This window comes from Streptomyces rimosus (genome assembly GCF_008704655.1).
In the GTDB taxonomy this organism is placed as follows: domain Bacteria; phylum Actinomycetota; class Actinomycetes; order Streptomycetales; family Streptomycetaceae; genus Streptomyces; species Streptomyces rimosus.
This window is the reverse complement of sequence record NZ_CP023688.1, coordinates 4,182,454-4,240,124: the sequence shown is the minus strand read 5'-3', so window position 1 is coordinate 4,240,124 and position 57,671 is coordinate 4,182,454. Positions and strand designations below refer to the sequence as shown.

The window sequence follows — 57,671 nt, the reverse complement described above, 5'->3', positions numbered from 1 at the left end:
TGGACCCGGAGAAGGCGAAGAAGCTGCTCAAGTACGAGATGGGCGGCCAGCCGGGCCAGCGGCTGCGGCCCCCGGCCGACTATCCGGGACAGCCCGCGCCCCCGCTGGCGGGCCGGTGAACACCGCCGCGCGCCGCCCCCGCGCCCCCGCCCGGTACCAAACGCTCACACGGGAAGCGGAACCGAACCGGCCGCGAAATGACTCAGCCCGAATAGGACCGGCCACGGCCGCATGACCATCGATCCCACCGATCCAGGGCCTGAGGGGGCGCGTATGACGAGCGCACGGGAGCAGTACGCGAAGACCGCGGCGTATGAGACGGCGGTCCGCACCGACGGCCTGCCGCAGTGGCTGGCGCCGGTGGCCCGTGCCGCCGCCACGATCGAGCCCCACCAGCTCAGCCGGTTCCTGCCGCCCGAGACCGGCGGCCGGCCGTCCGCCGTACTGGTCCTGTTCGGGCACGGCGACCGCGGCCCCGAGCTGCTGCTCATGGAGCGCGCCGGCACCCTGCGCTCGCACGCCGGACAGCCCTCGTTCCCCGGCGGCGCCCTCGACCCCGAGGACGGCGACCCGGAGGGCGCGGGCCCGGTGCGCGCGGCGCTGCGCGAGGCGTGGGAGGAGACCGGCCTCGATCCGGCCGGCGTCCAGGTCTTCGGTGTGCTGCCGCGGCTGTACATCCCCGTCAGCGGGTTCGTCGTCACGCCCGTACTGGGCTGGTGGCGCGAGCCGAGTCCGGTCGGCGCGGTGGACGAGGCGGAGACGGCCCGGGTCTTCACGGTGCCCGTGGCGGATCTCACGGACCCCGCCCACCGGGTGACCACCCGCCACCCCAGCGGCCACGTCGGCCCCGCCTTCCTCGTCGAGGACGCGCTGGTCTGGGGTTTCACCGCGGGCGTGATTGACCGGATCCTGCACTACGCGGGGTGGGAGCTGCCATGGGACCGTGCCAAGCAGGTCCCGCTCGACCGGCGCGCGTGAGACGGTGTCGGGCGTGAACGTGCTGGACATCGTGCTGTTGGCCGCCGCGGTGTGGTTCGCCGTCGTCGGCTACCGCCAGGGCTTCGTCGTCGGCATCCTCTCCGTGATCGGCTTCCTCGGAGGCGGCCTGGTCGCGGTCTATGTGCTGCCGGTGATCTGGAACGAGATCACCGACGACGCCACCCCGGGCACCTTCGCGGCGATCGCGGCGGTCGCCATCGTGATCGTGTGCGCCTCGGTGGGCCAGGCCCTCACCACCCACCTGGGCAACAAACTCCGGAGATACATCACCTGGTCACCGGCGCGCGCCCTGGACGCCACCGGCGGCGCGCTGGTCAACGTCCTGGCCATGCTGCTGGTCGCCTGGCTCATCGGCTCCATGCTGGCCCAGACCTCGATACCGACGCTGGGCAAGGTGGTCCGCAACTCCAAGGTGCTGCTCGGCGTCACCCAGGTGATGCCGGAGGAGGCGAACAACTGGTTCAAGGACTTCCAGTCGGTCCTCAAGCAGAACGGCTTCCCGCAGGTCTTCACGCCGTTCTCGAACGAGCCGATCCACGCGGTGCCCGCCCCGGACCCCAAGCTGGCCAGCAGCCCCGTCACGGCGCGGGCCCGCAAGAGCATCGTCAAGGTCGTCGGCACGGCCCCGAGCTGCGGCAAGGTCCTCGAAGGCAGCGGTTTCGTCTTCGCGCCGCACCGTGTGATGACCAACGCCCACGTGGTGGGAGGCGTCAAGGAGCCGACGGTCCAGATAGGCGGCGAGGGCCGTACGTACGACGCGAAGGTCGTCCTCTACGACTGGCAGCGCGACATCGCGGTGCTCGACGTGCCGTCGCTGTCCGCGCCCGCGCTGCGCTTCGCACAGGACGCCGCGGGCACCGGCAAGGGCGCCATCGTCGCCGGGTTCCCGGAGAACGGCGGCTACGACGTCCGCGCGGCCCGTATCCGCAGCCGCATCAAGGCCGACGGGCCGGACATCTACCACCGCGGCACGGTCGCCCGCGACGTCTACTCCCTGTACGCCACGGTCCGGCAGGGCAACTCCGGCGGCCCGCTGCTCACGCCGAACGGCGAGGTCTACGGAGTGGTCTTCGCCAAGTCCCTGGACGACACCAACACCGGCTACGCGCTCACCGCCGACGAGATCCGCTCGGACATCACCCAGGGGCGCACGGCCGAGCGGCCGGTGGACAGCCAGGGCTGCGCGATGTGACACCAAGGACCGGACGGGGACCGGGCGGGCAGGCGCAAGCCCCCGCCCCGGCCGGGGCTCCGGCGGTCAGGTCCGTGGATGCTTGAGCCGCGCGGTCATCCAGCGCGCACGGCGGCGCAGGATGCGCGGAATGCCCAGCGGGTGGGCGAGGTCGGGGGACCCACCGGACACAAGGTCCGAGGCCCCCCTCTCCGGAGTGCCCGTCGCAGCGGCGCTGCTGCGGCGATCGCGTGCCACGTCACGGTAGTCGTGCGTCCAGCCCATACCCACGACTCTGCCCGTGCTCCGGGCTCCGTAATCGCTCGGCGGGCCGTCAATTGGCCTATGCGGGCGGCAATTGGCTGTTCGTCATACGTGCGTTCGGATCGGCTCGGCGTGTCGTACCACCCGACCCGGGTACCCCGGCCGCACCGGCGCGGAACGAACGGTTCCGGCCGCCGGTCCTACCGGTCGGGCTCCGGGTCCTTCAGCCAGTTGATCAGCTCGGTGGAGAACGCCACCGGGTCCTCCTCGTGCGGGAAGTGCCCGAGGCCGTCGAAGAGCCGCCAGCGGTACGGGGCCTCCACGTACTCCCCGGAGCCGGCCGCGCTGCGGGTGCGCACCACCGGGTCGAGCGAGCCGTGCAGGTGCAGCGTCGGCACCCGTACGGGCCACTTCATGCGCCGGTTGAACTGGATGCCGTCCGGCCGGGCCATCGAGCGCACCATCCAGCGGTACGGCTCGACCGTGCAGTGCGCCGTCGAGGGGATCGTCATCGCCCGCCGGTAGACGTCGATGTCCTCGTCCTCGGGCAGCTGCGGCCCGGACCAGTCCCGGATCAGACGCCCCACCAGGGCGGCGTCGTCCGCCACCAGTCGGCGCTCGGGCAGCCACGGCTGCTGGAACCCCCAGATGTGGGAGCTCTGCCTGCTCTGCTTGAAGTCGGCGAGCATCGCCGCCCGCCAGCGCCGCGGGTGCGGCATCGAGGACACCGCCAGCCGCCGCACCAGCTTCGGCCGCATCACAGCCGCCGTCCATGCCAGGTAGCCGCCGAGGTCGTGCCCGACGAGCGCGGCGTCCGGCTCGCCGAGGGACCGTACGACGCCGGTGATGTCCAGGGCCAGGTTGGCCGGATCGTAACCGCGCGGCGTACGGTCGCTGCCGCCCACGCCCCGCAGGTCCATCGCCACCGCACGGAAACCCGCCTCGGCGAGCGCCGGGAGCTGATGCCGCCAGGCCCACCAGAACTGCGGGAAGCCGTGCAGCAACAGCACCAGCGGGCCGTCGCCCATCTCGGCGATGTGGAAACGCGCGCCGTTGGCCGCCACGTCCCGGTGGATCCAGGGCCCGTCGGGACGTACGACCGCGTCGGAACTGTCGGGAGCCGTCATACGGAGGAGCGTGTCACAGACTCCAGGACCGGGTGGTCCTCGGTGGCCGGACGCGGATGCGGCTTGACGTTCTGCAGGACGGCCGCGGTCTCCTTGGCCGAGGTGATGGTCTTCTCCGGCTTCTTGATCTTCTTCAGCTTGGCCACCGCCACCAGCACCAGCAGCAGGGCGATGACCAGGAAGGCGCCGCCGACGATCAGGAAGGACCAGGCGAGGCCGAGCCCGAGATTGTGGATGCCGTAGGCGGCCGCGAAGCTCAGCACCGGCAGCGCAAACAGCGCGAGCGCGCCCGCCGCGAGGAACGCGGCGCTGCCGATGCCGGCCCGCTTCGCGTCCTGCCGCAGCTCGGCCTTGGCCAGTGCGATTTCGTCGTGCACCAGCGCGGACATCTCGGCGGTGGCCGTGGCCACCAGCTGTCCGAGGCTGCGGTCCGCGCCGTCGTCGGCTGTGCTCATCGACGTCTCCCTCTTGTCTTCTCCCGGATGCAAAGCCTCTCAGATCATGCCGGACCATCGTCCCCGGCGTCGGCGCCGGAGGCCACTTCGGCAAGGCGGCGGTGTTCCGCGGCCTTCGCTTCCAAGATCTTCGCCATCCTCAGGTGGTACTCCGGGTTGCCCTGTTCGTACACGTCCGGGATGCCGTCCAGGTCCTCGTCCCGGTCCTCTTCGTCGCAGAGCTTGCGGTACTTGGCGTTACGTATCTTCAGCAGGATTCCGGAGAACACCGCGGCGATCAGCGAGCCGGTCAGCACGGCTGCCTTGATCTCGTCGGTCAGCAGCGGGTCGTCGGTGAACGCCAGCTCGCCGATGAGCAGGGAGACCGTGAAGCCGATGCCGGCGAGCGCGGCGACGGCGAACACGTCCGGCCATCTCAGGTCGGGGTTCAGCTCGGCCTTGGTGAAGCGGGCCGCGCACCACGTGCCGCCGAATATGCCGACCGCCTTGCCGACGACGAGACCGAGCACCACACCCAGCGTCTCCGGCTTGGTGAAGACGTCGTGCAGCGCGCCGCCGGAGACCGACACACCCGCCGAGAAGAGGGCGAACAGCGGCACCGCGAGACCGGCCGAGACGGGCCGCACTAGGTGCTCGATGTGCTCGCCCGGCGACTGCTCCTCGCCGTCGCGGCGGTGGCAGCGCAGCATCAGGCCCATGGCGACGCCCGCGATGGTGGCGTGGACGCCGCTGTTGTACATCAGGCCCCAGATGACCAGGGCGAGCGGCACGTAGATGTACCAGCCGCGTACGCCCTTGCGCAGCAGCAGGTAGAAGACGGCGAGGCCGGCGACGGCGAAGCCGAGCGCCACGAAGTTGAGCTGCGAGGTGAAGAAGACCGCGATGATCAGGATCGCGAAGAGGTCGTCGACGACGGCGAGGGTGAGCAGGAAGGCGCGCAGCGCGGACGGCAGGGACGTGCCGATGACGGCGAGGACGGCCAGCGCGAAGGCGATGTCGGTGGCGGTCGGCACCGCCCAGCCGTTCGTCGAGCCGCCGCCCACCGTGTTGACCAGGAAGTAGACGAGCGCGGGCATCGCCATGCCGCACAGCGCGGCGACCACCGGGAGGACGGCCTTCTTGGGCTCGCGCAGATCGCCCGCGACCAGTTCGCGCTTCAGCTCGATGCCGGCGACGAAGAAGAAGACGGCGAGCAGGCCGTCGGCGGCCCAGTGCTGTACGGACAGGTCCAGCCCGATGGAGCCGAAGCCGAGGTGGAAGCTGCGTACCGCCTCGTAGCTGCCGCCCAGCGTGTTCGCCCACACGAGGGCCACGACGGCGGCGATCAGCAGCAGAACACCGCCCACCGTCTCGGCGCGCAGGGCGTCCGTGATGAAGGTCCGCTCGGGCAGGGACATCCGCCCGAGGAATGTGGATCGGCGGGTGTGGGGCGCGCTCACGCGAGGACCTCCGGTCGTACGGCAGCTGAATATGGCTGTTGCAGTTGCCGACCAGACTTCCCGGCGCACCCTCGGTGTGATGTTGTCGCGTTCTTGACGCGATCCATACTCTACCTGGGCCGCACAAGGAACATTCCGGCGAACTTCACCTTACGGGCATATGGGGCGTTCAGCCGCCCGGCAGCAGGTGAGGGGAGCCCGGAACAGGAAAGGGCACCCGGCCGGCCTGCGGACGGGTGCCCTGCGGGGCGGCGGTCAGTCCTCGGAACGCTCGGTCGAGCGCGAATCTCCGGTGCCGGCCGCCGGTGTGCCTGCGGTGTGCTGCTTCTTCAGGGGTTTGCGGGTGCCTCTGCACGGGGCGTACGGACCTCGTACGGACCCCATACGCCCCCGGTGCTCAGTCCTCGCTCGACGCGCTCGGCAGCTTGGCCTGGATGAGGTCCATGACCGTGGAGTCGGTCAGCGTCGTGACGTCGCCCAGGTCGCGGTTCTCGGCCACGTCCCGCAGCAGCCGGCGCATGATCTTGCCGGAGCGGGTCTTCGGCAGCTCGGCCACCGGCATGATCCGCTTCGGCTTGGCGATCGGGCCCAGCTGCTTGGCGACGTGCGCCCGCAGCTCCTCCACGAGCCCCTCGTCCTCGGCCGCGCCACCGCGCAGGATGACGAACGCGCAGATCGCCTGGGTCGTCTGCGGGTCGGCCGCGCCGACGACCGCGGCCTCGGCGACCTTGGGGTGCGAGACCAGCGCGGACTCGACCTCGGTGGTGGAGATGTTGTGGCCGGACACCAGCATCACGTCGTCCACCCGGCCGAGCAGCCAGATGTCGCCGTCCTCGTCCTTCTTCGCGCCGTCACCCGCGAAGTACTTGTCCTGGAAGCGGGACCAGTAGGTGTCCAGGTAGCGCTGGTCGTCGCCCCAGATCGTGCGGAGCATGGACGGCCACGGCTCGGTCAGGACCAGGTAGCCGCCGCCTCCGTCCGGCACCTCGTGGGCCTCGTCGTCCACGACGGTGGCCGCGATGCCGGGCAGCGGGCGCTGCGCGGAGCCGGGCTTGGTCTCCGTGACGCCCGGCAGCGGGCTGAGCATCATGCCGCCGGTCTCCGTCTGCCACCAGGTGTCCACGATCGGGGCCTGGTCGGCGCCGATGTGCTTGCGGTACCACATCCACGCCTCCGGGTTGATGGGCTCGCCCACCGAACCGAGGACCCGCAGCGAGGACAGGTCGTACTTGGCGGGGATGTCGTCGCCCCACTTCATGCACGCGCGGATCGCGGTCGGAGCCGTGTAGAGGATCGTGACGCCGTACTTCTGCACGATCTCCCACCAGCGGCCCTGGTGCGGGGTGTCGGGCGTGCCCTCGTAGAGCACCTCGGTCGCGCCGTTGGCCAGCGGGCCGTAGGTGATGTACGAGTGGCCGGTGACCCAGCCGACGTCGGCGGTGCACCAGTAGACGTCGGTCTCCGGCTTGAGGTCGAAGACGGCGTGGTGGGTGTAGGCCACCTGGGTGAGGTAGCCGCCGGTGGTGTGCAGGATGCCCTTGGGCTTACCGGTGGTGCCGGAGGTGTAGAGGATGAACAGCGGGTGCTCGGCGTCGAACGCCTCCGGGGTGTGGGTCTCGCTCTGCCGCCCGACGATCTCGTGCCACCACACGTCGCGGCCCTCGGTCCAGGCCACGTCCTCCTGGCCGGTGCGGCGCACGACCAGGACGCTGCGCACGTTCTCCGTACCCGGGCGGGTCAGCGCCTCGTCGACGGCGGGCTTGAGGGCGGAGGGCTTGCCGCGCCGGTAGCCGCCGTCCGCGGTGATCACGACGCGGGCGTCGGCGTCGTTGATACGGGTCGCCAGCGCGTCCGCGGAGAAGCCGCCGAAGACGACCGAGTGCGGAGCGCCCAGGCGGGCGCAGGCCAGCATGGCGATGACCGCCTCGGGGATCATCGGCAGGTAGATCGCGACCCGGTCGCCGGCCACCACGCCCAGCTCGGTCAGCGCGTTGGCGGCCTGCGAGACCTCGCGCTGGAGCTCGGCGTAGGTGATGGCGCGGGTGTCGCCGGGCTCGCCCTCGAAGTGGATGGCCACGCGGTCGCCGAGGCCGTTCTCCACATGGCGGTCCACGCAGTTGTACGCGACGTTGAGCTTGCCGTCGGCGAACCACTTGGCGAACGGCGGGTTGGACCAGTCGAGCGTTTCGGTGGGCTCGCTCGCCCAGGTCAGGCGCTTGGCCTGGGTGGCCCAGAAGCCCAGCCGGTCCGCTGCGGCCCGTTCGTACGCCTCGGCGGTGACGTTGGCGTTCGCGGCCAGTTCCGCGGGCGGCGCGAACCGCCGCTCCTCCTTCAAAAGGTTGGCCAGGCTTTCGTTGCTCACGTCATCTCCCATTCCCAGGGCGTGCGATGTGTCCCGGCCATAGCTCATCAGCCCACCGCCCGGCCTGACAAGGGCTGTGGACAAAAATTGGTGTAGACCTTTACTGTCCGCAGGTCAAGTGGCATTTCCGGTGGGGGATGAGGGTGGCCGGAAGGGGTGAGACAGGCGTGCGGGCCGACGCCCTTCCACCCGCTCCTGCCACTGCCCCTCCGCCCGCCCGGTCACGCCGTCACCGCCGCCGCTCCCGGCCGTACCGCGCAGAACGTCCCGGTGGCCCGGTCGAGGACGTACGCCTGGGCCTCGGCCACGTGGAAGTACATCCCGTGCAGGGTGAGCGCGCCCTCGGCGACACGCCGGGCGACGCAGGGGTACGACATCAAGTGGTGCAGCTGCTGCACGACGTTGACGAGCGCGAGCCGTTCCACGTCGTCGGCCACCGGGCGCTCGGCCAGCGCCACCTCGCCCCGGCCCAGCCGCCCGATCCGCTGCATGCGCGCCAGGCTCGGACGGCCGTGCCGCAGCCAGCGCGCGAGCGGTGTCTGCGCGCCCGGCTCGTGGTCGGCGCCGAGCAGCGCCTGCATCGCGCCGCACCCCGAATGCCCGCAGACGGTCAGCGAGCCGACCTTCAGCACCTCGACGGCGTACTCGATGGCCGCGCCCACCGAGTCGCAGGTGTGGTCCGTGCCGGGCGGCGGCATCAGGTTGCCGACGTTGCGGACGGTGAACAGGTCGCCCGGACCGCTCGCGGTGATCATGCTGGTGACCAGCCGTGAGTCGGCGCAGGTCAGGAAGAGCTGGCTGGGCCGCTGGCCTTCGTGGGCCAGCCGCGCCAGCTCGTCCCGTACGAGCGGAGCCGTATGGCGCTGGAACGCGCGCACCCCGCCGAGCAGTTGACTGCCGCTGGACGGTGACGTCGCTTCCTGGGGCGGACGGGTGCAGTGATGGTTGCGCCACGGGGTCCACGGCCGGCAGTGGTGGACGCTCGCGGGCTCCGCGATCGGGCGCCCGGCGCGCCCGCCGAGGCTCACCCAGCCGCCGCCGGCGCGGTGCGCGTCGGTCCAGGCCCGCAGGGCTTCGTACGCGGCGTGGTCCATGAAGGAACCGCCCAGCTCGATCACCACGACCGCGTCGGCGGGGATCTGGGCCAGGGCCCGGGTCAGCCTCGGTACCGCGAGGAACGTCAACTGCCCGTTGACCCGGACCCGGTGGCGGCCCTCCTCGACGCTGACCGTGACCCGGGTGTGGGTCAGCCGCCGCAGTGACAGGAAGACCGCGACCGCGATCCCCAGGCCCACCCCCTGGAGCACGCCGAAGAGCACCACACCGCCCAAGGTGGCCGCGTAGACCGGGAATTCGCGGTGCCGCTGTACGTGCTTGATGTGCGCGAAGCTCACCATCCGTACGCCGACGACCATGACCAGGGCGGCGAGCGAGGCCAGCGGGATCAGTTCCAGGGCCGAGGCGAGCAGACCGGCGCACAGCACCACCCAGACGCCGTGCAGCACGGTCGCGCGCCGGGTGGCCGCGCCCGCCCGCACGTTCGCCGAGCCGCGCATCGCGCCGCCGGCCACCGGCAGGCCGCCCAGCAGCCCGGAGAGGGCGTTGGCGACGCCCTGGCCCGCCAGTTCGCGGTTCAGGTCGGTACGGGGCGCGGGGCCGACGCGGTCGGTGCGGTCGGCGGCGAGGCGGTCCACCGCGACCGCCGACAGCAGCGACTCCATGCTGGCGACGAGGGTGACGGTCAGGACGGCCGCGGCGATCGCCAGGACCGGGGCGTCCGGGAGGGCGGGCAGCGCCTGCGGCGCCCAGTCGGGCAGCGCGACGCGCGGGACCGGCACGGCCGCGCTCACGGCGGTGGCGGCGGCCACGGCGGCCAGCGGGGCGGGAACCGTACGCAGCAGCCGGCCGGTCCGCCCCGGCAGCCGCGGCCAGCCGGCCAGCACCGCGACCGTGACGGCGCCGATGAGCAGGGCGGACGCGTGCGGGTGCGCCAACTGGCCGGGCAGCGCCGCGAGATTGTCGACCGCCGAGCTGTCGGGGCTGCCGCCGAGCGCCACGTGCAGCTGCCCGACGGCGATCGTGACGCCGATGCCTGCGAGCATGCCGTGCACGATCGCGGGACTGATCGCGAGCGCGCCCCTGGCGACCCGTACGGCGCCGAGGGCCAGTTGGGTCAGCCCGGCGAGGACCGTGATGGCGCAGGTGGCGCGCCAGCCGTAGCGCTGGACCAGCTCGGCGGTGACCACGAGCAGGCTCGTCGCGGCGCCGCTGACCTGGAGGGGCGCGCCGCCGAGCAGCCCGGCGACGATGCCGCCGACGGCCGTGGCGATCAGACCCGCCTGGAGGGGCGCGCCGGTGGCCAGCGCGAGGCCGAGCGAGAGCGGTACGGCGATCAGGAAGACGACGAGCGAGGCGGACAGGTCGCCGTGCCAGGCCGCCCGGCGGCTGCCGGACGGCGGCCGGGGGTGTGGCGAACTCGGCGCGGTCGGTGGCCCTGGGGGCTTCTGGAACTGCGACATTCCCGTCTCCTCCGGGGCGGCGCGGTCGCGCGGGGCGCGATCGTGGGCGGCGGTGTGCTGCGGCGGGACGCGAGCCGGCCGACCGGAGTCATGTTCTGACGGCTCGGTGGCTCTCAAGCATCGGTAAATGAAGCGTAATGACGCGTAAAGGTCGGGAGAAGCTTTTTCGGGCATCCGGGGCAATCGTTCCGTCCTTCGAGTGAATGTGGCGCCGAGTCGCTTGTCCTTTTAAGGACCTTTCCTTGGCTTATGCGAGCTTAAGAGCGGTTAATCAGCTTTTTCGATTTTTCCGTCCCGCAGTTCGCACACCAGGGAGCGAGGTGGCTGATGGCAGCCGCAACGAAGGTCACGGCCGGGATCGTCACGACGTTGGCGCTGGCGGCGGTCGCCGGCTGCGCCGCGGGGGACGGGAACGGTCCGAACGGCGCCCAAGGGGGCCGGGCGGCGCCGCAGCGCACCGCCCAGCAGATCAAGCTGATCGGCGACGGCTCGACCGCGTACACCGGGGCGCAGCCGATGCAGCCGAAGGCCGAACGCCTCAGACCCGGGGAACGGCCGCCGCAGTTCGTGGTCTTCTCCTGGGACGGCGCCGGTGAGGACAGCCAGAAGCTGTTCTCCCACTTCCGGGCGGTCGGCAAGAAGTACGACGCCCGGATGACGTACTTCCTCAGCGGCGTCTACCTGCTGCCGGGCAACAAGAAGGAGGTGTACCAGCCGCCCAAGCACAGCCCCGGCGCCTCCGACATCGGCTTCAACGACGTCAAGGGGGTCCGGGCCACCGTCGAGCAGATGCGCGGCGCCTGGATGGACGGCAACGAGATCGGCACCCACTTCAACGGCCACTTCTGCGGCGCCAACGGCGGGGTGGGCACCTGGTCGCCGGAGGAGTGGAAGAGCGAGATCCGGCAGGCCGAGGCGTTCGTCAAGTCCTGGAAGACCAACACCGGGCTGAAGTCCGAGAAGCCGCTGCCGTTCGACTACAGCAAGGAACTCGTCGGCGGGCGCGCCCCCTGCCTGGAAGGCCAGCGCAACCTGATCCCGGCCGCCAAGGCGATGGGCTTCCGCTACGACTCCAGCTCGGTCGGCGGCCGGCAGCTGTGGCCCAAGCAGATCGACGGCATCTGGGACTTCCCGCTCCAGCAGATCCCCGTACCGGGCCGGTCCTTCGAGACGCTCTCGATGGACTACAACTTCCTGGCCAACCAGTCCGGTACGACCAGGGGCAACCCGGCGATGCACGCCACCTGGGGCAAGCAGATGCGGGACGGCCTGGTCGCCGCGTTCGAGCGCGCCGACAAGGGCAACCGGGCGCCGCTCTTCGTGGGCAACCACTTCGAGTCCTGGAACGGCGGCACCTACATGCGCGCCGTGGAGGACGCCATCAAGACCATCTGCCCCCGTGAGGGCGTGCGGTGCGTGACGTTCAAGCAACTGGCCGACTGGCTGGACGCGCAGGACCCGCGGGTGCTGGACAAGCTGCGCGCGCTGCCGGTGGGCGAGGCCCCGAAGGGCGGCTGGAAGAGCTATCTGACCGCGCCCTCCGCGGAGCCCGGCGCGCCGGGCGGACCCGCCGGCTCGGCCGGCCCGGCCAAGCCGGCGCGAAAGGACGCGGAGTAGGACGGAGCCACGGCGTCGGGCGGGCGGCGCGGTGCCGCGGTGACGTGTCAGGCGGGCTGCGGGGCGCCCGCCGGCGCGGGCTCGGCGAGTACGAAGGCGGGGTCGACCTGGGCGGCCAGGTCGGCGCCCGTCTTCGCGTTCGCCCAGCTCTCCGCGTTCTTGAGGTGGAAGTGCACCATCTGGCGGGTGTAGCGCTCCCAGTCGCGCTGCTCGTACGTTTCGTCAGCGGCGGCGTGCAGCTCCTTCAGGGCCTGCCGGTGGTCGGCCTCCAGCAGGTCGAAGCGGTGCGGCCGGCCCTTCTCCATGGCCCGCACCCACGCCGAGTCCCCCACCGTCAGCAGCAGGTCCTCGCCCACCTCGTCGGCCAGGAAGGCGGCGTCGTCCGGGCCCTGGACCTTGTTGCCGACGACCTTGAGGGCGATGCCGTAGTCGCGTGCGTAGTCCCGGTACTGGCGGTAGACCGCGACGCCCTTACGGGTCGGCTCGGCGACCAGGAAGGTCAGGTCGAAACGGGTGAACATGCCGGAGGCGAAGGAGTCCGAACCGGCCGTCATGTCGACGACGACGTACTCGTCGCGGCCGTCCACGAGGTGGTTCAGGCACAGTTCCACCGCGCCGACCTTGGAGTGGTAACAGGCCACCCCGAGGTCGGACTCGGCAAAGGGCCCGGTCGCCATCAGGCGCACCGTTTCGCCCTCCTCCAGGAGCACCGGCCGGGCGCAGGCCGCGTACACCGGGTTCTCCTCGACGACGCGCAGCAGCCGGGAGCCCTCCCCGGGCGGCGTCGTCTTGATCATCGTCTCGGCGGAGGCGATACGCGGGTTGGTGCCCCGCAGATAGTCCTTGACCAGCGGCAGCCGGGCACCGAGCGCGGGCAGCGCGGCGGCCTCCGCCTCGTCCATGCCGAGGGCGGTGGCCAGGTGCTGGTTGATGTCGGCGTCCACCGCGATCACGGGGACGCGGGCGGCGGCGAGGTGGCGGATGAACAGGGAGGACAGCGTGGTCTTGCCACTGCCGCCCTTCCCCACGAACGCGATCTTCATGTTCACGAAGCGTAATCGCGAGGTTGCCTTGGGTGAGAGGTTCGGGTGAAGAAGACCACTCATTCGAGCGGTTCGGCCTTGCGGCCTGTGAGGTGCGTAGGGTCGTACCCATGAGTACGACAGCCGATCCGCTCGCGACCCTGGCCTCGCTCCCGGGCGTCGCCGACTCCGTGGACTCCGTACGCAAGAGCGTGGACCGGGTCTACGGGCACCGGATCATGCGGCGGCGCAGCAACGAGGTCACCTCCGAGGCGGCGCTGCGCGGCGCGCGCGCTTCCGCGGCGCTGGCCGGTGCCGACTGGGCGCTGGAGGAGGTGCGGCGGCGCAGCGACTTCGGCGTCGAGGGCGAGCCGCGGACGGTCGGCGCCGCGTTGCGGCTGACCGCGGAGGCCGGGCAGCTGCTGAGCGTGTGGCGGCAGTCGCCGCTGCGGGTGCTGGCGCGGCTGCACCTGGTGGCGGCGAGCGGCGACGCGGACCAGGACTCGGTCGGGCGGCCCCGGCTCGCGGGCGAGCCCGTGGACGAACCCCTGGTGGAGCTTCCGCTGCCGGACGCCGACGAAGTGGCCGGGCGGCTGGACGGGCTGGCGCGGCTGCTGCTGGCGGGCAGCGAGGCGCCCGCTCTGGTGGTGGCCGCGGTGGTGCACGGCGAACTGTTGGCGTTGCGGCCCTTCGGCTCGTACAACGGGCTGGTCGCGCGGGCGGCCGAACGCCTCGTACTCGTGGGCAGCGGTCTCGACCCGAAGTCGGTGTGCCCCGCGGAGGTCGGCCACGCCGAACAGGACCGGGCCGCCTATGTGGCCGCGCTGGAGAGCTATGTGTCCGGCACTCCGGAGGGCATGGCGGCGTGGATCGCGCACTGCGGGCGGGCGGTCGAGCTGGGCGCCCGCGAGAGCACGGCGGTGTGCGAGGCGATGCAGCGCGGGGCGGCGTAAGCCGTTCGCGGGGGCCCGCGCCGCAAAGAGATGCGGCGGTACCCAGTCCTTCCGGTACCGCCGCTGGCACGTCCGCCGGGTTACCAAGCGTGCTCCGTATGTGCCGATCAGGTCGGAGTACTTGGTCCGTTACCTGGTGCGGCTGGCCCGTAATCGACGGGTCGGCGTCGCGTGGGTGCCCGGCTTTCGTGCTTCGGTCCGTGGGGCCTTGATGCGTGAAAGGTCTTCCTCTCGGATGTCCTCGGTCTCGCGGGCCGTTACGTCCTTTGTACTCCTGGCGCGAGGAAAGCGGAACCCCTCACCACAGTTCTTTACTTTTCCCTTCAAACTCGGGTGATACGGGCAAAATCCGGGCGCCGCCGGCTCGCGTACCAGACCAGGCCCGCCGTCGCGGCGGCCGCTCCTATGGCGGCCACCGTGGCCAGCACCGGCCGCGACGGCATGCTCAGGGACGGCAGTCGCTGCTTGAGCTGGACCGGCCGGTTGAAGGAGAGCACCGGCCAGCCCCGGTTGGCGGCCTCGCGGCGCAGCGCCCGGTCCGGATTGACCGCGAAGGGGTGCCCGACGGCTTCGAGCATCGGTACGTCGGTCGCCGAATCGCTGTAGGCGTAGCAGCGCGCCAGGTCGTAGCCCTCCGAGGCGGCGAGGTCCTTGACCGCCTGCGCCTTGGTCGGCCCGTAGGCGTAGTACTCCACCTCGCCCGTGAAGCGGCCGTCGTCGCCGACGACCATACGGGTGGCCACCACGCGGTCGGCGCCGAGCAGCCGGCCGATCGGCTCGACCACCTCGGCGCCCGAGGTGGAGACGATCACCACGTCGCGGCCGGCGGTGTGGTGCTCCTCGATGAGGGAGGCGGCCTCGTCGTAGATGAGCGGGTCGATCAGTTCGTGGAGGGTCTCCGCGACGATCTCCCGGACCTGGGCCACGTCCCAGCCCCGGCAGAGCGCCGAGAGGTATTCGCGCATCCGCTCCATCTGCTCGTGGTCCGCGCCGCCGGCGAGGAAGACGAACTGGGCGTAGGCGGTGCGCAGTACGGCCCGGCGATTGATCAGGCCGCCTTGGTAGAACGACTTGCTGAAGGTCAGCGTGCTCGACTTAGCAATGACTGTCTTGTCCAGGTCGAAGAACGCGGCTGTGCGGGGTGTCGAGTGAGTCGCCGAGTGGGGCACGGAGTGGTTTTCCACGAGGCGAGCATAGGCGCCCACCATTCGGCGTAAGGTGTGGCGCGTGGGTTTGCCTGAGAAGGCTCTCGGGTACACCATGGAAGTCACGGATCGTTCGCGACCGTGCTAACCCGGTCCGACTCCTCCCCCCCCGAGTCGGCCGTGGGGACGACCCCCGCTCTCCCCCCCGGCGGGGGTCGTCGCATGTCCGGACGCGTTTTTGGCCGTCCGAGGCGGATCAGCCGCTTCCTCTTGAATGTTCGATCATGGCTTGCTGACGCCTGTTATAGGTCACCGAGCGTAGTCGTGGCGCTGCTCTAAGGGAGCCCTCAAGGTCGCCGGTATAGGTGACTGGGATATTCACAGGCATTGAGTTGTCCACAGTTTTGGACCAAGATCCGCGGGATTTTCCGGATCGCTGCACGGTGAAAGTCCGCGAGTTCGCGGATGTGTGAGTTGTGTAGCGATTGGGGAACGGAACGTGGCCGGACGCATGACTTCCGATCAACCGCAGGGGACGGCTGAACATCCCGGCGGACCGCTGATCGTCACGGAGGACGACACCCTCCTCGACGACCTACTGAGACTGTGCGCCGCGGCCGGTACGACACCGGAAGTGGCGCGGGGCGGCACGGCCCGCAGCCGCGGCCGGGGCTGGGCGTCGGCCCCGCTGGTGATCGTCGGTGACGACTGCGCGCCCCGGCTGTGCGGCGCGGCCCGCCGGGACGGCGTGGTGCTCGTCGCCCGGGGCGCGGACGAGCGGCCGCTGTGGCAGTTGGCCGTCGCCCTCGGCGCCGAACGGGTGCTGGTGCTCCCCGGCGGCGAGAGCTGGCTGGTGGACCGCATCGCCGACGCGGCGGAGGGCGCCGGTCCCGCCGCCGTGACGGTGGGGGTGATCGGCGGCAGCGGCGGCGCCGGCGCGAGCACCCTCGCCTGCGCCCTGGCCGTCACTGCCGCCCGCGCCCACCGGCGCACGATTCTGATCGACGCGGACCCGCTGGGCGGCGGTCTCGACGTCCTGCTCGGCGGCGAGAAGGAGGAGGGGCTGCGCTGGCCCGCCTTCGCCGAGTCGCGCGGCCGGGTGGCCGGCGGCGCCCTGGAGGAGTCGCTGCCGCGGCTGCATTCCCTGCGCGTACTGAGCTGGGACCGCGGCGACGCGGTGGTGATCCCGCCCCAGGCGATGCGCGCGGTCGTGGCGGCGGCGCGCAGACGGGGCGGCGCCGTGGTGGTCGACCTGCCGCGCCGGCTGGACGACGCGGTCGCGGAAGCCCTCGCGCAGGTCGATGTCGGCCTGCTGGTCGTCCCCGCCGAACTCCGGGCGGTCGCGGCGGCCCGGCGGGTGGCGGCGGGCGTCCGGGCGGTGCTGCCCGATCTACGGGTGGTGACGCGCGACGGCCCCGGGACGGACGCCGGCCGCGCCCCCGAGCTGAGCCCCGAGGAGGTCGCCCGTTTGCTGGCCCTGCCACTGGCCGGGGAGCTGGGCTGGGAGCCCGGCCTCTCCGCCGACCTGAGGCGCGGGGCACCGCCCGGGTCGAACGCGCGGGGACCGTTGCGGCACTTCGGAGAGGCGCTGTGGGAGCGGGTGGTGCCGCGGCGGCAGGCGGCCGGGGAGGCGGAGCGGTCGGCGGTCCGGCCGGAGCGGTGGGCGGGCTGCGGTGCGGGTGCCGGGGGTGACTCGTCATGAGGACGGTAGGCCCCGAGGACATGCCTTCCGCCGCTCGGCCGGGGATCGGTGCCGGACTGCTGGAGGCGGTACGAGGGCGGCTGGCCGAGGCCGGGGCGGAGCCGACGCCCGCGCGGGTGGCGATGGCGCTGCGCGCCGAGGGACGGCTGCTCGGGGACGCGGAGGTGCTGGGCGTTGTGTCCGCCCTGCGGTCGGAAATGATCGGCAGCGGCCCCCTCGAACCGCTCATCACCGCACCGGATGTGACGGACGTACTGGTCACCGCGCCGGACGAGGTGTGGGTCGACCGGGGCGCCGGCCTGGAGCGCACGCCCGTGCGCTTCGCCGACGAGGCAGCCGTACGCCGCCTCGCGCAGCGGCTGGCGTCCGTGGCCGGACGGCGGCTGGACGACGCCCGCCCCTGGGTGGACGCCCGTCTGCCCGACGGCACCCGCCTGCACGCCGTACTGCCCCCGGTGGCGGTCGCGGGCACCTGCCTGTCGCTGCGCGTCCTGCGCCCGCGCGCCTTCACCCTGGCCGAACTGGTGGCGGCGGGCACGGTGCCGCCGGACGGCGACCGGCTGCTGCGCGCCGTGCTGGACGCCCGGCTCTCCTTCCTGATCAGCGGCGGTACGGGCTCCGGAAAGACAACCCTGCTCAGCTCGTTGCTGAGCCTCGTCGGCCCGTCCGAACGGCTCGTACTGGCCGAGGATTCCGCGGAGCTGAGACCGCACCACCCTCACGTCGTACGGCTGGAGACCCGGCCCGCGAACCAGGAGGGCGCCGGCCGCGTCACCCTGCGGGACCTCGTGCGGCAGGCCCTGCGGATGCGCCCGGACCGGCTGGTGGTCGGCGAGGTGCGCGGCGCGGAGGTCACGGACCTGCTGGCGGCGCTGAATACCGGCCATGAGGGCGGCTCGGGCACCGTGCACGCGAACGCCCCGTGCGACGTACCGGCGCGCCTGGAGGCCCTCGGTTCGACGGCCGGGCTCGACCGGGCAGCGCTGCACAGCCAGCTGGCGGCCGCCCTGTCGGTGGTGCTGCATCTCGTACGGGACAGATCCGGCCGTCGGCGGCTTGCGCAGGTGGACGTGCTGGAGCGGGGGCGGGACGGATTCGTGGTGACCGTACCGGCCGCGGTGTGGGCGCCGGACGGCTTCCAAGAGGCGCCCGGGTGGGCGCGGTTGACGAAGCTCTGCGAGCGGGGGAGGGGCGCGAAATGAGCCAGGTCGGCGCGGCGATGGTCGGGACGGTCCCGGTGTGTGCGGCGGTGCTGTGCGCGGGAGTTGCGGTCTGGATGTCCGGTGGACGGAACGACGACGTACGACGGGCACGGTTGCTGTTCGTGGGCGGAGAGCGGGCGGGCCCGGAGGGCGCTACTGCTCCTGCACCGCCCGGCGGAGCACAAGTACGACTCCGGCAGACGCTGAGGAAGCGACAAGAAAAGGCCCGGCGATGGGCTTACCGAACGGCCTCCCGGTGCATCCGGGGCCGTAGCGCGGATGAGCCGAGCGAGAACCCCCGCACTCCTTGGGAGTTGTGGTGCGTACCCGTCGGCATCGTCGTCGGCGTGCTGATCAGGTCGGTGCTGCCGGTGGTCGGCGCCGTGGTGTCGATGGCCCTGATCCGGCGCCGGTTGCGGGCCCGCGAACGAGAGCGGGAGCGGGAGCGCCGGGGTGACGCGGTGATCGAGCTGTGCGAGGCGGTGGCGGGCGAGTTGCGGGCCGGCCGTCAGCCCGGCCAGGCACTCGTGGCAACCGGTGCCGAGGGCTTCGGCGAGGCGGGCACCGCAGTGGTGGCGGCGGCGCGGTTCGGCGGTGATGTGCCACGGGCCTTACGGGCGGCGGCGCGGCTGCCCGGCGCGGAAGGGCTGGCCGGTGTGGCGGCGTGCTGGCAGGTGGCGGTGGTCGGCGGTGCCGGACTGGCCGCCGGGCTGGACCGCATCGCTTCGGGTCTCCGGGAGCAGCGCGACCAAAGCGACGATTTGAAAGCGCAGTTGGCCGGGCCGCGAGCAACAGCGCTGATGCTCGCGCTCCTGCCGGCCGGCGGTCTCGCGCTGGGCAGCGCGCTGGGCGCGGACCCGCTCCGAGTGCTGTTGCACACCCCCGCCGGATGGGCGTGCTTGCTGGTCGGTGGCCTTCTGGAGTGGTGCGGCGTGGCCTGGACGGCTCGCATCATCAGGGCCGCGGAGGGGAGCGGACATGTCCACTGACGCTCTCCGGGGCCCCACCGGGGGTGGCGATGTCCCGAACGTTATCCACAGCCTGGGGATTGTTCTGTCGATTCTCGTCGCCGGGGCGTGTGTGCTCTCGGCCGTACGGGAGTGCCACGGCGTACGGACTGCGCGGCGACGGGCCTGGGCGCTACTGGATGACGGGTTCGGGGAGCGGTCTAGGTCTCTGCCTCGGTCTTTGTTCTGGGATCGGGCTCGAAGGAGGCGGGTCGGGTGGTTGCGGGAGTGGGCGAGGGGCGCGGCGGTTGCGGCGGCCGTGGCCATTCTCGTCGGCGGAGCGACCGGCGTCGTGATCGGACTCGCCGTGGCGTACGGAGCCGGCCTACGGCAGCGTCGTGCGAAGGCGCGGGCGGAGCGGCGGGCGGCGGAGGCGGGCCTGCGCGCGGCGCTGGCACCGGCGGCGGACCTGCTGGCCGCTTGCCTCGCGGCGGGCGCCGGGCCGAGAGAAGCCGCCGATGCGGTGGGGCGGTCGGCGGACGGCACGGTCGGCGTACGGCTGCGACGTGTGGCCGCCGAACTCCGGCTGGGCGCCGAGCCGTCGGCGGCGTGGCAGCGATTCGGGGAACTCCCCGGCGCCCGTGACCTGACCCGCTGCATGGAGCGGGCGGGCATATCCGGAGTCCCGGCCGTAGAAGGCGTCGCCCGGATCGCCGCGGGGCTCCGCGCGGCGGCGCACCGTACAGCGGCCGAACGGGCGCGACGAGCCGCGGTGTTGGTCACGTTTCCGCTGGCGGCGTGCTTCTTGCCCGCGTTTCTGGTGATCGGGGTGGCACCGGTGCTGATCGGGCTGGCGGGAGAGCTCATGGCACACAACTGACTGACGGCCCGCGCCATATCCACACCAACATCTCAGACCGACCAATTTCTGAGCACACGATCAAGGGGGAAATGATGTTCGTACGACGGTGGTTTCCGCGTGGCCTTCTGATGGCCGGACGCGCCAGGGGAGTGGCCGCGGCCCTGGCTGTCCGGCGCGGTGACGCGGCGGACCGGGGCATGACCACGGCGGAGTATGCCGTGGGGACGCTGGCGGCGTGTGCGGCCGCGGCCGTGCTCTACAAGGTGCTGTCGGGCGGCGCGGTGGAAGCGGCGTTGCGCTCGGTGATCGGGAAGGCCCTCGGCGTCGATGTCTGACGACGAGCGCGATGAGAGGCACGTGCGGCGCGGGAAGCCCGTACGCGACGAAGGGTACGTAACGGCCGAAGCCGCTCTGGTGATCCCGGCCTTGGTCCTGTTCACGGGGGCGCTCCTCTGGGGCCTGATGGCCGCGTGCGCCCAGATCCAGTGCGTGGACGCGGCGCGGGCCGGGGCACGGGCGGCGGCCCGGTCGGAGACGCCGGCGGCCGTCGACGCGGTGGCCCGTGGCGCGGCCCCGCGAGGTGCGCGGGTGGCGCAGTCACGGAAGGGCGACCTGGTGCAGGTACGCGTGATCGCGGCGGCGCCCGGCCCGGCGGCGCTCGCGCTGACGCTCCGAGGGGAGGCGACGGCTCTTGCGGAGGACACGGTGGGGCGATGAGGGCTCGGCCACGGTGTGGGCGGTGTTCGCGGCGATGGCGCTGTGCACGGTGTTCGCGGTGGTGATCGCCATGGCCCAGGTGGTCGTGGCACGTCACCGGGCGGGCGCGGCGGCGGACTTGGCGGCGCTGGCCGCCGCGGACCGGGCACTCGGGAGCGCGACGGCGGCCTGCGGCGCCGCGCGCCGGGTGGTGGCCGCCCAGGACGCGCGTCTGGTGCGGTGCACCGTACGGGGCGACATCGCGGACGTCACGGCACGCGCCCGTACCGGACCGTTCACCTCGGACATCCGCGCCCGCGCGGGTCCGCCCACGGCCCTGGGAACGGAGCCCATACCCGGCGGCGACGCCCCCGGCACCTGACCCATCCCAACGGTCCCCACGCCCCGTCCCGAGGAGGTTTTACCGAACGGTCGACCACCCGTCGTCCCTGCTCGCCTAGCGTTCAGGCATCCACTGAACGCGACGTGCGGGCCCCTCCGGGCAGGACAGGAGGGGCCCGTGGGGGAGGCATGCCGTGACGGCGATCGACGTACGGAAGGTGGCGGATGCGCTGCCGGGCGCCTGGAGTTCTCGTTCCCTGGGGCGAGCGGGCGCGGCCGACGTGAAGGTGCTGCGCATGAATGAGCTGCCGGGAGAGGAGGAGGCCCATGACACGGCCGAGGTGCTGTTCGTGCTCGACGGCAGGTTGGAGCTGACGGTCGACGGCGCGGCCGTGTCCGTAGGGCAGGGCGAGATGTACGTGGTGCCGGCGGGCGCTCCGCACGCGGTGCGCGCCGGGAGCCGCGGGACCTTGGTGATCGTCGAGGCTACGTGAGGCGGGTCGGAGCGAGGTGGCGGGAGGAGAGGTCCGCCCACACCCGAACGGGGTCAAGATGCAGTTCGTGAGGTCCCATGCAATCCGCGGCCAGTGTGGCGACAAGGGTCCCGCAAGCACCGCAGGCCCTATTGCGTCCCCCGGTGCCCAACGGCCCGCAGCAGCCGTGGTGCTTGCCGAGTCCGTCGGCCGGCCGTAGGCCGGGTACGTCGTCGGGGTGCACGATCACGCTGTCCCGGGGGTCGGCGGAGATCATGCCCGTCATGTCCGGTGGCATGAGCAGGGCACGGTCGTCGTCGCCTCCGCGCCGGTCACCGGGGCCGGGGGCCACGAAGGGGGCGCCCCACGGTTCGGGATCGATCGCGTAGTGGCCCGGCGGCACGGTGGACGGCGCCAGGCCCGTCTTCCTGTCGCGGTCCTTCTCGTGCGCCGACACGTCGGGTACAGCGGCCAGCGCCCGCAGGTCGGGCGTGAGCGTGGCACCGCACTTGGCGCAACAGAAGACGGCCATGGGGGAGGGCGGTGACCTTTCAGCTGTTCTCGGCAGGCCGTCGCGGCGCATGCCTCAGGAGTTCCGTCAGGAGGCGGACGGCGCCCCGTTTGTGGAGGGGGTCGTTGCCGTTGCCGCACTTGGGGGACTGGATGCAGGACGGGCAGCCGGCCTCGCACTCACAGGAGGCGATGGCCTTGCGGGTGGCGGCGAGCCATTCGGGGGCGGTGTGGAAGGCGCGTTCGGCGAAGCCCGCGCCGCCCGGGTGGCCGTCGTAGACGAAGACGGTGGGCAGGAGCGTGTCGGGGTGCAGGGGGAGGGAGACGCCGCCGATGTCCCAGCGGTCGCAGGTGGCGAACAGCGGCAGCAGCCCGATGGAGGCGTGTTCGGCCGCGTGCAGGGCGCCGCCGAGCTGTTCGGGGTTGACCCGCGCCGCGTCGAGCTGGTCCTCGGTGACGGTCCACCACACGGCCCGGGTGCGCAGCGTACGGGGCGGCAGGTCGAGCTTGGTCTCGCCCAGCACCTCGCCGGTGATGAGCCGGCGGCGCAGGTAGGAGACGACCTGGTTGGTGACCTCGACCGAGCCGAAGCACAGCCGCGAGTCGCCCCAGGGGATCTCCGTCTCGGTCTCCAGGATGGAGACGGCGGTGGTGTCGCGGGCGGTCGTCGAATACGGCGGGTCGGCCTCCTCGACGAGGGCCACGTCGTCTTCCAGGTCCAGGTGCTTGACCAGGTACGTACGGCCCTGGTGCAGGTGGACGGCGCCGCCGTGGACGGTGGTGTGCGCGGCGGCCGCGTCCACCGTGCCCAGCAGCCGGCCGGTGCCCGCCTCCACGATCTGTACGGGCGAGCCGCCCTGGCCCCGGATGTCCGCGAGGTCGGCGGCCCGTTCGCGGCGGGTCCAGTGCCACGCCTTGGCACGGCGGCGCAGCAGCTTGCGCGCCTCCAAGGAGGGCAGGATGTGCGGCACGGCCGGGCCGAAGAGCGAGAAGTCGTCCTCGGTGAGCGGCAGTTCGGCGGCCGCTGCGCACAGGTGCGGGGCGAGGACGTACGGGTTGTCCGGGTCCAGGACGGTGGATTCCACGGGCTGGTCGAACAGCGCCTCGGGGTGGTGCACGAGGTAGGTGTCCAGCGGGTCGTCGCGGGCGACGAGGATCGCGAGCGCCCCCTGGCCGCTGCGTCCCGCCCGCCCGGCCTGCTGCCACAGGGAGGCGCGGGTGCCCGGATATCCGGCGATCAGGACCGCGTCCAGGCCGGAGACGTCCACGCCCAGCTCCAGGGCCGTGGTGGCGGCCAGGCCGAGCAGGTCACCGGTGTGCAGCGCGCGCTCCAGCGCGCGCCGCTCCTCGGGCAGATAGCCGCCCCGGTACGCCGCCACCCGACTCGCCAGCGCCCGGTCGATCGCCCCCAGCCGCTCCTGCGTGATGAGGGCGATCAGCTCGGCGCCGCGCCGGGACCGTACGAAGGCGACGGTGCGTACGTCCTGGAGGGCGAGGTCGGTCAGCAGGTCGGCGGTTTCGGCGGTGGCGGTACGGCGTACGGGTGCGCCCTGCTCGCCGTGCAGCTCCGTCAGCGGCGGTTCCCACAGGGCGAACACGACCTCGCCGCGCGGCGAGGTGTCCTCCGTGACCTCGGCCACAGGCTGCCCGATGAGCCGCTCGGCCGCCTGCGCCGGCTCGGCGGCGGTGGCCGAGGCCAGCAGGAAGACCGGCTCGGACCCGTACCGGGCGCAGATCCGCCGCAGGCGGCGTATGACCTGCGCCACATGGGAGCCGAAGACGCCCCGGTAAGTGTGGCACTCGTCGATGACGACGTACTTCAGGGCGCGCAGGAAGGACGACCAGCGGGGGTGGGCCGGGAGGATGCCCAGGTGCAGCATGTCGGGGTTGGTGAGCACGTAGTTGCCGTACTGGCGCACCCATTCGCGTTCCTCGACCGGCGTGTCCCCGTCGTACACGGCGGGCCGCACCGCGCTGCCCAGCGGCGCCGCCAGCTCGCCGACGGCGCGCCGCTGGTCGGCGGCGAGCGCCTTGGTGGGCGCGAGGTACAGGGCCGTGGCGCCGCGCCCGTTCGGGGCCTCGGAGCCCTCCAGGAGGCCGGACAGCACCGGCACCAGATAGGCGAGCGATTTGCCGGACGCGGTACCGGTGGCGATGACGACCGACTCGCCGCGCAGCGCGTGCTCGACCGTACGGGCCTGATGCGTCCACGGGCGCTCGATCCCGGCCGCGCGGACGGCGTCGGCCACCTCCGGGCGGATCCGTGCGGGCCATTCCGCATGGCTGCCGATGCGCGGGGGCAAGTGCTCCGTATGAGTGATGCGCGTAGCGCGGGACGCCCCCTGGGTGAGACGGTCCAGGACCGTGCGCGGGGAGGGTCTGGTGCCCCCGTCCGGGGGCAGCTGATTGGAGGCCATCGGCACCGAGTGTGTCACCGGTGTGACGGACAATGCGCACAAGGCGTCGTGCACGCCTGCTGGTAAGTGATTGAATGCCATCGCGGCTGCCGATCCATGGGGGGCGACCGCTCGATAGCAAGGTGCTGGAGGATCCGTGGACCTGTCCCTGTCGACCCGGACCGTTGGCGACCGTACGGTCGTCGAGGTCGGTGGCGAGATTGATGTATACACCGCGCCCAAGCTGCGTGAGCAGCTGGTCGAGCTCGTGAACGACGGAAGCTACCACCTCGTGGTCGACATGGAGCGTGTCGACTTTCTGGACTCCACGGGGCTCGGTGTGCTGGTCGGTGGGCTGAAGCGGGTGCGGGCCCACGAGGGCTCGCTGCGCCTGGTCTGCAACCAGGAGCGCATTTTGAAGATCTTCCGTATCACCGGACTGACCAAGGTGTTCCCGATCCACACCTCGGTCGACGAAGCCGTCGCGGCCACCGACTGACGGCTCGCCGGACCCCGCGCCGAGGGCGCGGGGTCGGAAGCAGTGGGGGGAACCGGGCTTGGCGGTCCGGCCCCCTGCGTTGCACGCCCGCATACCGAGGGGGATGGCATGGCCACCGTCGAACTCCGCTTCAGCGCCCTTCCCGAGCACGTCCGCACCGCGCGACTGGTCGCGGCTGCCGTGGCGAGGCGGGCCGGCGTGGACGAGGCCGTGCTGGACGAGGTTCGGCTCGCCGTCGGTGAGGCGTGCACCCGTGCGGTGGGACTGCACCGCACCAACAACATCGCGGCGCCGGTACGGGTCGCCCTGGTCGAGGACGAGAAGAAGTTCTCCATCGAGGTGGGCGACGAGGTCCCGGGCAGCCCGGCCGGTGCCGGTGCGGTGCCCGGCGTCCGCGGCGCCGACGGTGAGCCGCTGCCCGGCGGGCACTCCCTGGACAACGGCGACGGGGCGGAGGGCGACGACGAGATGGGCCTCGCGGTCATCAGCGGGCTGGTCGACGACGTCGAGGTGACCTCGGGCGAGACCGGCGGCGTCATCCGCATGAGCTGGCCGACCACGCCGGCACCGGTGCTGCCGTAGGGCGTGCGGGGCTCCGGCGGACACGGCTGCTCCCGTAGAGCCGCACCACAGAGCTGACCTCGTACGGCGCCGACGGCCTTCCGGGTACAGCGCCGACGGCTTTCCGGCACCCCTCGTACGCGACCACCCCGTACGCCTCCCGTACCCCTGAACGCGCCCCCGCGCCCCCCATTCGTCTCTACGCCCCCCACCTCTTTCGTGGCGCTTGTCGTGGCGGGCCCGGACCTGGTCGAAACGCGCTCTCCACGGCGCGGCCGGCCCCACCCCGCGCACCCCTCTCTTCAGGCCACATCCGCACACCCGTACCCAGGGAGCCCCGCGGACTCCACGGACCCACAGGTCCCGCGCTCCGGCCGCCTCCGCCTCCCCACCCGGCCGTACCGGGCGTACGGTCCGCCGCCGCCCGGGACCCGCGCGGCCCCTACCGGAGTGCGTACTTCCGTGGCGGTACGAGGGTGCCCGGCCCGCGTCCGGCGCCCGCCGCACGCGCACCGCCGCCAGGCCCGTCCGCCGTACCGCCGCCACCCCGCCGGACGGCCGGGCCCATACGTACGCCCGTGCACGCCCCCGAGCCGCCCGGTGCGCGCCGTCCGGCCGCGGTCCGCGCCGGATCCGTCCGCACCCCCTCCCGCGCCGGTCCGCTGCTGCCGTGAGCAGGGGCGTTAGGTAAGACCCTGAGATCATCATTCACTTGTCAGCGAATTATTCGCATTCATTCGTCCAGGCGAATTGCGGCAAACGCGTCAGCGGCCACCGGATTTTCGATCTTCGCCGCTTCTTCGCCTGATCTCTGTCCGATCTCCGCCCGTTCTTCGAACGATCTCGGCCGCGACCGGCGAATTCCCTTTGAGGCGCCCTGTTTTGATCTCGTGCCGCTACCTACAATCCGTCCACACCTTTGCTCAGTTCGCCTGAGCGTGCATCCGCGCGCCCATGTGCCAAACGTCAAGGAGGACGAATGGCGGGGCCTTACACCCCTCAGTTGCTGGAACATCCCTCTTACCTGGCCGAGCCATCGCTGACGTCGGGCAACCGCGGCATCGTGCTGGTGATCGCCGTCGTGGCGCTCGCGGCACTGGCCGTCGCGGCGGTACTGGTGCGGCAAGTGCTCGCCGCCGGTGAGGGCACCGACAGCATGAAGAAGATCGCCGCCGCCGTGCAGGAAGGCGCGAATGCCTATCTCGCGCGGCAGTTGCGCACCCTCGGCGTTTTCGCCGTGGTGGTGTTCTTCCTGCTCATGCTGCTCCCCGCGGACAACTGGACGCAGCGCGCCGGGCGCAGCGTCTTCTTCTTGATCGGCGCCGGTTTCTCGGCCGCCACCGGCTATATCGGGATGTGGCTGGCGGTCCGCAGCAATGTGCGGGTCGCCGCCGCGGCCCGGGAAGCCACGCCGGGCGAGGGCGAGGCGAAAAAGGATCTCACCGCCGTCGCGCACAAGGCCATGAAGATCGCTTTCCGTACGGGTGGCGTCGTCGGCATGTTCACCGTGGGGCTCGGCCTGCTGGGCGCGTCCTGTGTGGTGCTCGTCTACGCGGTCGACGCGCCCAAGGTCCTGGAGGGCTTCGGCCTCGGCGCCGCGCTGATCGCCATGTTCATGCGCGTCGGTGGCGGCATCTTCACCAAGGCCGCGGACGTCGGCGCCGACCTCGTCGGCAAGGTCGAGCAGGGCATCCCCGAGGACGACCCGCGCAACGCCGCCACCATCGCGGACAACGTCGGCGACAACGTGGGCGACTGCGCGGGCATGGCCGCCGACCTCTTCGAGTCGTACGCCGTGACGCTGGTCGCCGCCCTCATCCTGGGCATGGCCGCCTTCGGCGACTCGGGCCTGGCCTTCCCGCTGCTGGTCCCGGCCATCGGCGTGCTCACCGCGATGGTCGGCATCTTCGTGGTGGCGCCCCGGCGCTCCGACCGCAGCGGCATGACCGCCATCAACCGCGGCTTCTTCATCTCCGCGGCGATCTCGCTGGTCCTCGTGGCGATCGCGGTCTTCACGTACCTGCCGTCCTCCTACGCGGACCTGTCCGGCGTCTCGGACCCCGCGATCCTGGGCCGCAGCGGCGATCCGCGGATGCTGGCGCTGGTGGCGGTCGCCATCGGCATCGTGCTGGCCGCGCTCATCCAGCAGCTCACCGGCTACTTCACGGAGACCAGCCGGCGGCCCGTACGGGACATCGGCAAGACCTCACTGACCGGCCCGGCGACGGTGGTGCTCTCCGGGATCTCGGTCGGTCTGGAGTCCGCGGTCTACTCCGCGGTGCTGATCGGCCTGGCCGTGTACGGCGCGTTCCTGCTGGGCGGTGCCTCGATCATGCTGGCGCTGTTCGCGGTGGCGCTGGCCGGCACCGGCCTGCTGACCACCGTCGGCGTCATCGTCGCGATGGACACCTTCGGCCCGGTCTCCGACAACGCCCAGGGCATCGCCGAGATGTCCGGCGACGTCACCGGCGACGGCGCGCAGGTCCTCACCGACCTCGACGCCGTCGGCAACACCACCAAGGCCATCACCAAGGGCATCGCCATCGCCACCGCGGTGCTGGCCGCGGCGGCGCTGTTCGGCTCGTACCGCGACGCGATCGCCAAGGCCGTCCGGGAGGTCGGCGACGCCGCGCAGGGCATGGGCCTGAGCCTGGACATCTCGCAGCCGAACAACCTGGTGGGCCTGGTGCTGGGCGCCTCGGTCGTCTTCCTCTTCTCGGGGCTGGCGATCAACGCGGTGTCCCGGTCGGCGGGCTCGGTCGTCTTCGAGGTGCGGCGACAGTTCCGCGAGAAGCCCGGGATCATGGACTACACGGAGCAGCCCGAGTACGGGCGTGTCGTGGACATCTGCACCAAGGACGCGCTGCGCGAGCTGGCCACGCCCGGCCTGCTGGCGGTGCTCACCCCGATGGCCGTCGGTTTCTCGCTCGGCGTCGGCGCGCTCGGCTCGTTCCTCGCCGGCGCGATCGGCACCGGCACCCTGATGGCGGTCTTCCTCGCCAACTCCGGCGGCGCCTGGGACAACGCGAAGAAGCTGGTCGAGGACGGCCACCACGGCGGCAAGGGCAGCGAGGCGCACGCCGCGACCGTCATCGGCGACACGGTCGGCGACCCGTTCAAGGACACCGCGGGCCCCGCGATCAACCCGCTGCTGAAGGTCATGAACCTGGTGGCGCTGCTGATCGCGCCGGCCGTGGTGAAGTTCAGCTACGGCGCGGACAAGAACGTCGGCGTACGGATCGTGGTCGCCGTGCTGGCCGTCACGATCATCGTCGGCGCGGTGTACCTCTCCAAGCGCCGCGGCATCGCGGTGGGTGACGAAGACAACAGCTCGGGGAAGGTGGCGCAGACCGCCGACCCCGCGGTGGTCTCCTGACAAAACCGGCGTCCGCGCCGCTCAACGGGCGGGCGGACGGCGTGCCTTGAGTACGCCGTCCGCCCGCCCTGCCGTGTGCCCGGCCGCGGCCCCGGCCTTGGTGCAAATGGCTGCAATGCGGGTGGTACGGCCCGACCGGCTCGGGGGCGGGGGCCTTCGGACGTGTATGTTCCGGGGCCGAGAGCCATGGAAGGGACCAATCCGGTGAAGAAGAAGCTTGTGGCCGTGCTGTCCGGCGGCGCGGCACTGATGCTCGCGCTGACCGGCTGCAGCGACGACGGCGACAAAAAGCTCGACGACTGGGCCAAGAAGTTCTGCGACCCCGCCCAGGCCCAGTTCAAGAAGATCCAGGACGCCAACACGGCCATGCAGACGGCCGACAGCGGCGGCACCGACTCCAAGAAGGTGCAGGAGGCCGACTCCAAGGCGTTCCAGCAGATCTCCGACGCCTACGCGGCACTGGCCAAGTCGCTGAGCCAGGCGGGCGCGCCGCCCGCCGACGGCGGCGAGGAGTCGCAGAAGAACGCGGTCAAGGAGCTCAACGACCTGTCCAAGGGCTACGGCGATCTCAAGAAGCAGGTCGACGGGCTGGACACGGGCGACAAGGGCAAGTTCGCGGACGGCCTGCGGTCGCTGTCGGACGGCATCAACAAGCTCAACAAGAAGAGCGAACAGGCGTTCAAGAAGCTGGAGTCCGGGGACGTCGGCAAGGCGATGGCCGGGCAGCCCGGCTGCCAGAACCAGAAGGCCACGGAGGGCGCCGGCTCGGTCTCGCCGAAGAAGTAGGCCGCGCCGGCCACCGCGCGCGGGGCGCGGCGACACGCCGTTGGGTACGGGCGGAGCGCCGCCACTGCGCGCCGGGCCCGGCGATACGCCGCCGAGTATGGGCGGACCGCCGCCACCGCGCCCCGGACGCGGCCGACACGTCGTCAGGGGCTGTCGGGGCGTCGCCCCTGCGCGCCGGGTGCGGCGGTACGCCACCTCGGGTACGGGCGCATCGCCGCCGCGCGCCGGGCCGGGCGGCACACCATCGGGTGCGGGCGGACCGTGGCCCCCGGGCGCCTGGTGCGGCGACGCGCCGTCAGGTACGGACGGAGCGGCCCCCGGGCGCCGGATGCGGCGACACGCCCTCAGGTACGGACGGAGCGCGGATCCCGGGCGCCGGGCCCGGCGGCACACCGTTCAGGTACGACCGGACGCCGCCACCGCACCCCGGACCCGGCCGACGCGCCGTCAGGTACGGCGGGGCCGCGTCCGACACGCCGTCGGGCGTGGCCGGGCGGTCGCGGTACGGCGGGGCCGTGGCCGTTTGTCAGTGGTTGCCCCGACAATGGGGGCGTGAGTACGCACCTCCCCACCGCTGACCTTCGAGACCCCGATTCCGCCGCCCGCACGGCCCGGCTGCGCGACGCGCTGCGGGCCGCCGGGTTCACCGCCGACGGCCTCCTGGAACTGCTCGGCGCCCCCGCCTACGCCGCGCTGGCCCGCAGCGAGACCGTCCCGGCGCTCCGCGCCACCCGCGGCACGGACGCACCGGCCACCCTGGTGCGCCTGTTCCTGCTCCAGCGCCCGGTGCCGTACGACCGCGCGGCCGCCGCGCTGCCGGTCGAGGACTGCCTCGCCGACGGCTGGCTGGTGCGCGACGGCGACGAGGTCCGCGCGAGCGTGGACGTACGCCCGTACGGCGGTCCCGACGGCCAGGACTGGTGGATCGTCTCCGACCTGGGGTGCGCGGTCGGCGGCGCGGGCGGCATCCGGGCCGCCGAGGAGGCCGCGGGCGTGGACCGCGCGCAGCTGGTTCTCGGCGTCGGCGGCGCGTCCACCACCCTCGCCGGCATCACGGTCCGCACCCCGGTCGCCAAGGCCCTCGACCTCGGCACCGGCTCCGGCATCCAGGCGCTGCACGCCTCCGCGTACGCCACCCAGGTCACGGCCACGGACCTGAACCCGCGCGCCCTGCGGATCGCCCGCCTCACACTGGCCCTGTCCGGGGCGCCCGAGGCGGACCTGCGCGAGGGCTCGCTGTTCGAGCCGGTGGGGGAAGAGACGTACGACCTGATTGTTTCCAACCCGCCCTTCGTGATCTCGCCGGGCGCCCGGCTGACCTACCGCGACGGCGGCATGGGCGGCGACGACCTGTGCCGCACCCTGGTCCAGCAGGCGGCGGCCCACCTGAACGACGGCGGTTACTGCCAGCTCCTCGCCAACTGGCAGCACGTCGAGGGCGAGGACTGGCGCGACCGGCTGCGCTCCTGGGTGCCGCGCGGCTGCGACGCGTGGATCGTGCAGCGCGAGGTCCAGGACGTCACGCAGTACGCCGAGCTGTGGCTGCGGGACGCCGGCGACCACCGCACGAGCCCCGAGGAGTACGCCGCGCGCTACGACGCCTGGCTGGAGGAGTTCGAGGCCCGTAAGACCAAGGCCGTCGGCTTCGGGTGGATCACCCTGCGCAAGTCCGGCGCCGAGGCCCCCTCGATCACCGTCGAGGAGTGGCCGCACCCGGTCGAGCAGCCGCTGGGCGCCGCGGTCGTCGACCATTTCGCCCGCCAGGACTACCTGCGCGAGACGGACGACGCGGCGCTGCTGGCCGCGCACTTCCGGCTCGCTCCCGAGGTCGTGCAGGAGCAGGTCGGGCTGCCCGGCGCGGAGGACCCGGAGCATGTCGTCCTCCGGCAGAACCGCGGCATGCGGCGCGCCACGAAGGTGGACACGGTCGGCGCGGGCTTCGCCGGGGTGTGCGACGGCTCGCTGCCCGCCGGTCGCATCCTGGACGCGATCGCGCAACTGATGGGCGAGGACCCGGTGTTGCTCCGCGACCGCACCCCCGAGGCCATCCGGATGCTGGTCGAACAGGGCTTCCTGGAGCCGGTCGGACAGGGCTGACGGCGAGCGGGAGCGGGACGGGGGTGGCGCGAGGGGAGTGGTCGGGAGGCTTCGCGGCGGGCGGGCGGCGGCGTTCACCCGCTGTTCGCCGGTGGGCCGTCCGGAGGTGCCACGCTGCCCGCATGGAGAGTGGACCCGAGGCGTTCGCCGGTGTGGCCTTCGCGCTGTTCGGCGCCGGCCTGCTGGTGTGGACGGGCGTGTGCGTACGGTCCGGGGAGCGCGTCGCCGACGGGGTCAGCCGGTCGACCGGGGCGGCGCTGACGCTGCTCTTCGGGACGCTCTTCCTGGTGACGGGGTGCTGGCTGCTGCTGTAGCGACGGGCCGCTGCTGCCGCTCTGGCACCACGGCCCGCCCGGGTCGCCGGCGCCGACGCTGCCGTCCGGCGGCGATCTTTTCGTTGCGCGATCAACTGCCATATCGAACACCGGTGTTCACTTCTGTCGCTTAAGAAAAGCTTATCCACGTGTGAGGCAACCGACACGGCCATCCACCCGTGTTCCTGAGTGAAGGCCATCAACCGGCCCAACTGGGAGGAACACGACATGAACCGTGCATACCGCCTCGCCGCCGCAGGTGTTCTCAGCGCCGCTCTCGTCGCCGGGACCGCGGCCGCCGCCTCGGCCGCCCCTGCGGCACCGACCGCCCACGCCGTCGCCGCCAAGGCCCCGCAGCAGGCCACGCTCACCGCCAAGGCGAGCACCGGCTCGGTCAAGGCGTGGCAGGAGTTCCGTATCTCCGGTACCTCCACGGGCCTGAAGGCGGGCACCAAGGTCACCGTCCAGCAGAAGCAGGGCGCCAAGTGGGTCTCGCTGCCCGCGAGCGTGAACACCGGCAAGACCGGCGCCTACTCGGTCCGTGTGAAGCTGGGCATCAAGGGCGTCAACCAGCTGCGCATCGCCGGTGGCGGCGTCGTCTCGCCGGTGGTCAGCGTCACGGTGCGCTGAGGCACGGCCCCAAGAGGTACGGCTGCCAAAGGTACGGCCCCAAGAGGCACCGACTTAGATCGATACGCACGGTACGCCGGGCGCGCCGCTTCCCCGCGGCAGCGCCCGGCGGCCTGCGTTCAGCCCGTGAGATTGCGCACGAGCATCCAGACCGCGGCGATCCCCAGGACGACGACGTTGCCGCGCGCCCCGAGACGGGCCCGGAAGCGGTGCCCGCGCAGCCCCGCGTACAGCCACCGGCCGATCACGTACGCGGCGGCCGGCACGCCCAGCGTCAGCAGGACGGCGTTGTCGTGGAAGGCCCCCACGAGGTCGCCGTGCATCAGGTCGTACGCCATGCGGGTCCCGCCGCACGCCGGGCACAGCAATCCGGTCGCCCAGCGGAACGGGCACGGGAGCAGGAGATGCCCCGGTTCATGCGGATTGGTGTGCCAGAGATACGCCGCGCCGAGAGCCCCGACGCCGAAGGCGACGGCCGCGCGGCGAAGCGTCGCCTTCCGGATGGCGGCAGGGGAGGGGGCGCCGTTCGCGGGAGGTCCGCCGGGTGCGCTCATCGGGGTGCTCACCGGATCGGCGACCTGGCGTAGTCGCCCTGATCCAGGACAAACATGACCGGCTCGGGCGATAGCCCCGCAACTCGCATGGCTTGATCGCGCCCCTCGCCCTCCGCCCGCTTCGGGACCCGCCCGGCCCGGCGGCGGTGACCTGCGCCGGGCCGCCCGCGCGACGGCTCCGCGTACTGCTTCGGCATCGTTGCGAGCACCCCCGGGAACGCTTGATGAGAACGGATACGGCCACCGTCCATCCTGCCAGCGCCGCCCGGCCGCCAGGACCCCCCGCCCGGCCTGCGCCGCTTCGCTCCGTACGGCGGCCGTGCCGGGCCCGGCACGGGGCGCGTGTCCGGTCCGGGCGGCATGAAGGCATGTAGTCGGGTTACCGTTCGAGTGGCGTTGCGGGGTTTTTCCGTTTGACACGAGGGCGGGATGTACCGTCACACTCCGCAGCGTCAAGCGTCACCGCAGTGTCCCCCAGAGCTCCGGCCCGGGGGGTTACCCCCAGCGTCGACCGGAGAGAAGAGCGAAGTTGTCCCCGACCAGCGAGACCGCACAGGGCGGCGGCCGCCGACTCGTCATCGTCGAGTCGCCTGCCAAGGCGAAGACGATCAAGGGCTACCTCGGCCCCGGCTACGTGGTCGAGGCCAGCGTCGGGCACATCCGCGACCTCCCGAACGGCGCGGCGGAGGTCCCGGCGAAGTACAAGGGCGAGCCCTGGGCCCGCCTCGGCGTGAACGTCGACGCCGACTTCCAGCCGATCTACGTCGTCAACAGCGACAAGAAGGACCAGGTCAAGAAGCTCAAGGAGCTGCTGGCCGAGTCCGACGAACTCTTCCTCGCCACCGATGAGGACCGCGAGGGCGAGGCCATCGCCTGGCACCTCCAGGAGATCCTCAAGCCCAAGGTCCCGGTTCACCGGATGGTCTTCCACGAGATCACCAAGGACGCGATCCGGGCCGCCGTCGCCAACCCGCGCGAGCTGAACCAGAAGCTGGTCGACGCCCAGGAGACCCGCCGCATCCTCGACCGCCTCTACGGCTACGAGGTCTCGCCGGTCCTGTGGAAGAAGGTCATGCCGCGGCTGTCGGCCGGCCGTGTGCAGTCGGTGGCCACCCGCCTCGTCGTCGAGCGGGAGCGCGAGCGCATCGCCTTCCGCTCCGCCGAGTACTGGGACCTGACCGGCACCTTCTCCACGGGCCGCGCCGGTGACCCGAGCGACCCCGCGACCCTGGCCGCCCGCCTGTCCACGGTCGACGGCCGCCGCGTCGCCCAGGGCCGCGACTTCGGCCCCAACGGTCAGCTGAAGAACGCCGACGTGCTCCACCTCGACGAGGCCAACGCCCGCGCGCTGGCCGCCGCCCTGGAGAACACCGAGTTCGCGGTCCGGTCGGTCGAGTCCAAGCCGTACCGGCGCTCCCCGTACGCCCCGTTCCGTACGACCACGCTCCAGCAGGAGGCCAGCCGCAAGCTGGGCTTCGGCGCCAAGGCCACCATGCAGGTGGCGCAGAAGCTGTACGAGAACGGCTTCATCACCTATATGCGTACGGACTCCACGACGCTCTCGGACACCGCGATCTCCGCGGCCCGTGCGCAGGTCACGCAGCTGTACGGTGCCTCCTACCTGCCGGACAAGCCGCGCTCGTACGCCGGCAAGGTCAAGAACGCGCAGGAGGCGCACGAGGCGATCCGGCCTTCGGGCGATCGTTTCCGCACCCCGGCGGAGACCGGTCTGACCGGCGACCAGTTCCGGCTGTACGAGCTGATCTGGAAGCGCACCGTCGCCTCCCAGATGAAGGACGCGACCGGCAACTCCGTCACCGTCAAGATCGGCGGCCGGGCGAGCGACGGCCGCGACGCCGAGTTCAGCGCCTCCGGCAAGACCATCACCTTCCACGGCTTCCTCAAGGCGTACGTGGAAGGCGCCGACGACCCGAACGCCGAGCTGGACGACCGCGAGCGGCGGCTGCCGCAGGTCGCCGAGGGCGACCGGCTCAGCGCCGAGGAGATCACCGCCGACGGCCACGCCACCAAGCCCCCGGCCCGCTACACCGAAGCGACGCTGGTCAAGGAGCTGGAAGAGCGCGAGATCGGCCGCCCGTCGACCTACGCGTCGATCATCGGCACGATCCTGGACCGCGGCTACGTCTTCAAGAAGGGCACCGCCCTGGTGCCGTCCTTCCTGAGCTTCGCCGTGGTCAACCTCCTGGAGAAGCACTTCGGGCGGCTCGTCGACTACGACTTCACCGCCAAGATGGAGGACGACCTCGACCGCATCGCCCGCGGCGAGGCCCAGGCCGTGCCGTGGCTGCGCCGCTTCTACTTCGGCGAGGGCGAGGCGGCCGGCGCCGCCTCCGAGGCCGGCAACGGCGACGGCGACCACCTCGGCGGCCTGAAGGAACTGGTCACCGACCTCGGCGCGATCGACGCCCGCGAGGTGTCCTCCTTCCCCGTCGGCGACGGCATCGTGCTGCGCGTGGGCCGCTACGGCCCGTACGTGGAGCGCGGTGAGAAGGACGCCGAGGGCCACCAGCGCGCCGACGTGCCGGACGACCTGGCGCCCGACGAGCTGACGGTGGAGTACGCCGAGGAGCTGCTCGCCAAGCCCAGCGGCGACTTCGAGCTGGGCAAGGACCCGGAGAGCGGCAACCAGATCGTCGCCAAGGACGGCCGCTACGGCCCGTACGTCACCGAGATCCTGCCCGAGGGCACCCCGAAGACCGGCAAGAACGCGGTCAAGCCGCGCACCGCCTCGCTCTTCAAGTCGATGTCCCTGGACACCGTCACCCTCGCCGACGCGCTCAAGCTGATGTCGCTGCCGCGGGTGGTCGGCAAGGACCCCGAGGGCGTCGAGATCACCGCGCAGAACGGCCGTTACGGCCCGTACCTGAAGAAGGGCACGGACTCGCGCTCCCTGGAGAGCGAGGACCAGATCTTCGACATCACCCTGGAGCAGGCCCTCGCCATCTACGCGCAGCCCAAGCAGCGCGGCCGGGCCGCCGCCAAGCCGCCGCTCAAGGAGCTGGGCACCGACCCGGTCAGCGAGCGCCCGGTGGTCGTCAAGGACGGCCGCTTCGGCCCGTACGTGACGGACGGCGAGACCAACGCGACCCTGCGCCGGGACGACGACGTCGAGACGATCACGCCCGAGCGCGGGTACGAGCTGCTGGCCGAAAAGCGGGCCAAGGGCCCGGCCAAGAAGACCGCCAAGAAGGCCCCGGCCAAGAAGACGACGGCCAAGAAGACCGCCGCCAAGAAGGCCCCGGCGAAGAAGACGGCCGCCAAGAAGACGACGACCGCGAAGAAGACCACGACGGCGAAGAAGACGACCGCCGCCAAGAAGACCACGGCGGCGGCCGCGAAGAAGGCGGCCGAGAGCGTGGAGAGCTGAGGGGGGGGAGCACGACGGCGTACCGCGTCACCTTCACCGTCGAGGCGAAGGTGACGGCGGACGCCCTCCCGCGCGAGCGGCGTGACCTGCTCGAACGCGGGCTGGCCAAGCTCGCGCTCGACCCGTACCACGAGCTCACGGCCCACATCGGCACGCATGAGGACAACCGCAAGGCCCAGGTGGCGCCGGGCCTTCTCATCGAGTACGTCGTCGCACGCGGCCTGATCGTCGTCATGGCGGTCGAGGTCTTCGACGACGTGCTGCTCGATGACTAGGGCGTTCGCGGTGGTCCTCCCCCGGTCCGCCACGGAGATCCGCCGGGAGTGCCCCGAACCCACCCGTCCGTGTGTTCGGGTGGAAGCTGGACCTGTCATATCCGGCCGATAGGCTGGCGGAATGACGCGTGCCGAGCTCCCTACGGTCGTGACCCCCACATCCGGCGCCCTCGTCGCGGACTCCCGCGAGCGCGCCGTGCGAGCCCTGCTCCGCTTCCCCCCACTGAAGCGGCTCTGGAGCGCACAGTTCGTCGGGGCGATCGGCGATGCCCTTGCCCTGCTGGTGCTCGTACTGCTCTCGCTGCAAGCGGCGCTGTACGTCCCCTCCGGCGGCCAGGCGGCCTTCGGCGGCGGCTATCGGGGCGCGGCCCTGGCCGTCGCCGCCGTCTTCGCGGCCCGGATGCTGGCCACCCTGCTCTCCGGGGCGGTGCTGCTGGGCCCGCTGTCCGCGCTGACCGCGCCGTCCGGCCCGCTGGACCGGCGCTGGACCATGATCGGCGCGGACGGGCTGCGGCTGGCGTTGCTGGTCGTGGCCCCGCTGTGGATCGACTGGACCCCCGGCAGTGCGCTGATCTGGCTGCTGGTGACGGTCTTCGTCACCGGCGTGGCCGAGCGGTTCTGGACCGTCGCCCGGGAAAGCGCGGCGCCCGGACTGCTGCCCGCGCCTCCCGCCGAGGGCACGGCCGTCCGCCCGCTGCCGGACAACCTGGACGCGCTGCGCCGCCTGTCGCTGCGTACCGCTTTCGTGTCCCTCCCGCTGGCCGCCGCCGGACTGATCGTCGTCACGCTCGTCACCAGGCTGCTGGCCAACGGCATCGACTGGTTCGCCGACCACCAGGCCGCGCTCGCCTCGTACGTGGCCTCCGGCCTCTTCGCCGCGTCCATCTCGATCCAGTACTTCCTCGAACTTCCCGGTACGCAGACCCCGCGCCCCCGCTCGCCCCTGGAGGGCCTGCGCCGCCCGAAGACCGAAACGGGCGCCGACCGGGGCCGTACGGGCGCCGTACCGCTGCTGGTGCTGGCCTGCGCGGCGGTGGCCGGCGCGATCGCCGCGGCCGTCTCGGTGGCGGTCCTGCACGCCGGTGACCTCGGCGGCGGCCCGGCCGCCTTCGGGCTGCTGGTGCTCGGCCTGAGCGCCGGACCGGTCGCGGGCATCCGCGGCGCGCACAAGGTGCTGCCCGCGCTGTCCCGGCGCCGCCTGCTGGCCCTCGCGGTGGCCGTCACGGGCCTGGCGCTGCTGGCGGCCGGGCTGGTCCCGGACACCACGACGGTCGTCCTGCTGATGCTGCTGGCCGGAGTGGCGGCCGGTATCGCGGCCAGCACCGGGCACACCCTGCTCGACCAGGAGACCGAGGAGGCCCGTACCGCCCGTACGACCGAGCATCTGCACGCGGTCGTGCGGCTCGTCGTCGCGCTGGCCGTCATCGTCGCCCCGCTGCTGGCCGGGGCCATCGGCCCGCACCACCTCGCGGGCGACCGGAACGTCTTCTCGCACGGCGGCGCGGCCTTCACGCTGATGCTGGTCGGCGCGCTGCTGCTGCCGGTCGCCGCGTGGGTGCTCGGCAAGGTGGACGACCGCTCGGGCGTCCCTCTCGGGCGCGACCTGCGCGAGGCGCTGCGCGGCGGCGACCCGGACCAGGCACCGGCCCCCACCGGCTTCTTCATCGCCCTGGAGGGCGGCGACGGGGCCGGCAAGTCGACGCAGGTCCAGGCGCTGGCGGAGTGGATCCGCGGCAAGGGCCACGAGGTCGTGGTGACCCGCGAGCCGGGCGCCACCGCCATCGGCAAGCGCCTGCGGTCCATCATCCTCGACGTGTCCACCTCGGGCCTGTCGGACCGCGCGGAGGCGCTGATGTTCGCCGCCGACCGCGCCGAGCACGTCAACAGCGTGATCCGCCCGGCGCTGGAGCGCGGCGCCGTCGTCATCACCGACCGGTACATCGACTCCTCCGTCGCCTACCAGGGCGCGGGCCGCAACCTCGCCCCCACCGAGATCGCCCGCATCTCCCGCTGGGCCACCGACGGCCTCGTACCGCACCTGACCGTGCTCCTCGACGTCTCCCCGGAGACCGCCCGCGAGCGCTTCACCGAGGCCCCGGACCGGATGGAGTCCGAGCCCGCCGAATTCCACCAGCGGGTACGGTCCGGCTTCCTGACCCTGGCCGCCGCCGACCCGGCGCGCTACCTGGTCGTCGACGCGGGTCAGGAGCCCGAGGCCGTCACCACCGTCGTACGGCACCGCCTCGATCAGGTCCTGCCGATGTCCGAGGCCGAGATCAAGGCCCAGGAGGAGGCCCGCAAGGCGGCCGAGGAGGAAGCCCGGCGCAAGGCCGAGGAAGAGGCCGCGCGCAAGGCCGAGGAGGAGCGCAAGGAGCGCGAACGGCAGGAACAGCTCGCCAAGCTGCGCGCCGAGGAGGAAGAGCGCAAGCGCCGCGAGATCGAGGAGGCCAAGGCCCGCGAGGCCGCCCGCCAGGCGGAGGAGGCGCGCCAGCGCGCCGAAGAGGCCCGTAAGGCCGCCGAGGAGGAGCGCCGTCGGCGGGAGGCCGAGGAGCGCGCGCGGCAGGAGGAGCAGGAGCGGCTGCGCAAGCGCGCCGAGGAGGAGACGCGGCTGCGCAAGGAGGCCGAGGAACGCCGCCTGGAGAAGCAGCGCAAGGCCGAGGAGGCGCTGCTCCGCGCGGAGCAGGCCCGGCTTGAGGCGGCGGCTGAGGCGGAGGCCAAGGCCAAGGCCGAGGCGGAAGCGCGCGCCAAGGAAGAGGCCGAGGCCGCGCGCAGGGCCGAGGAAGAGGCCGCACGGGCGGCGGAGGCCGCGGAGGCGCCGACTACGGAGACGCCGATGGCGGGGCTGGAGCGGCAGACCCGTACGTCGTCCCAGGCCCAGTCCCAAGCCCGGTCCCAGCCCTCGTCCGCGTCCTCGGATGCCGAGGAGACCGCGGTGCTGCCGCAGCACCGGGACGTGCCGGGGGCCTCCGACGAGACCGCGGTGCTGCCGCCCGTACGGCCCGAGGCCCGCGACAGCTGGCAGGAGCGCGAACAGGCGCGGCGCGGGGACGACCCGGCGGACCGCGTACCGGAATGGATGTTCCGCAAGGAGGAGGGCGGCCGTACGGACCGCCGCGACCGTACGGACGCGCGCGGCGACTCCGGGACGTCCGGCGTGGAGCGTACGCGCGAACTGCCGCAGATCGACCCGGCCACCGGAGAGCCGGTGGAGCCCGCGCCGCGCCGCCGCCCGGCGTGGGCGGAGGAGACCCCGCTGGACGACCTGCCGACGCTGGCCGACGAACTCCTCGGCCCGCGCGAGGACGAGGACGAGCAGCGGGGCCATGGCCGGCGGGGGCGTCGGGACTGACGCCCGCGTACCGGCGGGGCGCCGGGAACGACCGGAGCGCCGACGGATGAGGTGAACGGGCCGGGCCCCGGCAGCAGCGAAGCAACGCGGCTGCCGGGGCCCGGCCCGTTGCCCGGGACGTCCGGGCAGTCGGTGGGAGCCTGCACAGACGTCCGGACTGTCAGTGGGAGCCCCCACAATGGAACCAGCGCGGGGCGCAAGGTGACGGCACGGGCGGTACGGCCGGCAGGGCCGGTACAGCCAGTACGGACAGGACAGGAACGGCGGGCAGCGACATGGCGGTGTGGGACGACGTGGTCGGGCAGGAACGCCTGATCGAGCAGCTCGCAGCGGCCGCACGCGACGCGGACGCGCTGGTCACGGCCGAGGGTGCGGCCGTGGACGGCACCGACCCGATAGCCCAGTCCGGTACGTCCAAGATGACGCACGCCTGGCTGTTCACCGGCCCGCCCGGCGCCGGCCGCGCCACCGCGGCGCGCGCCTTCGCCGCCGCCCTCCAGTGCGTCAGCCCGGACCGTGCCCTCGGCGGCGCCCCCGGCTGCGGCTTCTGCGAGGGCTGCCACACGAGCCTGGTGGGCACCCACGCCGACGTGGAGGTCGTCCGTACGGACCTGCTCTCGATCGGTGTGAAGGAGACCCGCGACCTGGTCCGCCGCTCCTCCATGTCCCCGTCGGGCGGCCGCTGGCAGGTGATCGTCCTGGAGGACGCCGACCGCCTCACCGAGGGCGCGGGCAACGTCCTCCTCAAGGCCGTCGAGGAGCCCGCTCCCCGTACGGTCTGGCTGCTGTGCGCCCCCTCCATCGAGGACGTGCTGCCCACCATCCGCTCCCGCTGCCGGCACGTGACCCTGTGTACGCCGCCGGTCGCCGCCGTCGCCGACGTCCTGGTCCGCCGGGACGGCATCGAGCCGGAGGCCGCCGCTGCCGCCGCGCGGGCCACCCAGGGCCACATCGACCGGGCCCGCCGCCTGGCCACCGACGAACGGGCCCGCGCCCGGCGCAACGCGGTCCTCAAACTCCCCCTGCGCGTGGACGACATCGGCGGCTGCCTCAAGGGCGCCCAGGAGCTGATCGACGCCGCGACGGAAGACGCCAAGCAGGTCGCCGAGGAGGTGGACGCCAAGGAGACGGAGGAACTGCGCGCCGCGCTCGGCGCCGCCGCCGGCACGGGCGGCCGCCTGCCGCGCGGCACCGCGGGCGCCATGAAGGAGCTCCAGGACAAGCAGAAGCGCCGCTCCACCCGCACCCAGCGCGACAGCCTCGACCTCGCCCTGACCGACCTCACCGGCTTCTACCGCGACGTCCTCGCCGTCCAGCTCAACTCCACGGTCCCCCTCGCCAACGAAGAGGTCCGCGACAGCATCCGCCGTATCGCCTCCTCCTCCACCCCCGAACGCACCCTGCGCCGGATAGAAGCCGTCATCGCCTGCCGCCAGGCCCTGGACCGCAACGTGGCCCCGCTGCTGGCGGTGGAGGCGATGACGGCGGCGTTGCGGAAGGGGTGAGGGGGCTTCCGTAGGGGGCGGCCGTACGGAGGGGAGAGAGACGGCCGCACGGAGAGGGAGCGCGACGGCCGTGAGGGTGAGAGCCGCCCGGCCACCGCCAGGAGCAGCCGCGCCTCCCCCTGCCCCCTGTCCCTCTCACCCGTACGAGCGCAGCGGTCCCCACGCTCTGCCCCGGCACGGATACGCTCCGTCCCATACCAGCAGTCCGTAGTCGTAGTCGCAGCCATGCCACCGCCACCACAGACACCACCGGCATGCAGCCACTGCCCCTACCCACCCCTAGCTCCTACCCCCACCACTCTCACGTTGCCGCTGCCGACGCTCCAGGGACCGAGGGACCTCCCATGGCCACCAGCCGCCTGCTCCGCACCGCCGGTACCGTCCTGACGGCCACCGCCCTGCTCATCTCCGGCTGCTCGTCCGGCAGCCCGTCGTCCGGCGCCGCCGCCTCCCGGAACCCGGCGAGCGGCGGTACGGCGTCCGCCGGCACCGCGCCCGCCCCGGCGACCAGCACCCTCAAGCCCCTCCCCACCGCCGTCCCCGCCGCCCTCCGCCCGTACTACGACCAGAAACTCACCTGGCGCGAGTGCGGGGTCGTCGGCTTCGAGTGCACGACGATGAAGGCGCCCCTCGACTACGAGCACCCCAGCGCCGCCACCGACCTGAAACTGGCCGTCTCCCGCAAGAAGGCCACCGGACCGGGCGACCGCCTCGGCTCCCTCATGGTCAATCCGGGCGGCCCCGGCGGCTCGGCGATCGACTACCTCCAGCAGTACGCGCCCCAGCCCGAAGCCGTGCGGGCCCGTTACGACATGGTGGCCATGGACCCCCGCGGCGTGGCCCGCAGCGAACCGGTCACCTGCCTGTCCAATGCCCAGATGGACGACTTCACCCGCGTCGACCAGACCCCCGACGACGCCGCCGAGGCCGACCGCCTCACCTCTGCCTTCCGTACCTTCGCCCAGGGCTGCCTGCGCCGCTCCGGCGCCCGCCTGGGCCACGTCTCGACCGCCGAGTCCGCCCGCGACATGGACATCCTGCGCGCCGTCCTCGGCGACGAAAAGCTCACCTACGTGGGCGCCTCCTACGGCACCTTCCTCGGCGCCACGTACGCCGGCCTCTTCCCCTCCCGCGTCGGCCGCCTCGTCCTCGACGGCGCCATGGACCCCGCGCTGCCCGCCCGCACGATGAACCGCGACCAGACCGCCGGCTTCAACACCGCCTTCACGGCCTTCGCCAAGGACTGCGCCAAACAGCGTGACTGTCCCCTCGGCACCGGCGGCCCCGAAGAAGCGGGCCGCCGCCTGAGCGCCCTCTTCAAGAAGCTCGACGCCCACCCCGCGCCCACCGGCGGCCCCCGTACCCTCACCGAGTCCCTCGCCACCAGCGGTGTGACAGCGGCCATGTACGACGAGGGCGCCTGGCCCGTCCTGCGCGAATACCTCGCCGAGGCCCAGAAGGGCGACGGCCGCGGCCTGCTCGCCCTCTCCGACTCGTACTACGAACGCGACCCGGACGGCACCTACGCCAACCAGATGTTCGCCAACCCCGCCGTGAACTGCCTCGACCTCCCCGGCGCCTTCTCCAGCCCCGACGAGGTACGCGCCGCCCTGCCCGCCTTCCGCAAGGCATCCCCGGTCTTCGGCGAAAGCTTCGCCTGGGCCGCCCTGAACTGCGCGTACTGGCCGGTCAAGCCCACCGGCGCCGCACACCGCATCACCGCCCGCGGCGCCGCCCCCATCCTCGTCGTCGGCACCACCCGCGACCCCGCCACCCCCTACCCCTGGGCCCGCTCCCTCGCCGCCCAGCTCTCCTCCGCCACCCTCCTCACCTACGACGGCGACGGCCACACCGCCTACGGCCGCGGCAGCGACTGCATCGACACCGCCATCAACACCTACCTCCTCGAATCCACACCCCCACCCCCCGACAAGACCTGCACCTGACCCCACCGAAACCCGGTTCGGACCACCCCCATCCGATGTGTAGACTGGGCTCCGCACCACGCCGCCTTAGCTCAGTCGGCCAGAGCGACGCACTCGTAATGCGTAGGTCAAGGGTTCGATTCCCTTAGGCGGCTCCACCGAAAGCCCCAGGTCAGTAGCTACTGACCTGGGGTTTTCTCATGCCCGGCGTGGCCGCCCAACACTTCACTCCCCCACCCTCACCACCCGCCCCCCCTCCACCCCCTCGATCTCCCCCTCACAAAACCTCTCCCGGGGCAGTTCCCCCTTCCCCAGCAACTCCGCCTGATCCGCGTGATGCGGGGATGTCCGGTCCGTGGACTGGGAGTACGTGAGGAGGGAGTGGGTGGTGGGGCAGGGGGTGGGGTTGAAGGAGACGAGTTGGATGAAGCTGGAGCCGTGGACTATGGGGTGGTCGCCGGAGGGGGCCGGGTCGGTGACGATCAGGTTCAGGACGCCCAGCGGCTCGTCGGCGCCGGGGGCGGGGACGCGCGCGGGGGAAGGGGAGGGGGCGGGGGAGAGGGTGGGGGCTTGGGTTTGTGGGGTGGGCTTGGGGATGTATTGGCGGGTGCCTATGGGGGCGTTCAGGGGGGAGCCTGCCGCCTGTAGCTCGCGGATCGTGTCGCCCAGGGCGGTGCGGACCTCGGGGGCTGCTGTGTTGAGGGTGTGGGGAGTCGAGACCGGGTGGTTCGGGTCGAAGGGGGTTTTCCAGAGGATGTCTTCGTCGGCGGTCAGGGTGATGCGGGTCCAGAGGGTGGCGAAGAGGAGGGAGCCGGGGCTTTCGGCGGTGAAGTGTTTGTCCCAGGAGGCGAGTACCTCGCAGGCCGTTCCTACCGGGACGGTGTCGCCGTCCGAGGTGGGGGCCTTGCCGTCCGGGAGGGAGGCGCAGAGGTCGGCCAGGGCCGGGGTGGTGAGTTCGGCGGTCAGGCTTCGGTTGCTGGTGAGGAGGGATTGCAGGGTTTCGGGGGAGATGCGGCCCTTGGTGTGGAGCGCTTCCTGAATGGCGGTGATGCCCATGCGGGTGCGGGGGGTGCGTTCGGTGCCGATGGGGCCGACGATGCGCGGGTACGAGGTCAGCGGGGTGGCGGGGTTGGTCAGCCAGGCGCTGTCGTTGGAGTTGGCCACGTAGTCGGTGCGCTGGAGGTGGGGGAGGCGGGAGGCACCGAGGAGGCCGGGGAGAGGGGCGTCGGGGTCCTTGCCCCAGGCGCAGGAGGAGCGTGCGCCGTCCAGGGTGGCGAGGCCGGTGTCCCGGAAGGCGTCGTGGTCGATGGCGCAGCGTGTGGCCAGGTCGTCGGTGATGTGCGGGACGGACTGGTAGCCGGCGAAGAGGGCTGTGCCGTGCCGGTCCGTGGCGACGGTGTTGACCCAGGGGAGGCCCAGGTTGCCCGCCAGCGCCTTGGACACGGCTTGGGTACTGCGGGCGTGGTCCAGGTCGAACCAGGTGTTCAGGCCGCGCAGGTTGCCGGTGTTGGCGTCGCGTACCGCGTAGGCCGTGGTGGTGTCCCAGGGGAGGGGTTTCTGGTCGGTCCCCAGGGTGACCGGGCCGTAGCGGGTGGTCCACAGGGTGCGCCGGACCTGGGAGGTGCTGCCGTCGGGGTGGGCGACGCGGACGGTGACCTGCCGGCTTTTCATGCGTTCCGGGCGGCCGTCGACCAGGTACGTCGTCGGCGATCCGGGCTGGAGGCGCAGGCGGTAGAGGCCGTACGTGGTGGCCGTGGAGACCGTATGGCTCCAGGCGGCGTCCGCGGTGTGGCCGATCTGTACCAGCGGTACGCCCAGCAGGCTGCCTCCGGAGACGTTCATCTTGCCGCGTACGGTCAGCTGGACCTGCCAGAAGCGCTCGGCGCCCTGCCAGGGGTAGTGCGGGTTGGCCAGCAGCAGGCCCCGGCCGTTGGCCGAGCCCGCCGAGCCGAGGGCGATGGCGTTGCTGCCGAGTGGGGGGTGCGGCGTCGGGGGCGGCCCCGAAGTCCGACTGGCGGATGTAGCGGGGGAATTGGGGTGGGCGGCGGCGATGCCGCTGATCATCGTGCCCTGGCCGCTGACGGTCGCCAGCGCGTGGTAGTGCCGGTAGAAGTCGAGTTCGGAGATGGGACGTACCCAGGCCGCGCCCCGGCAGACGGGGTCGGAGATGCGGGCGGCGCCTCCGGTGTCGCGCAGATAGCGGTTGTAGCCGGCCACGTAGCCGCGGACGATCTCGCGTACTTCGGCGCGGGGGCCGGTCGGCGACCGCAGGGCCCGTTCGACGATGCGGGAGTCGTTGACCTGCTGGTAGTAGAGGTCGCTGTCGAGGTTGGTGCGGGCGGTGGCGAAGGTCGGGTCGGCGGGGCCCTGCCGGGGCGCGGCCTGCGGCTCCAGGTAGCGAGAGCGCTGGGCGCCGACGGTCAGGTAGACCGAGGCGAGGACGCAGAGGTTGTCCTTGGCCTGGGCGTATCCGTAGCCGTAGCCGACGCCTCGGTAGGTGTCGGAGATGATGTGCGGCACGCCGTATTCGGTGTAGCGGATGTCCGCCGCGGTGCCGGGCCGCCGCTCCGTCCCCGGGGGGACGGAGCCGGTGAGGGCGAGGGCGAGGGTGAGGACGGCGGCGAGGGCCGCGGCCGGTAACCTGCCGGGCCTACGGGGCCCGGTCCCGCGGGCGCGGGACGGCACCGCCGTACGCGACGCCTCCCGGTCCCGGGCGCCCCGCGCCCCCGCCTCACGTCGAAGCCGCGATAAGGGCACGGTACTTGTCCTCGGTCTCCAGAAGCGCGGTGTGGTGGCCGGCCGCGTGGACCCGGCCGTCCTCCATCATGATCACTTGGGTGGCCTGGAGGGCGATCGGCATCCGGTGGGTCACCGCGATGACGATCTTGTCCTTGGCGTGCACGGCCAGCGAGTCCAGCAGGGTGCGCTCGTTGTGCGGGTCCAGCTGCGAGGTCGCCTCGTCGAGCAGCAGCACCTCGCTGTCGCGCAGCAGGGCCCGCACGACCGCCAGCCGCTGCCGCTGCCCGCCGGAGATGTGCACGCCGCGCTCGCCGACCTCGGTGTCCAGGCCGTCGGGCAGGCTGCGAACCCACTCCATCAGGCCCACCGAGTCGAGGATCTTCTCCAGTCGTACGGGGTCCACGTCGTCCACCCCGTACGAGGCGGCGTCGCGGACGGTCGCGCCGAGCAGCGGCGCCTCCTGCTGGACGTAGGAGACCCGGCCGCGCAGCTCCGCGAGGTCGAGTTCGCGGATGTCGGTGCCGTTGAGCAGGACCCGACCGCCGCTGGGTTCGACGAACCGCTCGATCAGGCTGAGGACGGTGGTCTTGCCGGTGCCGGACGGTCCCACCAGCACGGTGATGCCCACCGGCGCGTCGATGGTGACGCCGCGCAGTACCTCGCGGTTCGGGTAGCCGAACGTGACGCCGTCGAGGCGCAGTCCGGGTGCCGGGCGCCCGTCGGCCGGGGTGGCGGCGTGCGGGGCGGTGGCCTCCGGCGGGAGTTGGAGGAGTTCGTCCACCCGGCGTGCGGCGGCCAGGCCCTCGGAGAGGCGGCCGGCCGAGGCGACCAGCGAGCCGATGGGCTCCTGGATGTAGACGACGTAGAGCAGGATGGCCACGAGGTCGCCCATGGACAGTGCGCCGGAGCTGACCCGGATCGCGCCGATGCCGAGGACCAGCAGGAAGGTCACCTCGACCGAGCCGAGCGCGGCGGTCTCGGCGACGGCCTCCGTGCGCGCGGCCTTGACCCCGGCGCGGTAGGAGCCCTCGGCCTCCTTGCCGAAGGCGGCGGCCTCGGCCTTCTCGGTACGGGACGCCTTGACCGTACGGAAGGCCAGCAGGACGCGCTGGAGGACGCCGGTCATCGCGCCGAGGTAGTTCTGCGCGTGCTCGGACTGCACGGTGACCCGCTGGAACGCCCAACTCTCCACCACGGTGGCCACGGTGAGCATGACGATCACGAGGACGGCCAGCAGCGGGTCGATGAGCAGCATCAGCACCACCGTGATCACGATGGTGAACGGGACGATGAGCAGTTCGATCGTGCTGCGGATGATGGTCTGCTGGAGGAGCGTGGTGTCGGCGCCGACGCGGGAGAGCACGTCGCCGGTCGACGCGCCCTCGACCTCCGGGACGCGCGCCCCGAAGATCCGCCGGGCGAGGTCGTTGCGTACGCGCAGTACGAAGCGCTGGCCGACGCGCCCATGGACGTACACGCCCACGTAGTTGAGCGCCATGCCGACCACGGCGATCACCGCTAGGGCGGTCACCGGGCCCCACAGCCCGCCGTTCTCCCGGACGCCTTCGACGACGCTGCTGGCGACCAGTGGCTGGATCAACGCGGTTCCGTGTGCCGCGAGTTGCAGGAGGAAGACGCCCACCAGCACCCAGCGGAACGGTCTGAGGAGGCTCACCAGCACCCGTAGCGACGATCTCGATCGATCTTCGGCCGACCTGCCCACGACTTACTCCTGCCGTTCCGGTGCGCCTGCCGGCGGGACACCGCGTCATATTCAGCCGTTCAATTCGGCGAAGGCGCGCATTCATCGGGCTGTCATCGCAGTTATCCGGCTGCGTTCAGCGTGTCGACGCGGCTGTATTCGTCCCCCGTGTCTGCCGAGCATCACAGAGAGTGGGGCGGCGTTGCAACCGCGGCACTGGATCTTTTTGACTGTGACCTGGGTCACTGCACACTGAGATCGTCCTGAAATAGGCTGCCGGTGACCACACGGCGGGCCGCAATTCTGCGTGTCCGCAGCGCACTGCTTTAGCTGCTCTTTGCCTGGCTGTCGGTGCGCGCATACGCTGCCTGCGGCATGGGGGAAGCCTGGCTGCGGCGTTCTTTATAGGGGGATTCGAGGCATGTGTCCGGGATGGTGCCATCCTGTCACCGCCGCTACCGAGGGTTGCGCCGCCGCAGTCAGACGTTGATACAGGACACCCGGCTTTAGTGTGCCTTTAAAGCACCTGCTGGTTTGCCTGGTGTTCTCATTCTCTTTTCATTCCGGTGTGCTGCGCACACGGTTCCGCGCGTAATGCCGATTTTCGCGTGCGCTCTTCCAGAAAATGGCGTGCGCAAGGGGGAAGTATGTCTGCCCTGGGAACAAACCGACTTCCGTTGACCGCCGCGCAGCTGGGAATTTGGTACGCGCAGCACCTCGACCCGGCCAATCCGCTGTTCAGCATCGCCGAATACTTCGAGATCGACGGTGCCGTCGCGGCGGACGATCTCCAGGAGGCGCTGCGGCAGGTGGTCGGCGAGGCGGAGGCGCTGCGCGCCCGCTTCGAGGACGGCGGCGACGGCCCGGTGCAGACCGTCGAGCCGTCCGTGCCCGTCACCCTGCGGCGCATCGATCTGAGCGCCGAGGCCGATCCCCGGGCCGCGGCCCGCACCTGGCTGGAAGAGGAGGCCCGGCGGCCCCTCGACCCGGGCGCGGGACCGCTGTTCACCTTCGCGCTGCTCACGCTCGCGCCGGGCCGGCACATCTGGCTCCACCGCTACCACCACCTCGTGATGGACGGCTTCACCGGATCGCTGGTCGCCCGGCGCGTGGCCGAGCTGTACACGGGCCGCGTCACCGGAAGCCCTGTTGGCGCAAGCCCCTTCGGCCCCCTCCGCGCGCTGGCCGACAGCGACCGGGAGTACCGGAACTCGGAGCGTTACGAGGCCGACCGCCAGTACTGGACGCGGACACTCGCCGACCGGCCCGAGCCGGTCACCCTCGCGGGCGCCCCGGCCACCGGCTCAACGGGCGTACGGCACTCCCGCGACCGGCTCCCGGCCGGGGAACTGGCCGAACTGAAGGCCGCGGCCCGGCAGCGGCGCACCCCGTGGCAGCCCGTCCTGGTCGCCGCCCTCGCCGTCCACCTGCACCGGATGACCGGGGCCACCGACGTGGTGCTCGGCCTGCCGGTCGCCGCGCGCAGCGGCCCCACCGTGCGCAGCACCCCCGGCATGATGTCGAACGAGGTGCCGCTGCGGCTCACGGTCCGCCCGGACACCCGCCTCTCGGAGCTGGTACGGCACACCGCCGACCAGATGCGCGGCGCGCTGCGGCACCAGCGCTACCGCTACGAAGACCTCCGCCGCGACCTCAACCTGCTCGGCGAGGGGCGCCAGTTGACCGGGCCCACGGTCAACATCATGAACTTCGACTACGGGCTGAGCTTCGCCGGCGCGCCCGCCCGCACCCACAACCTGTCGATCGGCCCGATCGAGGACCTGGCCGTGGTGATCTGCGACCGGGGTGACGGCGCCGGGCTGGAGATCGACTTCCAGGGTGCCGACGAGCGGTACGGCGAGGCCGAACTCGCCGCGCACCGGGACCGGTTCCGCTCCGTGCTCGCCGGTTTCGTCCGGGCCGTCGATACGGATGTGGTGGCGGGCCTGGACCTGCTGACCGAGGAGGAGCGGGGGCGGCTGGAGCAGTGGCAGGCGGGCGCGCAGCAGGCCCCCCAGACTGAGACCGGGCTTGAGCTCGCGCACCGGAACCTGGCCGCCGCCTTCGAGGCGCAGGCCGCCGCCACCCCGGACGCGACCGCCCTGGCCGCTCCCGATGGTTCGCTGACCTTCGCCGAGCTGAACGCGCGCGCCAACCGCTTGGCGCGGTCCCTGGCCGCCGCCGGTGCCGGTCCCGACGACCTGGTCGCCCTGGCCCTGCCGCGCACCGCCGACCTCATGTTGGGCCTGCTGGCCGTACTCAAGGCCGGGGCCGGATACCTGCCCATCGACCTGGACCACCCGGCGGAGCGCGTCGCTCACATGCTGCGCGACGCCCGGCCCGTACTGGCCCTGGCCACCTCGGCCACCGCGGACACCCTGGGCGCGGCGGCACCCCGTACGCTCCTGCTCGACCGCCTCCCCGAAGCCGAAGCCGCGACCGACACCGAAGCCGAAACCGGAACCGAAGCCGGGACCGCGGCCCCCGAGGACAACCTCACCGACGCCGACCGCACCGCCCCCCTCCTCCCCTCCCACACCGCCTACGTCATCTACACCTCCGGCTCGACCGGCACCCCCAAGGGCGTCGCCGTCGAACACCGCAGTGTGCTCAACCTGCTGGCGGCGCACCGGGCCGGGTTCTTCGGCGATGTCACGGCGGGGCGCCGCTTCCGCGTGGCGCTGACCGCGTCGATCGGCTTCGACACCTCGTGGGACGAGCTGCTGTGGATGTGGGCGGGCCACGAGCTGCACCTCATCGACGACGACACCCGGCGCGACCCGGCCGCCCTGCACCGCTACACCCGCGCCCACCGGCTGGACCTGCTCGACGTCACGCCCGCCTTCGCCCAGCACCTGCTGGACGAGGGGCTGTTCGAGACGGCGCCGCCCGCCGTGCTCGTCGTCGGCGGCGAGGCCCTGCCCGAACCGCTGTGGTCCCGGCTCGCCGAGGGCCCGACGGCGGTCTACAACTTCTACGGCCCGACCGAGGCCACGGTCGACGCCGCCTACGTCCGGCTCGCGGACGCCGCCTGGCCCGCGGTCGGCCGCCCGGTGGCAGGCGTGCGCGCGTACGTACTGGACGGCGCGCTGCGACAGGTTCCCCCGGGCACCGCGGGAGAGCTCTACCTCGGCGGCGCCGGTCTGGCGCGCGGCTACCTGCGCCGGGCCGGGCTGACCGCGGGGCGGTTCGTCGCCGACCCGTACGGCGGTCCGGGCGCCCGTATGTACCGCACCGGGGACCTGGCGCGCTGGAACGGGCGGGGGCAGCTGGAGTTCCTGGGCCGGGCCGACGACCAGGTCAAGGTCCGCGGTTTCCGTATCGAGCTGGGCGAGATCGAAGCCGTGCTGGGCGGCCACCCGGCGGTCGGGCAGGCCGCGGTCGTCCTCCGCGAGGACGCGCCGGGCGACCAGCGGCTGGCCGCCTATGTGGTGCCGGTGCCCGGCTCGTCCGTACCCGATGTCGCGGAGCTGCGCGCGGTTGCCGGGGAGCGGCTGCCGGACCACATGGTTCCGGCCGCTTTCGTCGTGCTGGGCGCGCTGCCGCTGACCGCGAACGGCAAGGTGGACCGCAAGGCGCTGCCCGCCCCCGACTACGCGGCGGGCGCGGGCCGTTCGGGTCGTGGCCCCCGCGATGACGTGGAGCGGGCGCTGTGCGAGGTGTTCGCGGACGTGCTCGGGGTGCCCGGGGTGGGCATCGACGACAGTTTCTTCGACCTCGGCGGGCACTCGCTGTCCGCCACCCGGCTCATCGCCCGTATCCGCACCGCGCTGGGCGCGGAGCTGACCGTACGGTCGGTCTTCGAAGCCCCGACCGTCGCCCGGCTCGCGCCGCTCTGCGCGCAGGCGGCCACCCGTACCGCCCACGCCGCGATACCGGCTCCCCGTCCCGAGCGCATTCCGCTCTCGCTGGCGCAGCGCCGTCTGTGGTACCTCAACCGCCTCGACGGCGCCGACGCCACGTACAACATGCCGTGGGTGCTGCGGCTCGACGGCGAGCTGGACCAGGAGGCGCTGGGCCGCGCGATCGCCGATGTCGTGCGGCGGCACGAGATCCTGCGCACCGTCTTCCCCGAAGCCTCCGACGGCGAGCCCCACCAGCAGATCACCGACCGTATGCCCGTCCTGGAGACCGTGGCGGCCACCGAGGACGAGCTGCCGGAGCTGCTGCGGGCCGCGACCGGGCGCGGCTTCGACCTGACCACCGAGACCCCGCTGCGCGCCTGGCTCGGTGTGCTCGGCCCGCGCCGGGCCGTGCTGGCCCTGGTGCTGCACCACATCGCCGCCGACGGCTGGTCCCTGGAGCCGCTTGCGGCCGACCTCGCCACCGCCTACGCCGCCCGCGTACGGGGCGAGCAGCCCGCGTTCACCCCGCTGCCGCTCCAGTACGCGGACCACACCCTCGCCCAGCTCGCCGCGCTCGGCACCGAGGACGACCCGGACAGCACCCTGGCCCGGCAGGCCCGCTACTGGGGCGAGACGCTGCGGGCGCTGCCCGAAGAGGTGACGCTGCCCGCCGACCGGCCGCGGCCCGCCCGCGCCTCGCACCGGGGCCGCAGTCTGCCCGTCGCGCTCGGCGCCGAGCTGCACGCCGCCCTCGCGGCACTGGCCCGCAGCCGCGGGGCGAGTGTGTTCATGGTGGTGCAGGCGGCCCTGGCCGGGCTGATGTCCCGGCACGGGGCCGGGGGCGACATCCCGATCGGCAGCCCCGTCGCGGGCCGTACGGACCAGGCACTGGACGACGCCGTCGGCTTCTTCGTCAACACACTGGTGCTGCGTACCGACACCTCGGGCGACCCGGCCTTCACCGAACTCCTGGACCGGGTGCGGAAGACCGACCTCGCGGCCTTCGCCCACCAGGAGCTGCCCTTCGAGCGCATGGTGGAACTCGCCGACCCGGTCCGCTCACCCGCCCGGCACCCGCTCTTCCAGGTCATGCTGTCCTGGGAGACCACCGGTGACACCGGCCTCGACCTCACCGGGCTGGAGGTGAGCGCCCACCCGCTCGCCAACACGGTGGCCAAGTTCGACCTCACCGTCAGCCTTGCCGAGACGTACGGGCCGGACGGCGCGCCCGCGGGTCTGCACGGTGAGCTGGAGTACGCCACCGACCTGTACGACGAGTCCACCGCCCGCGCGCTGCTCGACCGCCTCGTACGGATACTCACGCACGCTGCCGCGCAGCCCGCCACGCCCCTCAGCGGCCTCGACCTGCTCGGCACCGAGGAACGCGGCGTGCTGCTGGGCGACTGGCAGGGCACCACGCACACCGCGCCCACCGGAACGCTGCCCGCGCTCTTCGAAGCCGCGGTGACCCGGGACTCCGACGCCACCGCGGTGGTCTGCGCGGGCACCCGGCTGACCTTCGGGGAGCTGAACGACCGCGCCAACCGGCTGGCCAGGCTGCTGGCCGAGCACGGCGCCGGGCCCGAACGGACCGTAGCGCTGAACCTGCCGCGCTCCGCCGACCTGATCGTGGGCCTGCTCGCGGTGCTGAAGTCCGGTGCCGCCTATCTGCCGATCGACGCCGGACAGCCCGCGGAGCGGCTGGAGTTCCTGGTCCGCGACACGGCGCCGGTCGCCGTACTGGCCTGCGCCGCGACGGCCGGCGCGCTGGCCGGCACCGGCCTGCCGCACCTCGTGCTCGACGCGCCGGAGACCGTACGCCGCCTCGCGGCCCTGGACGGCTCTGACCTCACCGACGCCGACCGCACCGCGCCCCTGGCACCGGCCCACCCCGCGTACGTCATCCACACCTCCGGCTCCACGGGCACGCCCAAGGGCGTGGTGATCGAGCACCGCAGCGTGGTGAACCTCTTCCACGCCCACCAGGCCGAGTTCTTCGGGCCGCTGGTGGCCCGTTCCGGACACGCGCGGCACCGGATCGCGCTGACGGCGGCCGTCGGCTTCGACAGTTCGTGGGACGAGCTGCTGTGGATGTGGGCGGGTCACGAACTGCACCTGATCGACGACGAGACGCGCCGCGACCCGCACGCGCTGCGCGACTACGCCACCGCCCACCGCATCGACCTGCTCGACCTCACCCCGTCCTTCGCCCAGCACGTCGTGGACACCGGCCTGTTCGACGGCCCGGACCACCGCCCCGGCACGCTCGTCCTCGGCGGCGAGGCCCTGGGGGAGGCGCTGCGGCAGCGGCTGGCGGAGTGCGACGGGCTGTCCGTGTTCAACTTCTACGGGCCCACCGAGACCACCGTGGACGCCACCTTCGCCGAACTGGCGGCGGAGGGACGGCTCACCATCGGCCGCCCGGTGGCGGGCGCGCGGGTGTACGTGCTGGACGCCGCGCTCAACCTCGTCCCCCGGGGCGTGCCGGGTGAGCTGTACGTCGCCGGGGCCGGGCTCGCCCGCGGCTACCTGGGCCGTCCCGGGCTGACCGCGGGACGGTTCGTCGCCGACCCGTTCGGCGGGCCGGGTGCGCGGATGTACCGCACGGGCGACCTGGTGCGCTGGACGGAGCGCGGCGAGCTGGAGTTCCTGGGCCGGGCCGACGACCAGGTGAAGGTGCGCGGCTTCCGCGTCGAACTGGGCGAGATCGAGACGGCCGCCGCGGCCCACCCCGAGGTCGCCCAGGCCGCCGTACTGGCACTGCCGTCCCCCTCCGGCACCTCGCTCGCCGCCTACTTCGTACCCCGCGAGCCCGGGGCGACGACCGGCGAGGAACTGCGTGCCTTCCTGCGCTCCCGGCTGCCCGACTACCTGGTGCCGGCCGCGTTCGTCGCCCTGGACGAGCTGCCGCTGACGGCGAACGGCAAGGTGGACCGCAAGGCGCTGCCGGAGCCGGATTACGGGGCGGTGCTCTCGGGCGTGCGCAAGCCGCCGCGCAATGACGTGGAGCGGGCGCTGTGCGAGGTGTTCGCGGAGGTGCTGGGCGTACCCGAGGTGGGTATAGACGACAGCTTCTTCGACCTCGGCGGCGACAGCATCGTCTCGATCCAGCTGGTCAGCCGGGCGCGCAAGGCCGGGCTGGTCATCAGCCCGCGCGAGGTGTTCACGCACCGCACCGTCGAGGAGCTGGCGCCGGTCGCGCAGCCGGTGGCCGAGGTCCGCGCCGAGGACCCGGGCGCCGCGCTGGGCGAGGTCCCGCTCACCCCCATCGTGCTGGCCACCGACCAGGCCGGGCCCTGGGCGCAGTTCCACCAGTCCATGCTGGTGGAGATCCCCGCCCAGGCGGGCGAGGACCGGCTCGGCACCGCCCTCCAGGCGGTGCTGGACCACCACGACGTGCTGCGGTCGCGGCTGACGCACACCGCGGACGGCCCGGCCTGGACGGTCGGGGACCGCGGCACCGTACGGGCCGCCGACTGCCTGGAGCGGGTGGACATCACCGGCGTGCCGGGCGACGAACTGACCGCCTTCATCGAGGCGTACGCCACGGCCGTCCACGACTGGTTCTCCCTCGAGGACGGCAGGCTCGTCCGGGCGGTCTGGTTCGACGCCGGGGACCGGGCCACCGGGCGGCTGCTGCTCGCGCTCCACCACCTCGTGGTGGACGCCGTGTCGTGGCGCATCCTGCTGCCCGACCTGGAGAGCGCGTGGGAGCAGGCGGGCACCGGCCGTCCGGTGGTCCTGGACCCGGTCGGTACGTCCTTCCGTACGTGGGCACAGGGCCTGCGCCGGGCCGCGGCGGAGCCGGAGCGTGTGGCGGCCGAACTCGACCTCTGGCAGCGGCAGACCGCACTGCCCGACCCGATGCTCGGGGACCGGGCACTGGACCCGGCGGTCGACACGGCCGAGACCGAGCGGGAGTGGCTGACCTCGCTGTCGGCGCGGTGGGCGGAGCCGTTGCTGACGACGGTTCCGGCGGCGTTCCGCGCGGGAGTCAACGATGTGCTGCTGACGGCGTTGGCGCTGGCCGTGGTGCGGTGGCGGGGTGCCGGTTCGGGTCTGGTACTGGACCTGGAGGGGCACGGTCGTGAGGAGCAGGTGGTCGCGGGTGCGGATCTGTCCCGTACGGTCGGCTGGTTCACCAGCCTGTTCCCCGTACGGCTGGACCTGGACGGCGTCGATGTCGAGGACGCGTTCCGGGGCGGTGCGGCGGCCGGGGTGGCGCTCAAGCGCGTCAAGGAGCAGCTGCGGGCGATTCCGGACCATGGCATCGGCTACGGGCTGCTGCGCCACCTGAACCCGGAAACCGAAGAGGCCCTGGCCTCGGCCCCCGCCCCGCAGATCGGCTTCAACTACCTCGGACGCTTCGACGCGCCCTCCGCCCAGGACGCGCCCCAGTTCTGGATCACCGCGCCCGAGGCCACCCGCCTGGAAGGCAGTGGCGCCGACGACGCGATGCCGCTGCCGCACGCCGTCGAGATCACCGCGCTCACGGAGGACGACGCCGAGGGGCCGCGCCTGGTCGTCAACTGGAGCTGGGCCTCCCGGCTGCTGCCCGAGGCCGAGGTGCGCCGGCTGGGCGAGGACTGGTTCGACGCGCTCAAGGCGCTGGTCGCGCACGCCGAACAGCCGGGCGCCGGCGGTCTGACGCCCTCCGACGTGCCCCTGGTGCAGCTGACCTCCGGGCAGCTGGACGCGATCACCGCCGAGGTGCCCGGCACCGTCGACGTACTGCCGCTGTCCCCGCTCCAGGAGGGCATGTTCTTCCACTCCCTCTACGACGAGCAGGGCGTGGACATCTACCACACCCAGCTCGTGTTCGACCTGCACGGACGCCTGGACACCGGGCTGCTGCGGCGTGCCGCGCAGGGCCTGCTCGACCGGCACCCCAACCTGCGGGCGGGCTTCGTGCAGCGCGACCTGAAGCACCCCGTCTCGGTCGTCCTCGGGCGGGCCGAGATCCCCTGGCAGGACATCGACCTGTCCACCGTGCCGGACACCGAGGCCGAGGCGGCACGCGTCATCGAGGCGGACCGGCACCGGCGGTTCTCGATGGACGCGCCGCCGCTGATCCGCTTCACCGTCCTCAAGCTCGCCGCCGAGCACCACCGGCTGCTGCTCACCAGCCACCACATCCTGCTCGACGGCTGGTCCACCCCGCTCCTCGTCGGCGAGCTGTTCGCGCTGTACGGCAAGGGCGCCGACACCTCGGCGCTGCCGCAGGTCCGCCCGTTCTCCGACTACCTGGGCTGGCTGGCCGGGCAGGACGCCGAGGCCGCCGAAGCGGCGTGGCGTACGGCGCTGGCCGGGGCCGAACCCTGCCTTGTCGCGCCCGAGGCGGGCCCGCTGACGCCCGTACTGCCCGAGCACCACGTCACCCGCGCCCCGGCCGGGCTGACGGCTGCGGTGGGCGAGCAGGCCCGGCGGCTGGGGGTCACCCCCAACACGCTGGTGCAGGCCGCCTGGGCGGTGCTGCTGGGGCGGCTCACCCACCGCCAGGACGTGGTCTTCGGCACCACCGTCTCCGGACGCCCCGCCGAGATCGACGGGGTGGCGGACATGCTGGGGCTGTTCATCAACACCCTGCCGGTCCGGCTGCTCATCGACCCGGCCGAGCCGGTCGCGGCCCTGGTGCGCCGCCTCCAGGCGCAGAGCGCCGAGCTGATGCCGTACGAGCACCTGGGCCTGGCCCGGCTCCAGGCGCTGGCCGCGGCGGGCGGCACCACCGGCGGACCGGCGCCCGACCTCTTCGACACCCTGCTGGTCTTCGAGAACTACCCGCTGGACGCCGCCGCGCTCGAAGAGGCGACCGGTGACCTCTCCCTGTCGTACGTCGACGGCGAGGACCCGGCGCACTACCCCATCAGCATCGCCGTACTGCCCGGCGACGAGCTGGAGTTCCGGGTCGACTACCGGCCCGACC

At 72.5% G+C, this 57,671-nt stretch carries 39 protein-coding genes and 1 tRNA gene (2 of these 40 only partly in view); 27 read left to right on the top strand and 13 right to left on the bottom strand.

What is annotated here, in order from left to right; all coding sequences use genetic code 11:
* The 3 genes from nth to CP984_RS17720 form a co-directional block, all read left to right on the top strand.
* Nucleotides 1–119 carry the final stretch of an endonuclease III gene (gene nth, locus CP984_RS17730; RefSeq protein WP_078575514.1) on the top strand. Its footprint begins 1,162 nt before the window's first position, so 119 of the gene's 1,281 nt are visible here — the last part of the coding sequence; its start codon lies beyond the left edge, outside the window; its stop codon occupies nt 117–119.
* Between the two features lie 154 nt (nt 120–273).
* The gene (locus CP984_RS17725; RefSeq protein WP_003981526.1) at nt 274–978 is read left to right on the top strand and encodes an NUDIX hydrolase; all 705 of its coding nucleotides are present in this window, start codon (nt 274–276) and stop codon (nt 976–978) included.
* A gap of 13 nt (nt 979–991) precedes the next feature.
* The gene (locus CP984_RS17720) at nt 992–2,191 is read left to right on the top strand and encodes a MarP family serine protease (RefSeq protein WP_003981525.1); all 1,200 of its coding nucleotides are present in this window, start codon (nt 992–994) and stop codon (nt 2,189–2,191) included.
* Between the two features lie 66 nt (nt 2,192–2,257).
* Here the strand turns inward: CP984_RS17720 and CP984_RS42065 are convergent, their stop codons facing one another.
* From CP984_RS42065 to CP984_RS17690, 6 genes are all read right to left on the bottom strand, one after another.
* Entirely contained in the window at nt 2,258–2,455 is a 198-nt protein-coding gene (locus tag CP984_RS42065; protein ID WP_053202008.1) for a hypothetical protein, read from the bottom strand.
* A 179-nt stretch (nt 2,456–2,634) separates the two neighbouring features.
* Nucleotides 2,635–3,561 carry an alpha/beta fold hydrolase gene (locus tag CP984_RS17710; RefSeq protein ID WP_003981524.1) on the bottom strand — a complete coding sequence of 309 codons (927 nt, stop codon included), beginning with the start codon at nt 3,559–3,561 and terminating at the stop codon, nt 2,635–2,637.
* Nucleotides 3,558–4,016 carry a phage holin family protein gene (locus CP984_RS17705; protein ID WP_003981523.1) on the bottom strand — a complete coding sequence of 153 codons (459 nt, stop codon included), beginning with the start codon at nt 4,014–4,016 and terminating at the stop codon, nt 3,558–3,560. The genes CP984_RS17710 and CP984_RS17705 overlap by 4 nt, the downstream gene beginning before the upstream one ends.
* Before the next feature lie 44 nt (nt 4,017–4,060).
* Complete coding sequence (nhaA, locus tag CP984_RS17700) at nt 4,061–5,413, bottom strand: Na+/H+ antiporter NhaA (RefSeq protein WP_202480209.1); 1,353 nt, start codon at nt 5,411–5,413, stop codon at nt 4,061–4,063.
* A 439-nt stretch (nt 5,414–5,852) separates the two neighbouring features.
* Nucleotides 5,853–7,817, bottom strand: coding sequence for an acetate--CoA ligase (gene acs / locus CP984_RS17695; protein ID WP_003981521.1), 1,965 nt, complete (start codon nt 7,815–7,817; stop codon nt 5,853–5,855).
* Between the two features lie 221 nt (nt 7,818–8,038).
* Nucleotides 8,039–10,336, bottom strand: coding sequence for a SulP family inorganic anion transporter (locus CP984_RS17690; RefSeq protein WP_030183771.1), 2,298 nt, complete (start codon nt 10,334–10,336; stop codon nt 8,039–8,041).
* Nucleotides 10,337–10,663: 327 nt separating this feature from the next.
* Here CP984_RS17690 and CP984_RS17685 point away from each other — a divergent pair, with 327 nt between their 5' ends.
* Nucleotides 10,664–11,953, top strand: coding sequence for a polysaccharide deacetylase family protein (locus tag CP984_RS17685; protein ID WP_004571889.1), 1,290 nt, complete (start codon nt 10,664–10,666; stop codon nt 11,951–11,953).
* A gap of 47 nt (nt 11,954–12,000) precedes the next feature.
* Here the strand turns inward: CP984_RS17685 and CP984_RS17680 are convergent, their stop codons facing one another.
* On the bottom strand, nt 12,001–12,996 hold the full coding sequence (locus tag CP984_RS17680; RefSeq protein ID WP_030183767.1) for an ATP-binding protein: 996 nt from the start codon (nt 12,994–12,996) through the stop codon (nt 12,001–12,003).
* A gap of 110 nt (nt 12,997–13,106) precedes the next feature.
* On the opposite strand from CP984_RS17680, the gene CP984_RS17675 reads away from it, so the two are divergent.
* Nucleotides 13,107–13,928 (top strand): Fic family protein, encoded by an 822-nt coding sequence (locus tag CP984_RS17675; protein WP_004571887.1) that lies wholly within the window; start codon nt 13,107–13,109, stop codon nt 13,926–13,928.
* A gap of 323 nt (nt 13,929–14,251) precedes the next feature.
* Here CP984_RS17675 and CP984_RS17670 read toward each other — a convergent pair whose 3' ends face one another.
* Nucleotides 14,252–15,136 carry an HAD family hydrolase gene (locus tag CP984_RS17670; protein ID WP_030183764.1) on the bottom strand — a complete coding sequence of 295 codons (885 nt, stop codon included), beginning with the start codon at nt 15,134–15,136 and terminating at the stop codon, nt 14,252–14,254.
* A 448-nt stretch (nt 15,137–15,584) separates the two neighbouring features.
* On the opposite strand from CP984_RS17670, the gene ssd reads away from it, so the two are divergent.
* The 8 genes from ssd (at nt 15,585) to CP984_RS17630 (ending at nt 21,318) form a co-directional block, all read left to right on the top strand.
* Nucleotides 15,585–16,775 carry a septum site-determining protein Ssd gene (gene ssd, locus CP984_RS17665; protein ID WP_004571885.1) on the top strand — a complete coding sequence of 397 codons (1,191 nt, stop codon included), beginning with the start codon at nt 15,585–15,587 and terminating at the stop codon, nt 16,773–16,775.
* A 20-nt stretch (nt 16,776–16,795) separates the two neighbouring features.
* Nucleotides 16,796–17,977, top strand: coding sequence for a TadA family conjugal transfer-associated ATPase (locus CP984_RS17660; protein ID WP_004571884.1), 1,182 nt, complete (start codon nt 16,796–16,798; stop codon nt 17,975–17,977).
* 347 nt (nt 17,978–18,324) lie between these two features.
* On the top strand, nt 18,325–18,966 hold the full coding sequence (locus CP984_RS42805; protein WP_306464397.1) for a type II secretion system F family protein: 642 nt from the start codon (nt 18,325–18,327) through the stop codon (nt 18,964–18,966).
* A gap of 277 nt (nt 18,967–19,243) precedes the next feature.
* Nucleotides 19,244–19,804 carry a type II secretion system F family protein gene (locus tag CP984_RS17650; RefSeq protein WP_306464398.1) on the top strand — a complete coding sequence of 187 codons (561 nt, stop codon included), beginning with the start codon at nt 19,244–19,246 and terminating at the stop codon, nt 19,802–19,804.
* 131 nt (nt 19,805–19,935) lie between these two features.
* Nucleotides 19,936–20,121 carry a DUF4244 domain-containing protein gene (locus tag CP984_RS17645; RefSeq protein WP_004571881.1) on the top strand — a complete coding sequence of 62 codons (186 nt, stop codon included), beginning with the start codon at nt 19,936–19,938 and terminating at the stop codon, nt 20,119–20,121.
* Complete coding sequence (locus CP984_RS17640) at nt 20,114–20,503, top strand: TadE family type IV pilus minor pilin (RefSeq protein WP_004571880.1); 390 nt, start codon at nt 20,114–20,116, stop codon at nt 20,501–20,503. Before CP984_RS17645 ends, CP984_RS17640 begins: the two co-directional genes overlap by 8 nt.
* On the top strand, nt 20,478–20,864 hold the full coding sequence (locus tag CP984_RS17635) for an Rv3654c family TadE-like protein (protein WP_078575510.1): 387 nt from the start codon (nt 20,478–20,480) through the stop codon (nt 20,862–20,864). Before CP984_RS17640 ends, CP984_RS17635 begins: the two co-directional genes overlap by 26 nt.
* A gap of 154 nt (nt 20,865–21,018) precedes the next feature.
* A complete protein-coding gene (locus CP984_RS17630) occupies nt 21,019–21,318 on the top strand; it encodes a cupin domain-containing protein (RefSeq protein WP_004571878.1) in 300 nt (99 codons plus the stop codon).
* On the opposite strand, the gene CP984_RS17625 is transcribed toward CP984_RS17630, so the two are convergent.
* Nucleotides 21,311–21,829 (bottom strand): hypothetical protein, encoded by a 519-nt coding sequence (locus CP984_RS17625; protein ID WP_004571877.1) that lies wholly within the window; start codon nt 21,827–21,829, stop codon nt 21,311–21,313. The two genes, CP984_RS17630 and CP984_RS17625, sit on opposite strands and share 8 nt — an antisense overlap.
* Nucleotides 21,830–21,848: 19 nt before the next feature.
* The gene (locus CP984_RS17620; RefSeq protein WP_078575509.1) at nt 21,849–24,305 is read right to left on the bottom strand and encodes a DEAD/DEAH box helicase; all 2,457 of its coding nucleotides are present in this window, start codon (nt 24,303–24,305) and stop codon (nt 21,849–21,851) included.
* Between the two features lie 55 nt (nt 24,306–24,360).
* Between CP984_RS17620 and bldG the strand changes: the two genes are divergently transcribed.
* From bldG to CP984_RS17580, 7 genes are all read left to right on the top strand, one after another.
* Complete coding sequence (gene bldG, locus CP984_RS17615) at nt 24,361–24,702, top strand: anti-sigma factor antagonist BldG (RefSeq protein WP_004571875.1); 342 nt, start codon at nt 24,361–24,363, stop codon at nt 24,700–24,702.
* A 108-nt stretch (nt 24,703–24,810) separates the two neighbouring features.
* A complete protein-coding gene (locus tag CP984_RS17610; RefSeq protein WP_004571874.1) occupies nt 24,811–25,284 on the top strand; it encodes an ATP-binding protein in 474 nt (157 codons plus the stop codon).
* A gap of 958 nt (nt 25,285–26,242) precedes the next feature.
* Nucleotides 26,243–28,639, top strand: coding sequence for a sodium-translocating pyrophosphatase (locus CP984_RS17600; RefSeq protein ID WP_004571873.1), 2,397 nt, complete (start codon nt 26,243–26,245; stop codon nt 28,637–28,639).
* Nucleotides 28,640–28,843: 204 nt separating this feature from the next.
* On the top strand, nt 28,844–29,425 hold the full coding sequence (locus CP984_RS17595; protein ID WP_004571872.1) for a hypothetical protein: 582 nt from the start codon (nt 28,844–28,846) through the stop codon (nt 29,423–29,425).
* 552 nt (nt 29,426–29,977) lie between these two features.
* Complete coding sequence (locus tag CP984_RS17590; RefSeq protein ID WP_004571871.1) at nt 29,978–31,522, top strand: DUF7059 domain-containing protein; 1,545 nt, start codon at nt 29,978–29,980, stop codon at nt 31,520–31,522.
* 122 nt (nt 31,523–31,644) lie between these two features.
* Nucleotides 31,645–31,836 (top strand): hypothetical protein, encoded by a 192-nt coding sequence (locus CP984_RS17585; protein ID WP_004571870.1) that lies wholly within the window; start codon nt 31,645–31,647, stop codon nt 31,834–31,836.
* Between the two features lie 228 nt (nt 31,837–32,064).
* Nucleotides 32,065–32,466: a hypothetical protein gene (locus CP984_RS17580; RefSeq protein WP_030183753.1), complete on the top strand. Its 402-nt coding sequence runs from the start codon at nt 32,065–32,067 to the stop codon at nt 32,464–32,466.
* A 119-nt stretch (nt 32,467–32,585) separates the two neighbouring features.
* On the opposite strand, the gene CP984_RS17575 is transcribed toward CP984_RS17580, so the two are convergent.
* Entirely contained in the window at nt 32,586–33,020 is a 435-nt protein-coding gene (locus tag CP984_RS17575; protein WP_004571868.1) for a DUF2752 domain-containing protein, read from the bottom strand.
* 529 nt (nt 33,021–33,549) lie between these two features.
* Here CP984_RS17575 and topA point away from each other — a divergent pair.
* The 6 genes from topA to CP984_RS17545 all read left to right on the top strand — a co-directional run bounded on the left by topA (nt 33,550) and on the right by CP984_RS17545 (nt 43,620).
* Nucleotides 33,550–36,408: a type I DNA topoisomerase gene (topA, locus tag CP984_RS17570; protein ID WP_004571867.1), complete on the top strand. Its 2,859-nt coding sequence runs from the start codon at nt 33,550–33,552 to the stop codon at nt 36,406–36,408.
* A gap of 50 nt (nt 36,409–36,458) precedes the next feature.
* A complete protein-coding gene (locus tag CP984_RS17565) occupies nt 36,459–36,683 on the top strand; it encodes a hypothetical protein (protein WP_004571866.1) in 225 nt (74 codons plus the stop codon).
* 121 nt (nt 36,684–36,804) lie between these two features.
* Nucleotides 36,805–40,032 (top strand): dTMP kinase, encoded by a 3,228-nt coding sequence (gene tmk, locus CP984_RS17560; protein ID WP_004571865.1) that lies wholly within the window; start codon nt 36,805–36,807, stop codon nt 40,030–40,032.
* A 275-nt stretch (nt 40,033–40,307) separates the two neighbouring features.
* Nucleotides 40,308–41,537, top strand: coding sequence for a DNA polymerase III subunit delta' (locus tag CP984_RS17555; protein ID WP_004571864.1), 1,230 nt, complete (start codon nt 40,308–40,310; stop codon nt 41,535–41,537).
* Nucleotides 41,538–41,881: 344 nt separating this feature from the next.
* Entirely contained in the window at nt 41,882–43,483 is a 1,602-nt protein-coding gene (locus CP984_RS17550) for an alpha/beta hydrolase (protein ID WP_004571863.1), read from the top strand.
* Nucleotides 43,484–43,543: 60 nt separating this feature from the next.
* Nucleotides 43,544–43,620 (top strand) — tRNA-Thr (locus CP984_RS17545).
* A 67-nt stretch (nt 43,621–43,687) separates the two neighbouring features.
* On the opposite strand, the gene CP984_RS17540 is transcribed toward CP984_RS17545, so the two are convergent.
* Entirely contained in the window at nt 43,688–46,219 is a 2,532-nt protein-coding gene (locus CP984_RS17540) for a penicillin acylase family protein (protein ID WP_086026238.1), read from the bottom strand.
* Entirely contained in the window at nt 46,194–47,876 is a 1,683-nt protein-coding gene (locus CP984_RS17535) for an ABC transporter ATP-binding protein (RefSeq protein WP_158182429.1), read from the bottom strand. Before CP984_RS17535 ends, CP984_RS17540 begins: the two co-directional genes overlap by 26 nt.
* A 674-nt stretch (nt 47,877–48,550) precedes the next feature.
* On the opposite strand from CP984_RS17535, the gene CP984_RS17530 reads away from it, so the two are divergent.
* Nucleotides 48,551–57,671: the beginning of a non-ribosomal peptide synthase/polyketide synthase gene (locus CP984_RS17530; RefSeq protein WP_129820997.1), read on the top strand. The gene runs 15,890 nt beyond the window's last position; only the first 9,121 of its 25,011 coding nucleotides appear in the window; it begins with the start codon at nt 48,551–48,553; its stop codon lies off the right edge, out of view.

Bases quoted from the DNA above. Each gene is read 5' to 3' on its own strand.
- CP984_RS17725 (WP_003981526.1), top strand. From the start codon at position 274: ATGACGAGCGCACGGGAGCAGTACGCGAAGACCGCGGCGTATGAGACG.
- CP984_RS42065 (WP_053202008.1), bottom strand. From the start codon at position 2,455: ATGGGCTGGACGCACGACTACCGTGACGTGGCACGCGATCGCCGCAGC.
- CP984_RS17710 (WP_003981524.1), bottom strand. From the start codon at position 3,561: ATGACGGCTCCCGACAGTTCCGACGCGGTCGTACGTCCCGACGGGCCC.
- CP984_RS17705 (WP_003981523.1), bottom strand. From the start codon at position 4,016: ATGAGCACAGCCGACGACGGCGCGGACCGCAGCCTCGGACAGCTGGTG.
- nhaA (WP_202480209.1), bottom strand. From the start codon at position 5,413: ATGTCCCTGCCCGAGCGGACCTTCATCACGGACGCCCTGCGCGCCGAG.
- CP984_RS17690 (WP_030183771.1), bottom strand. From the start codon at position 10,336: ATGTCGCAGTTCCAGAAGCCCCCAGGGCCACCGACCGCGCCGAGTTCG.
- CP984_RS17685 (WP_004571889.1), top strand. From the start codon at position 10,664: ATGGCAGCCGCAACGAAGGTCACGGCCGGGATCGTCACGACGTTGGCG.
- CP984_RS17680 (WP_030183767.1), bottom strand. From the start codon at position 12,996: ATGAAGATCGCGTTCGTGGGGAAGGGCGGCAGTGGCAAGACCACGCTG.
- CP984_RS17675 (WP_004571887.1), top strand. From the start codon at position 13,107: ATGAGTACGACAGCCGATCCGCTCGCGACCCTGGCCTCGCTCCCGGGC.
- CP984_RS17670 (WP_030183764.1), bottom strand. From the start codon at position 15,136: ATGGTGGGCGCCTATGCTCGCCTCGTGGAAAACCACTCCGTGCCCCAC.
- ssd (WP_004571885.1), top strand. From the start codon at position 15,585: ATGACTTCCGATCAACCGCAGGGGACGGCTGAACATCCCGGCGGACCG.
- CP984_RS17660 (WP_004571884.1), top strand. From the start codon at position 16,796: ATGCCTTCCGCCGCTCGGCCGGGGATCGGTGCCGGACTGCTGGAGGCG.
- CP984_RS17640 (WP_004571880.1), top strand. From the start codon at position 20,114: ATGTCTGACGACGAGCGCGATGAGAGGCACGTGCGGCGCGGGAAGCCC.
- CP984_RS17625 (WP_004571877.1), bottom strand. From the start codon at position 21,829: ATGGCCGTCTTCTGTTGCGCCAAGTGCGGTGCCACGCTCACGCCCGAC.
- CP984_RS17620 (WP_078575509.1), bottom strand. From the start codon at position 24,305: ATGGCATTCAATCACTTACCAGCAGGCGTGCACGACGCCTTGTGCGCA.
- CP984_RS17610 (WP_004571874.1), top strand. From the start codon at position 24,811: ATGGCCACCGTCGAACTCCGCTTCAGCGCCCTTCCCGAGCACGTCCGC.
- CP984_RS17600 (WP_004571873.1), top strand. From the start codon at position 26,243: ATGGCGGGGCCTTACACCCCTCAGTTGCTGGAACATCCCTCTTACCTG.
- CP984_RS17585 (WP_004571870.1), top strand. From the start codon at position 31,645: ATGGAGAGTGGACCCGAGGCGTTCGCCGGTGTGGCCTTCGCGCTGTTC.
- CP984_RS17580 (WP_030183753.1), top strand. From the start codon at position 32,065: ATGAACCGTGCATACCGCCTCGCCGCCGCAGGTGTTCTCAGCGCCGCT.
- CP984_RS17575 (WP_004571868.1), bottom strand. From the start codon at position 33,020: ATGAGCGCACCCGGCGGACCTCCCGCGAACGGCGCCCCCTCCCCTGCC.
- tmk (WP_004571865.1), top strand. From the start codon at position 36,805: ATGACGCGTGCCGAGCTCCCTACGGTCGTGACCCCCACATCCGGCGCC.
- CP984_RS17555 (WP_004571864.1), top strand. From the start codon at position 40,308: ATGGCGGTGTGGGACGACGTGGTCGGGCAGGAACGCCTGATCGAGCAG.
- CP984_RS17550 (WP_004571863.1), top strand. From the start codon at position 41,882: ATGGCCACCAGCCGCCTGCTCCGCACCGCCGGTACCGTCCTGACGGCC.